This is a genomic window from Belnapia sp. AC561 (assembly GCF_979252845.1).
Genome location: NZ_CEEDBP010000035.1, coordinates 1 through 52,829 on the forward strand (window position 1 = coordinate 1; position 52,829 = coordinate 52,829).

A 52,829-nucleotide genomic window follows, 5' to 3' on the forward strand; every position below is an offset into this window, starting at 1 on the left:
CCCCCGGGCATCCCCCCGGGCATCCCCCCTGGCAACGGAAGCGGCCCTGCTCGCCCGCCTCGCCGCTGCTCCCGGCAATGCCCAGGACTGGGCCCAGCTCGGCCTGCTGCGCGGCCAGTCCGGCCGGCCCGCCGCCGCCGCCGAGGCCTTCGCCCGGGCGGTCGCCGCCGGTGCCGCCCTGCCCGGCCTCGCCATGCCCTATGCCGTGGCGCTCGCCGATGCCGGCAGGCCGGAGGAGGCCGTCGCCATCGCCGCCGCCGCCGTCGCCCGCCGGCCCAGGGATTGCGCCCTGCTCAACCTGCAGGGGGTGATGCTGAAGCGCGCCAGCCGCTACGCCGAGGCCGTCACCGTGCTGAAGCAGGCGCTGCGGCTGGAACCGCGCCGGGCCAATGCCTGGCAGAACCTCGGCAATGTCCAGATGCTGCTGGCCGAGCACACCGGTGCGGCCGCCGCCTTCGCCGCCGCGCTGAAGCTCGAGCCGCGCAATGCCGAGCTCTGGCGCCTGCATGGCCGGGCGCTGCGCGCCGCGCATGACCTGCCCGGCGCGCTGGCCAGCCTGGAGAAATCCTGCGCCCTGGACCCGAAGCTGGTCGAGGCCGCGACCGAGCTCGCCGGCATCCACCTCGCGCTCGGCGCCCCGGACCGGGCCGGCGCCGCCATCGCCCGCGCCCGGGCGCAGCAGCCGGCCGACAACGGCCTGCGCATCGCCGAGGCCCGGCTGATGCTGGCGACCGGGCGGCTGGCCGAGACCCAGCGGCTGATCGAGGAGGTCCTCGCCGCCGCGCCCGGCCATCCCGGCGCCAGCATCCTCTTCGCCCGGCTGATGGGCGAGAAGGACCGCGCCGCGACCAATGCGGTGCTGCGCCGCGGCCTCGCCGCGCATCCCAATTCCACGCCGCTCGCCGGGGAGCTGATCGAGAGCCTCGGCCGCAGCCGCCACGGCGACGAGGCGGCGCATCTCCAGGCCGCCTACGAGCTGGCCTGCAGCCTGCTGCAGCGCGACCCCGACGGCGCCCGCAACCATGCCCGGCCGATCCGCACCGCCTTCCAGCGCTGCCTCGACCTCGGCCGGCTGGCGCAGACCGGCACCATGGCCGAGCTGGCCCCGCGCTGGGTCGCCGAGGGCGCCGTCACCGCCCTCCACAGCGAGCTCGGCCAGGTCGAGACGCTGGAGGACCGCATCCGCATCCTCGACTGGCACAAGGACTGGGGCCGCCGCGTCCAGGCCGGCATCACCCCGCTGCCGCCCGCGGCCGAGGCCCTGGCCATTCCCGCGCTGCAGACCGGCCGGCCCATCCGGCTCGGCTTCATGTCCAGCGACCTGCGTAACCACCCGGTCGCCTATTTCGCCGAGCCGCTGCTGACCCGCTACGACCGCAGCCGCTTCGAGGTCTTCTGCTATTCCTTCTACGAGCGCGAGGAGGACGAGGTGCAGGCCGCCATCGCCGCCTCGGTCCAGGGCTTCCGCTGGTGGCCGCGGCGCAGCACGCCGGAGGTCGCCGAGGGCATCGCCCGCGACGGGCTCGACATGCTGTTCGAGCTGGGCGGCACCACGGCGATGAACAAGCTGGGGGTCATGGCCTATCGCCCGGCGCGGATCGGCGCGAGCTGGCTCGGCTACCCGCATTCCGCCGGGCTGGAGGCGATCGACTACATCCTGGTCGATCCCTATATCCGCCCCGCGGACCCGCGGCTGCTCCAGGAACGGCCCTTCGAGATGCCGGAGACCTGGGTGACCATGGGCAGCGCCGGCTTCCGCCCCGTCCCCATCGAGGACACCCTGCCCGAGGAGCGCCGCGGCACCCTGACCTTCGGCACCATGAACAACCCGTACAAGTTCACCGCAGCCTGCATCGATGCCTGGGCCGCGGTGCTGCGCGCCGTCCCCGGCTCCCGCTTCCTGTTTGTCCGGCCGGAAGGCCGTGCCCCGGCCTTCGTCGCCAATGCCCGGGCGCTGTTCGCCGCGCGGGACGTGGATCCCGACCGGCTGGAGTTCATCGGCATCCGCGGCCAGCACCTGCCGCACTACAACGCCATCGACATCGCGCTCGACAGCCTGCCGCATGTCGGCGGCACCACCACCTGCGAATGCCTCTGGATGGGGGTGCCGGTGGTCTCCCTGGTCGGCCCCGGCTTCCCCGAGCGGCTGAGCTATTCCAACCTCAGCAATGCCGGCCTCGGCGACCTCGCGGTCTTCAGCGTCGCGGATTACGTGGCGACGGCGGCGGCGCTGGCGGCGGACCGGCCGCGCCGGCGGCTGCTGCGGCAGGGGCTGCGCGGGATGATCCGGGAGCATCCGCTGGGCCAGGAGGAGCGCTTCATCGGCGCCTTCTACGACCGGGTGGCGCAGGTGGTCCGGGCCTGAGCCTTGCCTTCCGGGGGCTCGAGGTGTATAGGACTATAGTCACAACACGGCCTGTGCCGGTTGTGACGCCAGGATGGCCCTTCACCACCCCACAATAAAATTTATTGCGTTCAGGATCAGGGACTTACCAGCTTCTGCCCGCCAAAAAATAAATGAAATTGAGCCGAATTTTAGCGAATTTAGCCAAATTTAGAGGAATTTAGCTGAATTGAGCAGGCCTCAACCCTGGCCTCCAAGGGCGCCCCGGCTCAGTCCAGCACGATCCCGAGCGGCCCCGCCACCCGCGTCCAGCGCGCCAGATCCTCCCGCTGCATCGCCTCGAAGGCGGCGCCATCCGCCCCGTTCGGCACCGCTCCCAGCAGGTCCAGCCGGGACTTCACCATCTCGGTCCGCATCGCCCCGCCGAAGGCCGCGGCCAGCCTCGCCACCACCGGCGCCGGGGTCCGCGCCGGGGCGGAGAGCCCGGTCCAGATGCTCGCCTCGAACTCCGCCACCCCCGCTTCGGCCAGGGTCGGCACCGCCGGCAGCGCGGGAAACCGCTCGCGGGAGGTGACGGCCAGCACCTTGAACTGGCCCCCGGCGGCGGCGAGCACCGAGGGTACCGAGACGAACATCAGCGCGATCCGCCCGGCCTGGAGGTCGTTGAAGGCCGCCGCCGCGCCGCGATAGGGCACGTGCTCGACCTTCAGCCCCTGCCGGGCCTTGAGATCCTCCATGATGAGATGGGTATTGGTGCCGATCCCGGTGGAGGCATAGGGCAGCGGCTGGGCGGCCTCCCGCGCGTAGCGCAGCAGCGCCGGGGCATCGGCGACCGGCAGGTCGGGGGCGGCCAGCAGCGCCACCGGGCTGTCGGTCAGGTGCAGGATGGGGGTGAAGTCGGCGATCGGGTCATAGGGCAGCCGCCGCCCGATCGCCTTGGCGATGGTGAGCTGCCCGGCGGTCGAGAGCAGCAGCGTCAGCCCATCTGGCGCGGCGCGGGCCACCGTCTCGGCCCCCAGCACGCCGCCGGCGCCGGCCCGGTTCTCGACCAGCACCTGCTGCCCGAGCGGCCCGGCGACGCCCTGGGCCAGCAACCGCCCGAGCACGTCCTGGGACCCGCCGGGGGCGAAGGGGATCACCAGCCGCACCGGCCGGTCCGGTGCCCAGCTTGGTGCCTGGGCCTGGGCCAGGGCCGCGCCGGGGAAGGCCGCCGCGAGCAGCGCCCGCCGCCTGATCACGGCATCACCGAGGCGCCGAGCGATTGCATCAGCCGGTTGGCATTGGCGAACATGGCGATGGCATGGATCAGGTCCAGCACCTCCAGGTCATCGAGCCCCGCCGCCCGCAGCGGGGCGATATCCGCCCCGGTGACGGCGCCCGGCGTCGCCGTCAGCTTCGCCGCGAAATCGACGATGGCCCGGCGCCGCGGCGGCAGCTCGGTGCCGATCCCCTCGTCCAGCAGCGCCTGCATCGCCGCCGGCTCCCGCGTCAGCTCGGCAAAGCGCCGGGCATGGACCGAGGTGCAGTAGACGCAACCGTTGACGATGGAGACCACCGCCGTGGCCAATTCGCGTTCCGCCCGCGGCAGCCCGCGCGGCGCATACATCACGCTGTTGAACAGCGCCCCGCGCTCGCCGAGCGAGGCCGGGTCGTTGGCCAGCGTCAGGAAATAGGTCGAGCGGCGCTGCGCCGGCGGGCAGGCCTCGAGCGCCGCGAGCTGCGCCGGGGTGGCCTGCTCCGCCTCGACCGGCGGGATGCGCGGGTGCCAGGCGACCTCCTCCATGGTGAAGCGGCTCATGCGGTGGTCTCCTCCTGCAGGGCGCGCAGCCCGGCGAGCAGCCGGATCTGGCAGGGCACGAAGGCGATGAGCTGCGTCACCGCGACGATGTCCTGCGGCGAGAGCCCGGCGGCGCCGAGCGCATCGATCTCCGCCTGGCCGCAGCGCTCCGGCGTCTCGGCGACCAGGTCGGCGTAGCGCAGCAGCAGGCCGAGCCGGCCCTCGGCCGGCGCCGTGTCTGCAGCCGCCGCCAGCGCCTCGGCCGGCACCGGCAGGCTGCGGATATGCGCGGCCAGCCCGGCATGCCCGCCGCGCAGCGCCACCCGCAAGGCGAGTGCCGCACGCTCGGCGAGGCTGACGCCGCCGGGTTCCGCCGGCAGCACCAGCTCGCGCCAGGCGCCCTCCGTGTGCTGGCGGATCGCCGCCCGCTGCCCGCGCAATTCGGCCAGCGGCGAGCCGGGGGCGATGCCCAGCAGCGTCTCGACCAGATCCATCAGACGATCCTTTCCGCGGGCCATTCATCGCCCTGCAACTCGGGGGTGGCGAAGGCCTCCAGGGTGGCGAAATGCGCCTCCCGGTCGGCCACGAAGAAGTCCCGCGTGATGGCCAGCGCCAGCCGCCGCGCGCCCACGCTGACCGCCGGGATATCCCCGGTCAGCTTGCCGTGGCTGAGGGTCGCCGGATAGGTGAAGCAATGGATGCGGGCCAGTGCCGGGCAGGCGCCGGGGATCCGTTCCTGGAAGCTGAGGTCGGGTGCGAGGTCGGGCGAGGCCGCCAGCTCCGCCTGCGCCTGATCCGGCCCGGGGGTGAAGCGGTCGCCCCAGCGGCGGATCTGCGGCGCCACCAGCCGCAGCTCTGGCCGCAAGGTCGCATCGACGCCGAAGCCGGTGCCGAAGATCAGGAAATCGAGCTCGAAGGCGCCCTTCGGCGTCTCCACCCGCAACGCGCCGTCGCGCTCGGCCAGGCCGAGGATCGGGCTCGAGAGATGCAGCCGCGCGCCGGGGTGGCGGGAGACGCGGAGGGTGCTGTCCCGCGGCGGCGGAGTCTGCGCGCCGAGCACATGATGCAGGAAGCGCCACTTCCAGGCATCCGGCAGGGCAGCGAAGCCATGCACCACGCCGGGGCTGCCGATGCCGGTGAATTTGTTCACCCGCGGCAGCGCGGCGCGGCGGACGAACAGCTCGAGGCTCGCCGCCCCCGCCTCCAGCGCCGTTGCCGCATTGTCCATGGCCGAGGCGCCGGCGCCGACCACGCCGACCCGCGCACCACGCAGCGCGGCGAAGTCGATGTCGTCCCGCGTATGCGCCCAGAAGCGCCGGTCGATGCCCCGCGCCATCTCCGGCACGAAGGGCCCGCCCATGCCGTCGCGGCCGCTCGCCAACACCACGCGGCGGGCGAGGATCTCGCCGGCCTCGGTCTCGACCGCGACCAGCTCGTCGGCCCGCGGCCGCAGCAGGGAGACGGCGACGCCATTCTCGACCGGCACCGCCATCACCCGCCGGTACCAGCCGAGATAGTCCATCCACTGCCCGCGCGGGATCTTGCCGAGCGCCTCCCAACCCGCGGCGCCATGCTGCGCCTCGAACCAGGCGCGGAAGGTGAGCGAGGGCAGGCCGATGGCGGGGCCGGCCAGGGTCTTTGGCGAGCGCAGGGTCTCCATCCGGGCGAAGGTGACCCAGGGCCCCTCCTGCCCGGCCGGCGCCCGGTCCAGCACGCGGATATTGTCGATGCCGAGCAGCCGCAGCGAGGCGGCGATGGCCAGCCCCGACATGCCGGCGCCGATGACGACAACATCGGCCACCGGCCTTCCTTCGATCTGCCGCCGCGGCACCCAGGGCTTTGCCGGCAGTTCGAGGTAGTCGAGGTCCTGGCGGAGGCGGGCCTCCAGCGCGGGGAGGCCGATCGGGGCAGCGGGGCTGGTCATGCCGCGCTTCTTAGCAAGTTTTCAGCCGTGCAGCGCGGTCGGGACATCCTGGCCGAAATAGGCGCGTTCCAGCCGGTGCGGCAGGTCCGCCTCCTTGGCCCCCGCCTCCAGCACCACCTGCCCCTGGGCCATGGCATAGACCCGGTCGGAGACGGCAAGCGCCTTCTCGATGAGCTGCTCGACCAGCAGCACGGCGGTGCCCTTGTCCCGCAGCGCCCGCACCACGCCCAGCACCCGATCCACCAGCACCGGCGAAAGGCCGGCCGAGGGCTCGTCCAGCATCAGCAGCTTGGGCCGCTGCACCAGGCCCTGCGCCACGGCCAGCATCTGCTGCTGCCCGCCGCTCAGCGCCCCGCCCTTGTCGGCCCGCTTGGCGGCGATCTCGGGGAAGTACTCCAGCGCCTCCTCGATCCGTGCCAAGCGCTCCCGCCGCGGTAGGTCGTAGCCGGCCAGCAGCAGGTTGTCGGTGACCGAGATCTGGGTGAAGACCCGGTGGCCCTCGATCACATGCACCAGCCCGGCACGGGCCGCGGTGCGCGGATCGGCACCCTTCATGTCGGCGCCGCCGAAATGCACCGTGCCGCCATTGACCGGCAGCAGGCCGGAGATTGCCCGCAGCAGGGTCGTCTTGCCGGCGCCGTTCGGGCCGAGCAGCGCGATGACCTCGCCGGCGGCGATCCGCATGTCGATGCCGTGCAGCACCGCGATCTTGCCGTAGCCCGACCGCAGGCCGGCCACCGCCAACAGGGGCTCACCCTCCGAGATAGGCACTGACAACCTCCTTGTGCACACGGATCTCGGCCGGCGTCCCGGCGGCCAGCACCTTCCCGAGGTTCAGCACCGTCACCTGGTCGCAGATGTCGAAGATCAGGTCGGCATGGTGCTCGACCAGCAGCACGCCGGTGCCCTGGCGGCTGACCGCCTTGATGAGCGCGCCGAGCCGCTTGATCTCCTCGACCGAGAGCCCCGCCGCCGGCTCGTCCAGCAGCAGGAAGCCGGGCTTCAGCATCAGCGCCCGGGCGATCTCCATGAAGCGCAGCTCGCTGTGCTGCAGCCGGTCGGCGCGGACATCGGCGAGGCCGGCGAGCCCCACCGCTTGCAAGGCCAGCCGCGCCTGCGTCTTCATCCGGCGCTCGTCCGCGATGTGCCGCGGCAGCGAGAGCAGGGATTCGACGAAGGTGGCGGTGCCGCTGATGCTGGCGCCGATCATGACATTCTGCAGCACGCTGGCCTCGCCGATCAGCCGCGGCGTCTGGTAGGTGCGGGCGATGCCCCGCGCCGCGCGGCCTTCCGGGATGCCGGACGGCAGCGGCGTGCCGCCGATCGTCATGCTGCCCGCCTCCGGCTTGTAGTAGCCGGAGATGACGTTGAGCGTGGTGGTCTTGCCGCTGCCGTTCGGGCCGATCAGCCCATGCACCTGGCCCTGGCGGACGTCGAGGTCGACGCCGTCGATGGCGCGCACGCCGCCGAAGGCCAGCACGATGCCGCGCAGCGCCAGGGTCTCGTGCGCGTCCCGCGCGGCGATCAGGGGCTCCAGCGCCGCGGCATCCGGGCGGATGTCGCGGTTCTCCGGCAGCGGCAGGCGGTTGCGGCGGTCGAGCAGCGCGGCGATGCCGCCGGGGATGGCGAGGACGATGACCAGTAGCAGCGCCGCATAGAGGAAGGTCGACCAGGCCGCGAGCGGCGCCGCCACCTCCGGCAGCAGCGTCAGCAGGATGGTCCCCAGCATCGGCCCGAGGATGGAGCCGCGTCCGCCGATCAGCACCGCGATGAAGAAGAGCAGCGACAGCTCGAAGGTGAAGGCATCCGGCGTGATGTAGGTCTGGAGCGAGGCGAACAGCCCGCCGGCGAAGGCGGCCAGGGCGCCGGCCAGGATGAAGACCAGCACCAGCATGCGCGGCTTGTCGATGCCGGCGGCCTCGGCGGCCACTTCCGAATCGCGGATGGCGACCAGCGCCCGGCCGAACCGGCTATGGGCGATATTGGCCGTCGCCCAGGTGCAGACCACGGCGACGGCGAGGCAGAAGTAGTAGAAGCCCCAGGCGCTATCCATCGGCGCCGGCAGCGCCGGGCCGGGGATACCGATGCCGCCGCCCGTCACATCCTGCCAGGCCAGGGTGATCTGGGTGACGATGGTGGCGAAGCCCAAGGTCGTCATGGCGAAGTAGAAGGTCCGCAGCCGGAGCGCCGGCAGGCCGACCACCACGCCGAAGACGGCCCCTGCCGCGGCGGCGATGCCGAGCGCCGGGAAGGCCCCCATCGGCGCCATCACCGTCCCCGCCGTCAGCACGCTGGCGGTATAGGCGCCGATGGTCAGAAGCGCGACGTAGCCGATGGCGAGCTGCCCAGCGAAGCCGACGATCAGGTTCAGCCCGGCGACCAGGATCCAGTAGATCGCGGCGCGGGTGGCGATCAGCGCCCAGTATTCATTGCCCGAGAGCGGCAGCAGCGCGGCGAGCGCCAGCAGCAGGGCGAATGGCCATAATGCCCGGACCATCAGACCCTCCGCGCCAGCGGCGCGCCGAACATGCCCTGCGGCCGCAGCAGCAGGACGATGATGAACAGGGTGAAGACGGCGACCGAGGAGAAGATGCCGCCCACGGTGAAGTTCGCCGCCTGCTGGAACAGCCCGAGCAGGATGCCGCCGATGACCGCGCCGCGGTTGTTGCCGAGCCCGCCCAGCGCCACCGGGATGAAGCCGTAGAAGTTGAGCAGCGGCCCATTGGCGAAGAAGGCCAGCAGCAGCTGGCCGCCGGAGAAGCCGGCCAGCGCCCCCACGGCGCCGGCCAACGCATAGCTGGCGATGCGCAGGTTGCGCTCGGGCAGGCCGAGCGCCCGGGCGGCGAAATTGTCCTCGGCGACGGCGACGAAGGCGCGGCCCACCAGCGTGTGGCGGTAGAGGTACTCGAGGCCGATGATCGTCACCACGCAGGCGCCGACCGGAAGCCAGTACTTCTCGTCCCAGATGCCGCTGCCCATCTCGAGCAGCCGCGGGAAGGGCTGCGGCTCGGTGCTCCACTGCAGCGCCGTGAGGTTCTGGATCAGCAGCGCCACCGCCAGCGTCGAGAGGACATAGAGGTGCTGGTCGAGACTTTTCAGCACCGGCCGCACCGCGATGAATTCGGTGACGACGCCGACCGCCGCGCAGCAGGCCAGCGTCAGCACCAGGGCAACCGGCCAGGGCAGCCCCAGCCGCAGCATGAACAGCGAGCCGAAGACGCCGCCGAGCATCCCGAGCTGCCCGGCGGTGAAGCTCATCACCCGGGAGGTCGAGAACATGGTGTTGTAGGTGATGCCGATCAGCGCATAGACCGCGCCGACCGCCAGGCCCGAGGCCAGGATCGAGGCGAGCATGCGGTCAGCCGTAGCCGGGGGCGAGGGCGAAGGTGCCGTTCTTGCCGGTGGAGGCGGCCGACATGACGATATCGGCGACGGGGAAGCCGTTGTGGTCGGTCGGCGTGTAGCTGTAGTCGCCGAAGTAGCCGGGGTAGTCCTTCAGCCCATTCCAGGCCTTGATGATCGACTCGGAGGAGGAGGAACCGCCGGTCTCCACCGCCTTGGCCACCATGTTCACCGCATCGATGCCGCAGGCGACCCACCAGAGCAGCGTGTCCTGCAGGTTGATCTTGCCCTGCAGCTTGGCCAGCAGCTCCTCATTGCGCGGCGGCAGCTTGCCGGCGGCGTCGTAGCTGCAGCTTTTGTACCCGATCGCGTAGACCTTCTCCCAGTTCGCCGGCTTGTCGATGAGGCCGGCGATCTCGCCCGAGGCGAGCGAGGGATGGCCGATGAAGGGCACGTCCCAGCCCATGGTGGCGCGGGTATTCAGCATCCGGGCAATCATGCCGGTGGAGACGGACCAGATGACGATGGCCTCGGCCCCGGCATTGCGGGCGCGCAGCATATCGGGGGTCATGTCCGGCTGGGTCGCGTCGATATTCGCCTTGTAGACGACCTGGGCGCCATCCTTCTGCAGGGCGGCGGCGGAGGCATTGGCGGCGCTGACGCCATAGCCGGTGGTATCGCCGACGACGGCCACCTTCTTCGCCTTGGCGATGTTCAGCGTGTAGTTGCGCACCGCGTCGTCCCACTGGGTATTGGAGGGGGCGATGCGGAAGGCATTCGGGTAGCGCGTCGTGTCGATCAGGCTATCGACCACGCAGGGGTGGATGTTCGGCATCTTGCCGCGCGCCATGATGGCGGTGACGGCGAGCGACTCACCGGAATTGGTCGGCCCCCAGATGGCATGCACCTTGAGCTGGCTGATCATCTCCTGCGTGGCGTTCACCGCCTTGGTCGGGTCGCCCTGGGTGTCGCGGGTGATGATCTCGACCTTGCGGCCCTTCACGCCGCCGGCCGCATTCAGCGCCTCGGCGGCATAGACCACGCCGCGGTTGAAGCCGATGGCGGGGGCGGAGCTGGGGCCGGTCAGCGCGGCGAGCCAGCCGATCTTGATCGGCTCATTCTGCGCCAGCGCAGGGGTGGCGAGGCTGCTAGCGGCGGCGAGGCCTGCACTGGCCTGGACCAGGCCGCGGCGGGTGATGGTCATGCTGGGTTATCCCTTGCTTGTCTTGGACGTCAGGCGGTGATGCGGGTCGGCGTGCCGATCGTGGTGCGGGCGAGCAGCGCCGGGTCCGGGTCGGCGCCGAGGCCGGGGCCGGTCGGCACCGCGACCCGTCCGTTCGTGCTACGGACCCAGGGGTCGAAGGGGTTCGGCTCCATCTCCAGCCAGAGCACCTCGACCAGCGGATTCTCCACCAGCGCGGCGGCGATGTGCAGCGTGGCGACGAAGCCCGGGCCGAAATAGGGGCTGTGCGGGGTGACGGCGACGCCGGCCGCCTCGCAGAGCCGGATGACCCGGACCATCTCGCCGATGCCGCCGACTTTCGTCACGCTGGGCTGGGCGATGTCGATGGCGCCGGCCTCGATCAGCGCCTTGAAGCCGAAGAGCCCGGCGGTATTCTCCCCGGCCGAGAGCGGGATGCCGTGGCGGCGCAGGCTGGCGAGGCCGGCCGCATCCTCCGGCGGCCAGACCGGCTCCTCCAGCCAGAGCAGCCCGTCGCCGGCCAGCGATTCCGCCATGCCGCGGGCAATGGGGGGCGTCCAGGCGCAATTCACGTCGAGCATGATGCGGGCCTCGGGTGCGGCCGATTGCGCCGCCAGCACCGCGTCGCGGGTCAGCTCGTGCAGCTTGATGTGGCGGTAGCCCTGGGCCACGGCATCCGCGGTGTTGCGCGCGACCAGGCCGAGGTCGCCGCCGTAGGAGAGCAGGCTGGCATAGGCCGGCAGGCTCGCCGGCGCGGCACCGCCCAGCAGCCGCCAGATCGGCTGGCCGCAGCGCTTGCCCATGATGTCCCAGAGCGCGATCTCGATGCCGGAGAAGGCATAGACGAAGGACCCGTTCCGCCCGAGCAGGTGCACGGCGTGCAGCACCCGCCGGGTCAGCCCGGCGATATCCGCCGAGTCCCGCCCGACGACCAGCGGCGCGACGATGGTATCGAGCGCGGCCTTGGTGCTGGCGATGGCGGCATGGCCGAAGGCCTCGCCCCAGCCAACCAGGCCGTCCGCGGTCTCGACCCGAACCAGCAGGATCTCCATGCGGTCCCAGCGCTGGCCGGCGAAGCTGGAATGCGGCCCGCCCATGGTGAAGGGCATCGAGACCACGGAGGATTCGACGGCGGTAATCAGCATGGCAAGACGTTCATGATCCTGGATGGCCCTCCGAGGCGGTCCTCTCCGGGCCGTCGCGGCGCATCCTGCGGCGGGCGGCCCGCCAGTTCAACCGCCCCCCCGCGCGAATTCTCCCCCTATCGCCCGGTGAACACGGGCTTGCGCTTCTCGGCGAAGGCCCGCTGCGCCTCCTTCGTGTCCTCGCTGGTCGAGAGCGCCACGGTCTGGGACTGCTCGTAGCGGTAGCCCTCGTGCAGCGGCAGATCCTCGACCAGGTTGAAGGAGCGCTTGGCCGCCCGCACCGCCAGCGGCACCTTGCCGGCGATCTCGCGGGCGATGCCCATGGCCGTCTCGAGCAGCTCGGCGTCCGGGACGCAGGCGGAGACGACGTTCATCCGCAGCAGCTCCGGCCCGGGGATGCGCCGCGCCGTCATGATCATCAGCCGCGCATCGGATTGGCCGAAGTGGCGCAGCACATGCTTCACCCCGCCGGCGAGGCCGACATCGACCTCCGTCATCGACAGGAAGGCGCTCTCGCCAGCGACCAGGATATCGGCCGAGAGCGCGAGCGCGCAGCCGGCGCCGATCGCCGCGCCGTTGATCGCGCAGATGACCGGCTTCTCGCATTCCATGACGCAGGCGAAGCCGGCGCGCACCAGCCGGTTGTGCCGCGGATAGGCCCCCGGCTCACCCGACAGGCCCGGCCGCTCCTTCAGGTCGGCGCCGGCGGAGAAGACCCGGCCGGCGCCGGTCAGCACGATGGCCAGCACCTCCGGCGTGTCGTGCAGCCTGTCGAAGATGCGGATGATCTCGTCGCGGAAGCGGCCGTTCTGCGCATTCACCGGCGGGCGGTTGATGGTGACCGTGGCGATTCCCTCGGCGACGGTCAGGGTGAAGCATTGCAGGTCATCGAGCATGGTCAGGGCAGTTCCTTGTGCTGGGCGGCATAGGCGATGATGGCCGCCGCGGTCGCCGCCGGCTGTTCCGGCAGCAGCGCATGGCCGGCATCGGCGATGCTGACCATGGAGACATCCGGGCCGAGCGCGCTGCGAAGCTGTTCGAGGCTCGGCGGCGGGGCGATGGTGTCGAGGGCGGCGGAGACATAGAGGGTCGGCACCCGCTCCGCGACCCGGCGCCAGACCTGGTCCGGCGTCGCCGCGGTCGCCGCCCGCTGCATCGCCGCGACCGCCGGGTGCCAGCCGCCGAGCCAGACCCGCGCATCATGGCCCGGGGCGAAATAGCCGCGCTGGAGATGCGCGAGGCGTTCCGCCTCGCTGAGTGCCGGATCGAAGCTGCCGTCGATGGCGGCGCGGATATCGGCCGGCAGTTCCGTGGTGACGGAGGCGGCGAGCAGCACCACGCCCCGGGCCAGCTCCGGCCGGGAGACCGCGAGCGCCCGCGCCACCCAATTGCCGAAGGCATGGCCGGCGAGGATGGCCGGCGCCGCGCCCGCCGCATCGACCAGCGCTGCCGCCGCATCGGCCGCGAGGTCGTAGAGGGTCAGCCCCTCCATCGGCCCCTCGGAGCCGCCGAGGCCGCGCGGCTCCGGCCGCACCACCCGGAAGCCGGCGGCGGCGACCCGCGGCGCGACCGCGTCGAAATCCTCCGCCCCGCGGCCGAGCGAGGCGAGCAGTAGCACCGCCGGCCCCTCGCCTTCCACCCGGTATGCGATGCGCGCCGGACCGCGCCGGACCTCGGCCATGGACCTTTCCCCTCTCCCCTGGCCCTAGCCTGTCCGCATCGCGCGCCGCTTTCAATCCACCCCGGTTTGGCGGCATCCTCGCGACCAGGGAGGATCAGCCATGCAGCCGCCGAACCGTTTCGACCCATGGCCTGAGGGTATCGAGCCGGCTGTCCCCATCCCCGGCTATGCCAATACCTTCACCCACCTGCCCTCCCGCCCGCTGATCCGCCGCCCGGCGACCCGGACGGAGGCGACCGGCCCGCACGGCCTCGGCCGCAAGCTGCCCTGCGGCGACGACAACCTGGCGGTGGTGGGCCCCGGCCGCATCGCCATGGGCCAGCTCATCCATATCGCCGGCCGGGTGCTGGACGAGGATGGGCGCCCGGTGCCGGGCGCGGTGGTGGAGCTCTGGCAGGCCAATGCCGCAGGCCGCTACTTCCACCCGATCGATACGCGGGACGCCCCGCTCGATGCCAATTTCATCGGCAATGGCCGCATCCTGAGCGGCGCCGACGGGCGCTACGGCTTCTTCACCATCCGTCCCGGCGCCTATCCCGTGCCGGGGCCGGATACCTGGTGGCGGCCGCCGCATGTCCACTTCTCCGTGCTCGGCCCGGCCTCGCTCTCCCGCCTCGTCACCCAGATGTACTTTCCCGGCGACCCGCTGAATGCGCTCGACCGCATCCTGATGTCGGTACCCGATGCATCGGCACGCGACCGGCTGGTGGCGCGGCAGATTCCCCCCGCCGAGATCGGCCTGGGCTGGCTCGGCTATGCCTTCGACATCGTGCTGCGCGGCCGCGCCGCGACCCCGGTGATGCCATGAGGATTTGGGCATGAGCCGGGCACCGCTGTCCCAGCACACCATCGGTCCCTTCTTCCCCCGGACCTTCTTCCGCCCCGGCGACAACGACCTGACCCGCGTCACGACGGACGCCATGCCGAGCACGCGGGGCGAGCGCATCCTGCTGCGCGGCCGGGTGGTGCGGGAGGGCGGCGTGCCCTGCGTCAATGCCCTGGTCGAAGCCTGGCAGGCCGATGCCGCCGGCCGCTTCCGCCACCCGGCGGACCCGGAGCAGGCGCTGGCCGACCCGGATTTCCTCGGCTGGGGCCGGGCCTGGACGGATGCCAACGGCGCCTTCGAATTCCAGAGCCTGCTGCCCGGCGGCTATGCCGAGGGCAACCACCACCGCGCGCCGCATGTGAACCTGACCATCATGGCCAGCGGCCTGATGCGGCCCCTGGCGACCACCTTCTTCTTCCCGGATTTCCCGGCCGAGAATGCCGCCGACCCGGTGCTGCGGCTGGTCCCGCCGGAGGCACGGGTGCGGCTGCTGGCCCAGCCGATGGCGGCGGTGGAGGGGCTGCGCTGCTTCCGGATCGACCTGCGGCTGCGCGGCGATGCGGCGGAGGAGACGCCCTTCTTCCTGGACTGAGCGCGGTTCAGGCTGCCTCCGCCGCCTCGGGGCAGAGCCGCTCGACCGCCTGGCGCCAGGCCGCTTCCGCTTCCGGCCCTGCGAAGCGGCAGGCGAGGCGCAGCTCGGCCGCGGAGAAGAGCACCTGCATCCGCTGCTCCGGCAGCCCCGCCGCGGTCAGCACCACCTCCTCCCCGACACGGAAGCTGCTGAGGTTGCGCAGCATCGCGCCGCCATAGGAGAGGTCGGCGAGCATCCCGTCCAGCCGTTCCTCGGCGCCACGGATCGTGGCCGGCAGCCGCACCGGGAAGCGCTGGTCCTGGCGGCGGTTCGCCTCGGTGAAGGCGTTGCGCACGAAGCCGACGATGCGGCTCTGCAGCGCATCGAGCGAGGCGGCGACCTGGCCGCTGGCACCATGGATCATGCCGATGGACATGCGGTTGTCGTCGATCTGCCCGGCGGCGGAGGCAATGCGGCCGCGCGCTTCCATCGCCGCGTCGGAAGTCTCGGCCACCGCGCCGGCGATGCCCGCCACCGCGACGGATTGCGCTTCCATCGCGCCGGTGATGGCGCCGGTGATGCCGTCCAGTTCCCGGATGCCGCCGCGGATCTGGTCCATCGCCTCCAGCGCGGCGCCGGTGCGGGACTGGACCCGGCCGATGCGCTCGGCGATCTCGGCGGTGGCGCGGGCGGTCTGCCCGGCGAGGCTCTTCACCTCCCCGGCGACCACGGCGAAGCCCTTGCCCGCCTCCCCGGCGCGGGCCGCCTCGATCGTCGCGTTCAGCGCCAGCAGGTTGGTCTGCCGGGCGATGCTGCCGATCAGGTCGGTCACCTGGTTGATCTCGCCGGCGGTGCTGCGCAGTTCGTCGAACAAGGCCCGGGTCTGCTCGGACCGGTCGGTGATGGCGCGGGTGGTCTCGGCCGCGCGCTGCACCTGACGGGTGATGGATTGCGCCGCCTCGGCGACCTCGGCGGTGGAGCGCGCGGCGGCATCGGCGCCCTCGGCGGAGCGTTCGGCATCGGCCTGGGCCGCCACCGCCTCCCGCAGCAGCGTGGCGGCGGACCGGTCGAGACCGTTGATCAGCTCCTCCAGCTCGAGCTTGCTTTCCTCGACCTCGGCGATGGCCTGGCGGGTCTCGGCCTCGATCCGCTCGGCCATCTCCTTCACCACCAGGCCACGGGCCAAGCGGGCTTCCTCGCGCAGCGTCGCCTGGCCATCCTGCAGGGCATGGGCCTCGCCGAGCCGGTCCCGCAGGACAGCGGCGGCGGCCAGCAGGCGGTCGGCCTCCCGCAGGCCGGTGGCCGGTGCGGCCGGGTCGGCGGCGCCGCTCAGCAGCGCTTCGATGGCCGCGAGGCCGCTCGCCAGCGGCTGGCCGACGGCGCGCAACGCGAGGGTGGCGGCGGCGAGTGCCAGCAGCAGCAGCGCGGCCAGCGCCAGCGCATCCCCGGGCCGCCCCGCCCGCAGCGCCTGGGCGGCACCCATTCCGCAGGCCAGCAGCAGCGGCAGCGCCAGCGCGCCGGTCGCCAGCGCCACCCGGCCCCGGACCGAGGCAGGGTGCAGCCCGGACAGGATTCCGAAACCGTAGTCGGCAGCGCGGCGCATCGCAGTTCTCCAGCCCAGGATCCGGTCGAGGGATACCGGCAGGGGAGAATGCCCGGGCAAAGCGAAGGCCACGTTAAGACGAAGGCGACCGCGGTCTTCACCGGTCCTTAGGAACCGCGCTGCTAGACCCGCAGCTAGAGGCCGGTCGGCCTCCGGCGACCGGGCGCCTGATCCCGGACCCAAAAAGGGTCGGGCCAGCATGGATTTGGGAATCCGCAGCATCCGTTCCGCCGGTCAGGGCAGCGGCAGCATCGAGGTGACGCTGCCGGCCAGCCTGCGGCCGCTCAACGGGCTGCCCTGCACCCTGCAGCTGCGGGATGGGCTGCGGCCCGAGATCGTGCTGCTGCCGGATCTGCGCCCGGCACGGGATGCCTTCGCCCGGCTCTGGTCGCTGCTGGCGGCGACGCTCGATCTTGCCGCCGGCAGCCTGCCGCTGGCCGATCTGGACGCCCGGCTGCAACCCGCCGCGGCGGAGGGCCGGCTCGCCTGGACCGATGGGCTGGCGCTGGCCGCCGCGCCGCCGCATCCGCCGGATTGCCTGGCCCGGCCGCTGCGCGCCATGGCCCGGCAGCTCGCCGCGCCGCTCGGCATCGCCCCGGCTTATGCCGCCGGCTTCGGCGCCGCCCTCGCCCAGGCCGTCGCCGGCGGGGCGCCGCCGCCCGAGGACCTCGAGGCCTGCGAGATCGCCGCCAGCCTGCTGGCCGCCGCGGGCCTTGCCCCGGCCGGCGCCGCGGCCCGGGCGGAGGATGCCTTCGATGCCGGGCTCTGGGCCGCCGCCGCGCCCGCGCTGCATCGCCTGGTGGACCTCCACCTCGACTGGACCGCCGACCCCGCCCCGCTCGCCGCGCTGCGCCGCGCCTGGCGCCAGGGCGTCGCCCTCGAACTGACCGGAGACTGACGCATGGCCCGATCCCCCGCCACGCCGCCCCATGAGTCCGAAGGTCCGATGCAATTGCAGCCGAGCCCCGACCACATCCGAACGCCCGAGCTGGAGGCGATCTCCGCCCGCGCCCTGGGCTATCTGCAGACCGGCTATCCCGTGCATTTCCGCGGCCCGGCCGGCAGCGGCAAGACCAAGCTGGCGCTCGACCTCGCGCAGCGCCTCGGCCGGCCGGTGCTGCTGCTGGTCGGCGACGATACCTTCGACACCCGCAGCCTGGTCGGCGCCGAGGGCGGCACCCGCACCCGCCGCGTGGTCGACCGCTACATCACCAGCGTGATGAAGGTGGAATCGGAAACCGCACCGGTCTGGCTGGACCGCGCGCTGACCATCGCCTGCACCGAGGGCTGCACCCTGGTCTACGACGAGTTCAACCGCGCGCCGGCCGCCGCCAACAACGTGCTGCTGACGGTGCTGGAGGAACGCATCCTGGTGCTGCCCAAGGCCGGGCGCGGCGAGACGGCGCTGCGGGTGCATCCCGAGTTCCGCGCCATCTTCACCTCCAACCCGGAGGATCATGCGGGGACCCATGCGGCGCAGGATGCGCTGCTCGACCGCATGGTCACCATCGACGTGGACAGCTTCGACCGCGAAACCGAGATCGCCATCGCCGTCGCGCGCTCCGGCCTCGCCCCCGCCGCGGTTGCCTGCATCGTCGACATGGTGCGGGACTTCCGGCGCTCCCGCGAGTGGACCCAGCGGCCGACGCTCCGCGCCTCCATCATGCTGGCGCGGCTGGCCGCCAACCTGCGCCTGCGCGTCGCCGCCGACGACGAGGGCTTCGTGCAGCTCTGCCTGGATCTGCTGGGCAGCCGCACCAAGCCCGGCCCGGGCGGCGGGCAGGACCCGCGGCAGCGGCAGATGCTGCTGCGTCTCATCGAGCATTTCTGCGCCCCGCCCGGCGGCGTCCAGGTCGCGGCGCCAACCCATCACGGGGGTATCGCCGCATGACCCGCGCCGCTTATGGCACCCAGCCGCCCGCCCGCCGCCGCCCGGTCGGCGTCGGCCGGGACCGGCTTTCGCTGGAAGGCATCTCGGCCGAATTCGCGCTGCTGGCGCAGCGGCGGGCGCGGCTGATCCGGCAGATCGAATTGCTGGCCCGCCAGGCGGAAGCCGCCGAGGGCAACCTCGGCCGCGTCGCCCGCCGCATGGCCTGGCTTTCCGCCCGCATGGTGGCGGATTGCGGCCCGCCCCAGGCGGCCGCGCCGGAACCCCCGCCGCCGCCGCCGCGCGCCGCGCTGGCCGCGCCCGCCGCCGCCCGGCCCGGCACCCGTCCTCCCGCAGCCCCGGCGACCCGGCGCCGCGGCCTCGTCCTCGAATACTAGGGAGCAGCCGTCATGGACGTCACCGCCATCATCGAACAGACCAAGCGGCAGATGGCCGCCATCACCGGCCTACCCGCCGGCACCGTCGCCCGCTTCGACCAGGACGAGGGCGGCTGGAGCGTCGCCATCGACATGGTCGAGCATCGCGCCATCCCCCGCACCAACGACCTGCTCTCGAGTTTCGAGGTGAAGCTCGACAGCGCCGGCAACGTGCTGCGCTGGAAGCGCACCGCCCGCTTCCTCCGCAGCCAGGGCGTCGAGGAGGGCTGAGCGCATGAGCCTGCAGCACAGCGTCGGCGGCTCCGGCCTCGCCGACATCCTGGAGCGCATCCTCGACAAGGGGATCGTCGTGGCCGGCGACATCTCCGTCAGCCTGGTCGGCGTCGAGCTGCTGACGGTGCGGATCCGCCTCGTCGTCGCCTCGGTGGACCGGGCGCTGGAGATGGGCATCCGCTGGTGGGAGGCGGATGCGGCGCTGACCGGGCGCACCAGCGCCCTGCAGGCGGAGAATGCGGCGCTGGCCGGCCGCGTCGCCGCGCTGGAGCAGGCGCTGGCGGTGCGGCCATGAAGCGGCTGCGGCACCCGCCCTCGATCGCCCGGCGGATGGGGTCGTCGACGCCGCCCGGCGATACCGGGCTGACCGGCATCCTCGGCGGCTTGCGCGAGCTGACCGAAGGGCTGCAGCGCCTGGCCGAGACCGGCGGCAGCGAGGCGGCGGGCGGCGAGAGAGAAATCGATATCGGCGGCCGCAAGGGTCGCATGGTCTTCGGCTACAGCCTCCGCGTCGGCGAGCACGGCACGCGCGGCGAGGCCTTCGGCCATGTGCCGGACGGCCCCGCGCAAGCCACGGCCGAACCGCCGGTGCGCCAGCCCATCGTCGATGTCTTCGAGGAGGCCGAGGCCATCACCGTCATCGCCGAACTGCCCGGCGTCGGCGAGCATGAGGCGACGGCGCGCGTCGAGGCCGACGCGCTGCTGATCGAGACGCCGCCGCCCAACCGCTACCGCAAGCGCGTCGCGCTGCCCGGCCCGGTCGATGCGGCGGGGCTGACCATGGCCTGCCGCAACGGCATCCTCGAGGTGCGGCTGCCGCGGAAGCCGGGCGCATGAGCGGCTACTACCTTTATGGCGTGCTGCCGGGCGATGCGGCGCCGGACGGGCTCGGCACCGGCATCGGCGGCGCCGAGGTCAGCGTGCTGCCGGCCGCCCATGGCCTGGCCGCGCTGGTCAGCGCAGCGCCGGCGACGCCGCCCGAGCCGACCCGGCGCAACCTGCTGACGCATACCGCGGTGCTGGAGCGCACGATCGGCGTGGCCGACGTGCTGCCGATGCGCTTCGGCACCATCGCGCCGGACCGCGCCACCCTGGATGGCTGCCTCGCCCGCAATGCCCAGCCCTTCGGGGCGGCGCTGGCCGGCATCGCCGGGCGGGTGGAGCTGGGGGTCAAGGCCTCCTGGCGGGAGGGGGTGGCGACGCGGCGGATCCTCGCCGCCGACCACGGGCTGCGGGCGATGCGCGACCGGCTGCAGCACCGCCCGGCGAGCCAGACCTACGAGGGGCGGATCGAGCTGGGCCGGCGGGTGGAAGCGGCGCTGGAAGCGCTGCGCGCCACCGATACCGCGGCGATCCTCGCCCTGCTCTCGCCGCTGGCGGAGCGGGAGGTGGCCTTGAAGGTTCTGAATGACTCCATGGTGCTGAACCGCGCCTTCCTGGTCCCTCGTCAGGCCGAGGCCGGTTTCGACGCCGCGATGCAGCGGCTGGCCGAGGCGGAGGAGGCACGGCTGGTCTTCCGCTACGTCGGGCCGGTGCCACCCTACAATTTCGTCTCGCTGCGCGCCGATTGGCTGGCGGAGGCGGCGTGATGGGCCTGTTCAATCTGCTGCTCTTTCCGGTGACCGTGCCCCTCGCCGGGGTGCAGTGGCTCGGCGCCAAGGTCGCCGATGCGGTCGATGCGCAATGGAACGACCCGGCGCGGATCGAGGCGGCGCTGCTGGCGCTCGAACGTCGCCTCGATGCCGGCGAGCTGACCGAAGCCGAGTTCGAGGCGGGCGAGGCCGATCTGCTGGCCGAGCTTTCCGCCATGCGCGCCCGGCGCGCGGGAGGGAGCGCATGATGCTGCCGCTGCACGTCACGCCGGCGCGGCCGGAGGATACGGGCCGCGGCGTCGCCCGGCTGGACCCGGCCGACATGGCCCGGCTGGGCCTGGCGACCGGGGATCTGGTGGCGCTGACCGGCAACCGCCGCTGCCATGCCCGGGCGCTGCCGCAGCGCGGCACGGACCGGGCGCCGGGACGCATCGCGCTCGATGGCGCGACCCGCGGCAATGCCGGCGTCGCCCTGGATGAGGTGGTGCGCGCCGGCCCCGGCGGCAGTCCGGCCCGCGCCGCCAGCCTCCGCCTTGCCGTCACCGGCGGTGCCGGCCCCAGCCCGGCGGCGCTGGCCCGGTCCCTGGCCGGGGTGCCGCTGGCCGAGGGCGACAGCCATGCCCTGCCGCTGCTCGGCGGGCGGGAGGCGGGCATCCGCATCGTCGCGCTCGACCCGCCCGGGCCGGCGCTGCTGGATGAGGCGACGCGCATCACCCTGGCCGAGGGGAATGCCGGTCCCTCCAACGGGCTGCGCTACGAGGATCTCGGCGGCCTTTCCCGCGTGGTCGACCGGGTGCGGGAGGTGGTCGAGCTGCCGCTGCGGCATCGCGCCGCCTTCGCGGCGCTGGGCATCGCCCCGCCCAAGGGCGTGCTGCTCTGCGGCCCGCCGGGCACCGGCAAGACCCTGCTGGCCCGCGCCGTCGCCACCGAGAGCGGGGCGCATTTCATCCCGGTCAACGGCCCCGAGATCGTCGACCGCTTCTACGGCGCTGCCGAGCAGGCCCTGCGCGGCATCTTCGAGGAGGCGCGCAAGCGGGCCCCCGCCATCATCTTCATCGACGAGATCGACGCCATCGCGCCGAAGCGGGAGGCGCTGTCCGGCGACAAGCAGGTGGAGCGGCGCATCGTCGCCCAGCTGCTGACCCTGATGGATGGCCTGGCGGGCCGTGGCGAGGTGGTGGTGCTGGCGGCGACCAACCTGCCGGACAGCCTGGACCCGGCGCTGCGCCGCCCCGGCCGCTTCGACCGCGAAATCCGCATCGACCCGCCCGACCGGGACGGCCGGCGCGAGATCCTCGCAGTGCATAGCCGCGCGATGCCACTGGCCGCCGACGTCGACCTGGAGGCGCTGGCGGGGGAGACGCCGGGGCATGTCGGGGCCGATCTGGCGGCGCTCTGCCGGGAGGCGGCGATGGCGGCGCTGCGACGTTCCGGCGCATTGACCTCGGCCGCGCCGATCGCGCCGAACCTCATGGTGGAGGCGGCGGATTTCGCCGCGGCGCGAGCACTGGTGGTGCCCTCGGCGCTCCGCGAGGCCTTCCTCGAGATCCCGGACGTGCCCTGGTCCGAGGTCGCCGGGATCGACGCGGTGCGGGAGGCGCTGACCCGCGCCGTCGCCTGGCCGCTGCGACGTCCCGCGGCCTTCACCCGGCTCGGCATCCGGCCGCCGCGCGGGGTGCTGCTGCATGGCGCGCCCGGCACCGGCAAGACCCTGGCGGCCAAGGCCTTGGCGACCGAGGCGGGCACCGCCTTCATCGCGGTGCGCGGCGCCGAGCTGCTGACGCAGTGGCAGGGCGCCAGCGAGAAGGCGCTGAAGGATGTGTTCGCGCGCGCACGCGCCGCGACGCCCTGCATCCTGTTCTTCGACGAGATCGATGCCATCGCCGGCCGCCGCGGCGGCAACGACGGCGCGACGGTCGAACGCATGGTGGCGCAGTTCCTGGTCGAGATGGATGGCATCGCCGATCCGCCCGGCGTCGTCGTGCTGGGCGCGACCAACCGGCTGGACCGGATCGACCCGGCGCTGCTGCGGCCCGGCCGCTTCGACCTGGTGGTGGAGATGCCGAAGCCCGACCTGGCCGGGCGTCGCGCCATCCTCGGCGTGCAGGCGCGGCGGATGCCGCAGGCGGCCGATCTCGATGCGCTGGCGGCGGCGACCGAAGGCTTCGTCGGCGCCGATCTCGCCGGGCTGTGCCGGCGTGCGGCGATGGAGGCGATCGCCCGCAGCGGCGAGGCCGAGGTGGCCGCGGTGACCGAAGCGGATTTCGCGGCCGCCCTGGCCGCCCAGAAGGAGGCGATGCGATGGATCACGGCATGAGAATTCTGGGGATCGCCGGAGCAGGCGATGCCGCGGAGATGGCGCGGCGCATGAGCGCGGTGGCAGGCCCCGGCGTGGTGCTGCAGGCGCTGGGCCCGGTCACGGCGCTGCTGCAGCCGGCCGCGGCGCCGCCGCGCGCGCTGCTGCTGGACCGGGACCGCGCCGCATTGCTGCAATCCCTGCGGCAGGTGCAGCAGCGGCTGGAGGTGGCCTGCCAGATCGGCCCGCTGCTGCCCTGCGACCCCGGTGCGGCGACCTGCCCCGATGCCGAATGGCCCGGCGTGCTGCAGGCGGTCGCCGATGATCTCGCAACCGCCCTGGCGGCGCTCGGCTGGCGCCAGCAATGGGACGTGGTGCTGCGATGGGAGGCCGGGCCGGTGCTCGAGGCCCGGTGCGACCGCCTCACCGGCCTGGGCCGCGCGGCGCTGGCCGCGGCGGTGGGGTCCTGCCTGCAGGCCGACCGGGCCGAGCGCCAGGCGATGCTGGAGGCGGCGCTGGCGCCGCAGGTGCTGGCCATCGCCGAGGCCATCCCCGCGGCCGGCGATACCGAGGCCGGCTGCACCGTGCTGGTCCGCGCCGGGGCGGAGGCGCGGATCGAGGCGGCGCTCGGGCTGCTGCCCGCCGCAGCCAGCCTCGGTGCCGCTGCCGATCTGCGCGGGCCGCTGCCGCCCCTGTCCTTCGCCGCCTTGCGGCTGGCCCGCAGCGAGCCGGCCGAGCTCGCCGCCGCCTGGGCGCTGCTGGAATTGCCGGAGCGGCTGGAGCCGGAGGAGCTGGTGCGGCGCTGGCGTGGCCTGGCCTTCCGGCTGCATCCCGACCGGGCCGGGACCGATGGCAGCGCCCTGGCCGCCGCCGGCGCGGCGCACCGGCTGCTGCGCCAGGCCCTCGCCCGGCTGCCGGCTGGGCCGGTGACACGGCGGGAGGTTCTGGCCCGCAGCGGGCGGCATCTGGTGCTGCCGGCGGTGCTGGTCACCGCGCCCGAACCCAGCCTGGTCGGGAAGGCCGCCTGAGATGGATCCCGCGCTCTATGCCTATGCCGTCGTCCGTCGCAGCCATCCGCTGCCGGAAGCCGAGCCGGTGCTGCCCGGGGCGGAGCTGCGACTGATCGCCGCCGGCGGCGTCGCCGCCCTGGTCAGCGAGGTGCCGCGCGGCCTGTTCGAGGCCGGCCCGACCTGCCGCACCGATGACCCGGGCTGGGTCGCCGCGCGGGCCGCGGCGCATCACGGCGTCATCACCGCCGCGACGGCGGATGGCCCGGCGCTGCCGATGGCCTTCGGCGGGCTCTTCTCCGGCGCCGACCCACTGCGTGCCTGGCTTGCGCCGCGCGAGCAGCGGCTGGCCGTGGCGCTGGGCCTGGTGGCCGAATGCGCGGAATGGACGGTGAGCCTCAGCGAGGACAGCGCGATGCATGGCCATTGGCTGGAGGATCACGATCCGGCGCTGCAGGGGCTGGCCAATGAAGCCGCCATGGCCACTCCCGGCCGCCGCTTCCTGCTGCAGCGCCGGCTGGAACGCGACCTGGCGGCGGCGCGGGTGGCGCATGGCATCCTGGTCGGGGCCCAGGTGACCGCGACCATCGGCGTCCAGGGCCGCTCCCTGCGGGCCGATACGGCCCAGGGCCGCTGGTCCTTCCTGCTGCCCAATGCCGGGGTGGACCGCCTGCGCGACAGGCTGGATGCGACCGCCCGGGAACTGGCCGGGACCGGCTTCACCCTGGCGCTCTCCGGCCCCTGGCCACCCTATGGCTTCGCGCGGGAGGTGAATTCCGATGCCTGACCGCCTGTTCGCGCGGCAGCCGCTGCCGCCGCCGGCGCAGCACCAGCAGGCGCTGGTGGACGTGCTGGACCAGCTGCTGGATACCGGCGTGGTGCTGGATGGGCAGCTGGTGATCTCGCTCGCGGGGGTCGACCTCATCCATGTCGGGCTGCGGGCGCTGCTTGCCTCGGTCGATACCGCGGCACGGCTGATGACCCCGGCGCCGCCGGCCCTGCCATGAGCGCGATCCATCGCATCGAGCTCGATCCCGCGCGCATCGAGCAGGATCTCGCGCGGCTCGTCCTCACCCTGGTGGAGCTGATCCGCCGCCTGCTGGAAGCCCAGGCGCTGCGCCGCATGGAGGCGGGAACGGTGACGGAGGACGAGGTGGAGCGGCTGGGCGGCGCCCTGCTCGGCACGCGGGACGCGGTCGCCTCGCTCTGCGGCCGGCTGGGACTGAAGCCGGAAGACCTGAACCTGGACCTCGGCCCGCTGGGCCGGCTGCTCTGAGGCGGCGCAGACAACCACAAGGATTGCGGCATGGGACGGATTTTGCTGCGCAGCCTCGGCCCGGTCTGGCCGCTGGGCCTGCTGGCCCTGGCCGGGGCGGGAGTGCTCCGGGCGCTGAATTGGCCGACGGAGGCCTTTCTCGTGGCCCTCGCCGCAGCGTTGCTGGCGCTGCTGGCGACGCCGATCACCCTGCTGCCGGGCGCGCGGCTGCTGGCCGAGCTGCGCCGGCTGGACCCGGCGCGGGCCCCGGCCGGCAGCCTCTGGCCCGGTCTGTCCTGGGCGCTGCGGGCACCGCCGGCGCCGGTCGTGGTGCCGGCGGCGACCGAGGATAGCGCGGCCCAGATGAGCGCCGCGCTGCGCGCCGTCGCCTCCGAGATCGCGCTGATGAAGCGGCAGGGGACGGAGATGCGGCGGAGCTTCACCGAGGCGGTGGAGGCCGGGCATCGCATGGCGACGGCGGCGGAGACGGCCGGGCTGTGGTTCGACGATACCGCGCGGCGCAGTACGGAAGCGGCGGCGGCGCTCGGGCAGTTGCAGGCGATGGCGGCGGCGCAGGCGACCAGCCTCGGCACGCTGACCGATCATGCCGGCCAGGCGCTGGCCCTGCTGAGCGATGCGGCACCGGGCAAGGCCTGGCTGGAGGACGTGATGGCGCGAGTGCCCGAGCTGCCGGCGCAGCTGGATGCCGCGCTGGACCGGGTGGAGGCGGGTGCCGCGGCGCTGGCCGAGGCCGGGGCCTTGCCGGAGCGGATGGTGGAGCAGGTCGCGGCGCTGGAGACGGCGGGGACGCGGCTGCAGCTGATGACGGGCGAGCTGCCGGAGCAGATGGCGAACCTCAGCGCGGTGGCGCAGCAATTCGAAGCCGCGGCGGCGCTGCCGGAGCGGTTCGCGGCAGCGCTGGCGCAAGGCGAGGTGCAGATGGCGGCGCAACTCGAGGCGGTGGCGATGCTGCCGGGACGCTTCGAGACAGCCATGGCCCTGGCTGAGGCACAAGGTGGCGGGCTTGCGGCGCAGGCCGAAGCACAACTGGCGACGCTTCGGCAGACGGCGGAGCAACTCGCCGAGACGCCGCAGCGATTCGAGGCGGCCATGACGCGGGCCGCCGGCCATGCCGCGGAGCTCGGGGAGATGGCGAGGCTTTCCACGGCGATGGCCGAAGTCCCGGCGCGGCTGGATGCGGCGCTGGCGCGGGGCGAGGCGCAGGCGACCGGGCTGGCCGGCGTGGCGGCGCGCTTCGATGCGCCGATGGCGCAGCTCGGGCGGACGGCCGAGAGGCTCGATGCGGCTGCGGGCCGGATGCCGGAGGAGGTGACGGCAGCGCTGGCGCGGGCTGCCGCGATGGCCGATGCCGGTCGGGAGCGGCTGGGCCAGGGGCTCGCCCATCTGGCCGATTCGGAGACGCGGCTGCAGGCGGCAACGGCGACGCTGGAGGTGACTGCCACGCGCCTCGGCGAGGCATTGCCCGAGGCGGTGACCCAGATAGTGACCCAGGCGGTTGCCTCTCAGCTTGAGGGGATCGCCGCACCGATGCACCGCGCCATCGCCGGGCTGACCGAAGCCGGCGAGGCGCTGGCTCCCATGGCCGCCGGCATGGCCGGGCTGGTGCAGCAGATTCCCCGGCTGGAAGCGGCGATCGACCGCGCGGCCGAGGCGCCGCAACGGACCGCCGAGCAGCTCACGGCCGTCACCGGCGCGATCGAGGCGATGGTCCGTCAGGCGCGGCCTTCGCCGGGACGTTCGGTTTCGGCCCGGATCCTCGGCCAGCTCGATGCCGAGGCGGAGCCGGCGGTCACCGCCACCCTGCTGCGGCTGGATGGGGTGGAGACGGAGGTCGAGCAGTTGCTGCGCCGGGCCGAGACATTGGTCGAGGGGCCGGGCGGGGCGGCGCCGGTCTCGCCCGGCCTGGCGCGCCACGCGCCGGAGCTACTGGAAGGATTGGACGCGACCATCCGGCAGCTGCAATCCGTGGCCACCGCCATTGCCGTGGCCGCCGATCGGGGCAGCCGCCGGGTCGCCGCGCGGGCCTGACCCCCACCGGAATCGGAAAAGCCGCCCGGGTGGAGCACCCGGGCGGCTTTCCTGCGTCTGGCAGTGGCAAGTGCGGTTCAGTCCGGCTTGGCGGCGAGGCGGCGGGCTTCGGCGATCCAGGCCTCCACATTCAGCAGGCGGCTGATCTCGCCGAGCGCTTCCCGCAATGGCGCCGGCTCGGCCTGGGCGAGATCGGCGATGTCGAGGCAGCCGAGCAGGCGCAGCCGGGCGCGCATGCCGGGGCCCAGCTCGGCGATCTCGGAAAGGTCGAGGGCCGGGGCCTCGGCCGGCTCGGGTGTCGAGGACTGATCGGGCAGTTCGGCGGGCGGCTCGGCGGGCATCGCCGCAGGCGCGAAGGCCTCCGCCGCGGGCGGCGCCTCCGGCAGCTCGCTGACGCCGGCATCGCGCAGCAGGCTGGCATAGACCGAGGCGCGCTCGGCCGGCAGCGGGGCGGGTGCTTCGATCTCCGGCGGCGCGGGCTGCGGCAGCTCGGCTGCCTGGCCGCGGCTCGGGCGCCAACGGGGCAGGCGTTGGATGGCCTCGGCGGCCGCGGTGGCGCGGCCGGTGCGCAAGGCGGCGCGGCCGCGGGCGAGATCATCGCGCAGGGCACTGCGCCAGGCGCTGCGGCTGAGGGAGGGGTCGGTCGGCGGCGCGGTCATCGGATCGCCCTTCGGGACAAGGGTGGCCCGGCCGGATCGCCCCGGCCGGGCCGGGGGTCGTCAGGTCGTGGCGACGGACATGTCGCTGGTCAGGCCGACCGCTTCGGCATACTTCAGATAGGTCTCGACGGAGGCGATGACGACGCGGATCTCGACGGCGATCAGCTCGATGCCGACGAGTGCGACGCGGACGAAGGCATCAACGACAATCCCCTTGTCGAGGATCCGGTCGATCACCTCCGCCAGCGACGAGGAGGCGAGGCTTTTGTTGATGGTCATGGCCGTTCTGGGTCCTGCTCCTGGTGTTGCATCCTGGTTCGGGGCGAACCGCCCCGATCAGCCGCGGATCACCGGCTTCCGCGGGTGCATCCTCAGCCGGCCCAGCATGCCCCGGGCGGATTAAGGAAGCCTCTCGGACGGAGCGAAAAACATCGGCGCATAAAAAAACGGGGCACCATGACTGGCACCCCGCGAGTATTCACCGGTCCTGGCAGGCCGCATTCAGGCACCCTGGTTCAGTTGCTGCAGGAAGCTGGCTACCACGGCACGGTATTGCGCGACTGCCTCGGCCAGCCGGTACTTCAGCGCGGCGGCCTGGACGATGAGTTCGGCCGGTGCGAGCGTCGGATCGGCCAGGTCGAAATCGGCCTGCACATCCTGCCGGGCGTCGTAGCCCTCGAAGATCAGCAACGCCTCCTCGATCTGGTCCACCACGCTGACGTGGAACTGGTCCTTGGCGCCCTGCGCCTTGCTGAAGACGCGGATATCGGTGACGTAGCGCCCATCCTCGGTCTGGAAGAGATTGACCTCATGCCAGAGCGGGGTGCCGAGCCGGTAGCCGTTCAGCCCGCCGAGCTGGCGGCCGCTGAACGTCAAAGGGCGGCTGCCGGATTGGCGCAGGGTGAAGGTGGCGCTGGCGCTGCGGATCGCCGGGCGCGGCTCGGCGCCGAGGCTCATCGGCGGCCGGTCCATCAGGGTTTCGAAGGCATTGACCATGGTCACGGCGGATCTCCTTGCAGGGAAAGGTCAGGGGCGGATGTGGTGGCGGGCGCCGAAGCAGGCGGTCAGGACCTCCTGCCAGCCGCGGCGCAGCCGGTCGGCGCAGGCCAGGGCGGCGGCATCGCGCAGCCCATCCGGTGCGGCTTCGGCGCCGGCATAGAGCACGGCGACGGGCAGGTCGCGCAGCGGGTCATGCGCATGCAGGAATTCGATCGCCGCATCGGTATGGCCGAAGGCCTCGGCATAGACGCAGGGCGGGGCCGCCTCGCCGCGGCATTCGTGGCGGATGGCGACGACCAGCAACCCGCCTTCCGTCTCATGCACGACCACCTCGCTCCAGACCGGCAGCGCCGGGTCGCGCGCGGCGGCGCGGACCAGGGCGCGGCCCTTGAAGCGCAGGGGCCGCAGGCCATGCCGCGGCAGCACCGTCCAGCCGAATTGCTCCGAGGGCAGCGGCGCGGCCGGCGGCAGCGGACGGGTGACGAGGAGGCTGGCGAGCATGGCGCGGCTCCCGCTCAGAGCCGCTTGATGAAGATCCAGATGCCGTCGTCGATCGCGTTCGACTTCATGTGCACCCGCACCTTGGCGGGCGACATCTTGTAGTCGAAGGCATACTCGAACATCGTGTTGAGGCTGCCCTGGGCGAGGCCCTGCTGGAAGCGGCCCTGGAAGGCATGGCCCTTGGTGCAGGGCGCCACGTCGTTGAAGAAGTTCTTGCCCAGCACCTCGTTCGGCGGGCGATTGGCCAGGGCGCTTTCATACATGTTGTACTTCTGGATGCGGCCGGTGCGGTCCACCAGGATGGCGCCGAAGGGCAACCGGTCGAGCCGGGTCGGATCTTGCGAGACCAGGTTGTCGACGTGGTCGGCGCCGAATTTGATCATCTCCATGGCGTGGCTTCCCTGAGGGCTTGGGGTGAAGGACTGTCGCCGCCCGCCTCACTCCGGCTGGCAGAGCTGGTAGAGCAATTCGCCGAGCATGCCGCGCCACTGGCGCGCCAGCCCATCCGCCTGCTGGTGCAATGCCGCGGCCTGCAGGGCGACGACGGCGCCGCTGATGCGTGGATCGGCCGCGTCGATGCGGACGGCGAGATCGGCGGTCGGATCGAAGCCCTCAAGCGCGCCCAGTGCGGCATCGAGGTCGGGGAAAAACTCGGCGCGATGCACATCGGCTTCATGCGCGGATTTCTTGAAGGTGCTGATGCCAAGCGCAATCTCACCGCCCGGCCCGGCGAAGAGGGAGACCTCGTGCCAGGCGGGGATGCGCGGGCTCCAAGAGGTGCCTTCGGCCAGCAGCATGGCAGTGAGGCGCAGCGGCTTGCCGCCGGAGACCCGCAGCACGACGGGGCGCGCGGCCTGGCCTGGGTCCGTCGCCGCCTGCTGCGGCGGCATTGCCGCGATGGACACCATGATCGTCTCCGTGGGACGCCGCGGGTTTTCCGCGCCTCCGCACAGTGTCGGCGGCAGGGGTGAAACCCGGGTAAACGGCGGCGGGAAAATGCGCCGGGCGGCGCGTTAACCGGATGCTCATCGCCTGGCGGTGCAATGATGCTCGCGGGAGACATTCATCGATGCGCGACCTTTACGAAGCCTCCATCCTGCGCGTGCTGCGCTCCCTGCTGGCGCAGGAGCTGGCCCGGGGCAGCGGCCGCCGGCTGGATGCGGCCGAAGCGGCGGCCTGGCCGGACGACCTGTCGCTGGATGCCGATGGGCTGGGGCTCGACAGCCTCGAACTGCTGGGCTGCGGCGCCGCGGTGAATGCCTTCTTCCGGCTGCACGAAAGCGGCGTGGAGGATTACCTGCTGGCGGAGCGCAGCCTGGACCGCTGGGCGCGCATCATCCGCGCCGGGCTGGCGGATGGCACCACGGGCTTCACCTTCGCGACCTCCGGCAGCAGCGGCGTGCCGAAGCCCTGCTTCCATCGCCATGCGGATCTGCTGCAGGAGGTACGGCATTGGGCCGGCGTCTTCGCCGACCGCGGGCGCATCATCCAATGCGTCCCGGCACATCACATCTACGGCTTCCTCTTCACCGTGCTGCTGCCGCAGCGGCTCGGCCTGCCGGTGGTGGATGCGCGCGGCCTGGCGGCCGGGCCACTGCGCCGGCTGCTGCGGCCGGAGGATCTGGTGGTGGGCTTCCCCGCGGGCTGGCCGGCGCTGCTCGCCGGCGTGGAGGCGCTGCCGCCCGGCATCCGCCTGGCCAGCAGCACGGCGCCGCTGCCGGCGGCGATGCATCAGGCGCTGCGGGCCGCCGGCGCGGCGCAGGTGACGGAGATCTACGGCAGCAGCGAGACCGCGGGGATCGCCAGCCGCTGCCATCCCGACAGTCCCTTCACCCTGCTGCCGCGCTGGCAGCCCGGGGCCAGCGGCGAGCAGGCCAGCTTGCGCGATGCGCTGACCGGGGCGGAGACCCCCCTGCCCGACCGCGCCGCCTGGACCGAGGCCGGGCATTTGCGGCTGCTCGGCCGCAAGGATGAGGCGGTGCAGGTGGGCGGCATCAATGTCTTTCCCGAGCGGGTGGCGGAGCGGCTGGGCCGGCATGCGCTGGTCCGCGCCTGCGCCGTCCGGCTCGATGCGGCGCTGCCGGTGCCGCGGCTGAAGGCCTTCGTCGTGCTGCGGGAGGGGGCACGGCCGGATGCCGCGGCAGAGTTGGACCGCTGGTGCCGCGACGAGTTCAGCGCGGCGGAGCGGCCGGTCCGGCTCGATATCGGGCCCAGCCTGCCGGCCGGGGCGCTGGGCAAGGCGTCCGACTGGGGGGTGCCGGCCCCCTGAGGTGGGTCAGACGGAGACCGGCTCGAAATCCAGGGGCGCGGCGGAAGCCAGGGCCGCCGCGGCCAATCCGACCGGGATCAGCAGCGCATCGAGGTGGCTGGCCGCGACCAGGACCAGGAAGCCAATGAGCTGAAGATCATGCATCCCAAGCCTCCGTCGCGCTGGCGCCGCGGTGGCCCCTGCCCCGGCGGCGCCAGCCTGCCATGTCTCGCCAGCGGGACCAAGCGCCGGAATCGACCGCCCCGCCGGTGGGCGAATCGCCCCCGGATCAAGGTCTCGTCACTCGCCACCGGGCGGCAGCGGGCTAGGATCGGCCAGCCTCCGGTCCGGGATGAAGCACCGATGTTCATCGCCGTCGCACTGCAATCCGGCATCATCGTGCTGCGGGAAGGTCTGGAAGTGGTGGTGGTGCTCGCCGCCGTGGCCTCGCTTGTCCTGCGGAGCGCGCCGGAGCGGCTGGCCTCGCTCTGGATCGGTGCCGGGCTGGGGCTGGCGGCCAGCCTGCTGGCGGCCTGCTACGCGACGCCGGCGGCCGGGCAGGAGGAGACGGCGGACCGGCTCGCCAGCCTGCTGGCGGGGGGCCTGATGCTCTGGCTCGGCGGCTGGCTGTGGCGGCAGGCGGAGCCCTGGCGCTGGAACGGCGCCCTGGAGCAAACCACCCGGCAGGCGCTGGCTTCCCGGCGGGCGCCGCTGGCGCTGGGCGGCATCGGCTTCCTGACCACCCTGCGGGAGGGGGTGGAGACGGTGCTGTTCCTCTCGGCGCTGAGCCGGGAGAATGCGGCGGATGCCCTATGGAGCGGAAGTCTGGTGGCCTTGCTGATCCTGGCCGGCCTCTGGTGGCTCAGCCTGCGGACGGCGGTGCGGCTGCCGCTGCGCTGGGTCTTCCAGGCGACCTCGGTCTTTCTCCTGGTGACCGCGGTGCAACTGCTGGCGGCAGGCCTTTGGCCGGCGAGCGATCCGCCGCTGGACGAGGTGATGGAGCTGGTTTCTGGAAGCGGAAGACGGTGACAGGCCTTGGCCGGGACCAAGGAGGGGAAGGGATTCGAACCCTCGATAGAACTTGACGTCCTATAACGGTTTAGCAAACCGTCGCCTTCAGCCACTCGGCCACCCCTCCATCGGTGTGACAGGCCCACGACGTATGCAGGGCGCTTCATACAGGCGGGCCGCCGGGCCGTCAAACCCGCAGAAAGCCTGAAGCGCCAGCGTTGACCCCGGCCCATTCCCTCCGCACTCTGCGGGCGGGAGACAGGAGGCTAAATGGCGGGGTCGCGTTGGCGGCGGATGGCGTTCGTTCTGGTGGTGGCGGGGGCCTATGGGCTGGTCCTGGCGCCGGTGCTGGCCGTGATCGTCATCAGCATCTTCGCCCAGGAGATCGTCAGCTTCCCGCCCGAGGGATTCACCCTCCGCTGGTATGCCAATGCCTGGGAGAAGCGGGAATTCGCCCGCGGCTTCGTCACCTCGATGCAGGTCGCCTTCGCCGCCTCGGCGATCGGGGTGCCGCTCGGCACCGCCGCGGCGTTGGCGATCAACCGCGGCTTCGGCCGGCTGAACAGCCTGCGGGAGGCGATGAACACGCTGCTGCTCGGGCCGCTGGCCGTCCCCGGCGTGGTCGCCGGCACCGCGCTCTACCTCTTCTACGTCCGGGCGGAGTTCTGGATCGACGACGACATCAAGGGCACCACCATGGGATTGGTCGCGGCGCATGTGCTGCTGACGATTCCCTGGACGGTGCGCCTGGTTGCGGCCTCGCTCCAGGGCCTCGATCGCTCGGCGGAGGAGGCGGCGGCCAATCTCGGCGCCCGGCCGCTGACCGTCTTCTGGCGCGTCACCCTGCCCATGTTGCGGCCGGGGGTGGTCGCCGCCTGCCTCTTCAGCTTCATCCAGAGCTTCGAGAACCTCGAGCTCACCCTGCTGCTGGTCGGCCCGGGCCGCGTCACCCTGCCGGTCGCCATGCTCAACTACCTGGAGTTCCGCGTGGACCCGACGCTTGCCGCCGTCGCCACCGTGCAGATTATCCTGGTCGGTGCACTGATGCTGATCACCGACCGCTTCGTCAAACTCAGCCGGGTGGTCTGAGCATGGGCACCCTGGTCCTCGAAGGCCTCGCCCGCCGCTACGGCGCCACCGTGGCGGTGGAGCGGGTCGATCTCGACGTGCAGGACGGCGAGCTGGTGGCGCTCCTCGGCCCCTCCGGCTGCGGCAAGACGACCACCCTGCGGATGGTGGCGGGGTTCGTCGCGCCGAGTGCCGGGCGGGTGCTGATCGGCGGGCGCGATGTCACCCATGCCGCGCCGCATGGCCGCGATACCGGCATGGTCTTCCAGTCCTATGCGCTGTTCCCGCACATGACGGTCGGGCAGAACGTCGCCTTCGGGCTCGAGATGCGGAAGGTCGGCCGCGCCGAACGCGAGTCCCGCGTGACGGAGGCGCTGCGGCTGGTGCGGCTGGAGGGGCTGGCGGACCGGCTGCCGCGGCAGCTCTCGGGCGGGCAGCAGCAGCGGGTGGCGCTGGCCCGGGCGCTGGTGGTGAACCCGGCGGTCTTCCTGCTGGATGAGCCGCTGTCCAACCTCGACGCCAAGCTGCGCGCCGAGGTGCGCTTCGAGATCCGGGCGCTGCAGCAGCGGCTTGGCCTCACCACCCTGTTCGTGACGCATGACCAGGAGGAGGCGCTGACCATGGCCGACCGACTGGTGGTGATGGACCGCGGCCGGGTGCGGCAGATCGGCACGGCGGAGGCGCTGTACGAGCGCCCGGCGGATGCCTTCGTCGCCGGCTTCATCGGCCGCTGCAACCTGCTGCGCGGGGCGCTGGACGGGCCCGGCCGGTTCCACGCCGCCGGCGGCACCACCCTGCCCTGCGCTCCCGGCGCGGCGCCGGCCGATGCGGTGCTGGCGCTGCGGCCGGAGCGGGTCTCGGTCGAGACCGGGGGCGAGGGATTGCCGGCCCGGCTGCTGGCGGTGACCTATCTCGGCGCGCAGACCGAATACCATCTGGATCTGGGCGGCACGAAGCTGCTCGCCATCCGGGCGACGCCGGCCGCGGACGATCCGCGCCGGACGCTCGCCCCCGGCGATGCCGTCACCGCGCGGTGGAATCCGGCGGAGGCGCGGTTGCTGCCGGCCCTTCCGGGCGACCTCGTGGAGGAAGCCGCATGAGACCGACCCGCCGTGGCCTGATCGCCGCCACCTTGGCCACCCCGGCTTTGGCCACTCCGGCCCTGGCGCAGGCCCCCTCCGAGGTGGTGGTCGGCACCTGGGGCGGCGACTACGGCGCGCTGCTCGGCAGCGAGATCGAGGTGCCGCTGCTGCGGCCGCAGGGCATCGCGGTGCAGCAGGATGTCGGCACCCCCGCCGCCCGCCGGACCAGGCTGATCGCCGAGCGCAGCGCCCGCCGCGCCAGCATGGACGTGGTCTGCCTCGGCGATGCCGACACCCATGCCATGGGACAGCTGGGGCTGCTGGAGGAGCTGACGCCGGAGAAGGTACCCAACCTCGCCAAGGTCATCCCGGCGCTGCGGCTGCCCTTCACCCTGCCGCATATCTATTCGGTGCGGACCATCCTGACCAACCCCGCCCGCATCCAGCCGGCGCCGCAGCGCTATGCCGCGCTGTTCGAGGAGCGCTTCCGCAACCGCATCGGCTTCTCCGACCTGCTCTTCACCCACATGACCGAGGCGGCCGCCATCGCCGCCGGCGGCGACGAGCGCAACCACCAGCCGGGCTATGCCAAGCTGCTGGAATGGAAGCGGCTCGGCGCCCGGGTCTATCCCTCGAACGAGGCGCTGGCGGCGGCGCTGAAGTCGGAGGAGGTGAGCGCCACCATCATGTGGCTCGGCCGCGCCTACATGTGGAAGAAGGCGGGCATCCCGGTGCAGGCGGTGATCCCGGCGGAGGGCGCGACGCCCTACATCTCCTGTGCCTGCGTGCCGAAGAATGCGCGCAACAAGGCGGCGGCCTTCGCCTATCTCGATGCGATGCTCGACCCCCGCGCGGCGCTGGGCTTCGCCGAGCGCATGGGCTTCCTGCCGACCACCACCGATGCCGTGCTGCCCGCCGCGCTGCAGGCCGAGATCGGCCTGACGCCGGCGCAGCAGGCGGCGCTCCGGGTGCAGGACTTCGACTATCTGGCGCGGAGCAATGCCGCCACGCTCGACTTCTGGAACAGGGAATTCAAGGGATGATCACCCGCCGCGGCACCCTCGCCACCAGCCTGCTCGCCGGCCTGCCCGGTATCACCCAGGCGCAATCCACGCAGGTCGTGGTCGGCACCTGGGGCGGGGATTACGGCGACCTGCTCGCCGGCAATATCGACAAGCCGCTGCTGGCACCCCGCGGCACCGAGGTCATCCAGGACGTCGGCCCGCAGGACCCGCGCAAGACCAAGCTGATCGCCGAGCGCAGCGCCCGGCGCGGCAGCATGGATGTCTGCTGCCTCTCGGACGTCGACATGTTCACCATGGCGCAGCAGGGCGTCTTCGAGCCGATCGACGATGGCCGGGTGCCGAACCTGGCCAAGGCGATCCCGTCGCTCAAGCGCCCCTATTCGATCCCGCATATCTATTCGGCCAAGGTCATCCTCTATAACCCGGCCAAGGTGACGGCGGCGCCGCAGAGCTATGCCGATCTCTGGGACCCGAAGTACCGCGGCAAGGTCGGGCTGGTCGATATCCTGCACCTGCAGAACATGGAGACGGCGGCCATCGTCGCCGGTGGCGACCACCACAACTACGAGCCGGGCAAGCGCAAGCTGATGGAGCTGCGCAGCCTCGACGTGAAGGTCTATCCCTCGAACGAGGCGTTGGCGGCGGCGCTGAAATCCGAGGAGGTGTGGCTCAGCCTGATGTGGCTGGCGCGCGGCTTCATGTGGAAGAAGTCCGGCATCCCGGTGGAGCATGCGGTGCCCTCCGAAGGGGCGACCAGCATCTGCTTCGAGATGGCGGTACCGAAGAATGCCCGCAACCGGGAGGGCGGGCTCGGCTACCTGAATGCCGCACTCGATGCCAAGGCGCAGGGCGCCTTCGCCGACCGCATGGGTTATGCCCCGACCGTCACCGACGCGACCCTGCCGGCCGACCTCGCCCGGCAGATCAGCCTGACGCCGGAGCAGCAGGCCAAGCTGCGCACGCCGGACTACGAATACATCGCCAAGAACCAGGTCGCGCTGATCGATTTCTGGAACAAGGAATTCAAGCGTTGAGGCGGCGGGATCTCGCGCTTGCCGTCGCGGCGCTGACGGCGGGCGCGCCAAGGCTGCCGCGGGCACAAGGTTCCCAGGTGGTGGTCGGCACCTGGGGCGGCGACTATGGCGAGATCCTGCAGCAGGGGCTCGATGGGCCGATCGCCCGGCCGGCCGGGCTGGAGCCGGTGCAGGACCTGGCGCCGGCGCCGCCGCGCAAGGCCAAGCTGCTGGCGGAACGCCAGGCGCGGCGCGGCAGCATGGATGTCGCGGCGCTGTCCGACGTCGACATGTACGAGCTGTCGCAGCACGGGCTCTTCGAGCCGGTGCCGGTGCCGGCGCTGACGCGGGCGGGCGCCATCATCCCGGCGCTACGCAAGCCCTATGCGGTGCCGCATATCTATTCGGCACGGGTCATCCTGTACAACCCGGCCAAGGTGGCCACGCCGCCGCGCAGCTACGCGGACCTCTGGGACCCGAAGTACCGCGGCCGGGTCGGGCTTTCCGACCTGCTCTATGCCCAATACGTGGAGACGGCGGCGATCGTCGGCGGCGGCGGCGGCAGCGACTTCGCCCCGGCCTGGGACAAGATGCGGGAATGGAAGCGGCTCGGGGCGCGGGTCTATCCCTCGAACGAGGCGCTGGCGGCGGGGCTGAAGTCCGAGGAGGTCTGGCTGACCGTCATGTGGCTGGCGCGCGGCTACATGTGGAAGCAGTCCGGCCTGTCGCTGGAGCACGTGGTGCCGGAGGAGGGCGCGACCTCCATCACCTACGAGATGGCGGTGCCGAAGAATGCCCGCGGCAAGGACCAGGCCTGGCGCTACATCGACCTGATGCTGGACCCGCGGGCCCAGGGCGCCTTCGCCCAGCGCATGGGCTATGTGCCGACGGTGACGGATGCGCCGCTGCCGCCCGACCTCGCGGCCCAGATCAGCCTGAGCGATGCCGACCAGGCGAAGCTGCGCACGCCGGACTATGGCTACATGGCGCGGATGGCGCCCGATGTGCTGGCCTTCTGGAACCGCGAGTTCAAGGCCTGAGCATGGCGGCCCTGGTCCTGCCCGCCGCGCTGCTCGTGCTGGCCCTGTTGGTCGCACCCATGGCCATGCTGTTCCGCATCAGCCTGAACCAGTACAGCCCGACGCAGCTGATGATCGAGGCGCTGTCGCCGGAGAACTACCTCCGCGCCATCGCCGATCCCTATTACCAGGACGTGCTGGCGACCACGATGGGCGTGGCGCTGTCCTGCACGGTGATCGCGCTGCTGCTGGGCTTTCCCGCCGCCTATTGGCTGGCGCGGATGGAAAGCCGCTGGAAGAGCCTGGCCGTCATCCTGACGCTCTTCCCGCTGCTGGTCGGCAACGTGGTCCGCGCCGCCGGCTGGATGGCGCTGCTCGGGCGGGACGGCGCCATCAATGCCGGGCTGCTGGGGCTGGGGCTGATCAGCGAGCCGCTGACCCTGCTGTACACGCGCGGTGCGGTCGTCGCCGGCATCGTCGCGGTGGTGGCGCCCTACATGATCTTGACCCTGGCCTCGGTGATCGAGGCGATTCCCCGGCAGGTGGAGGAGGCGGCGGCCAATCTCGGCGCCGGGCCGCTGACCGGCTTCCGCCGTGTGGTGCTGCCGCTGGCGCTGCCGGGCGTCGCGGCGGGCAGCGTCCTGGTCTTCATCCTTTGCATGAATGCCTATGCGACGCCGGTGCTGCTGGGCGGGCCGCAGTTCAAGATGATGGCGCCGGCGGTCTATGACCAGTTCGTGAAGGGGACCAATTGGCCCTTCGGCGCGGCGCTGGCCTTCGTCCTGCTGGTGGTGACCTTGACCCTGACCGTCGTGGGCAGCGCGGTGCTGGCGCGGCGGTCGCGCCGAGGCTGAGGGCGGGGGCTGAGAAACGGAATTCCAGGCGCGGGCAACAGCAGGCATCGCCGCGCGTTCCATGCGGCCCAGCAAGGAGCCGTTCATGTCCGACCCGATCCCCAATCCCAGCCCCTCCCCCAGCCCTTCCCCTGGCCCGGAGATCCCGCCCATGCCGCCGAGCCCCGGCCCGGCACCGGAGCCCGGCCCCTCCATCCCGGGCCCGGGTCCGGAGGTGCCGCCATCGAGCCCGCCGATGCCGCCGAGCATGCCGCCGCCGCAGGCTATCGGCTGAGGGCGGCGACCGCGCCGGTCAGTGCGGCGCGGTCACACCCGGCCGAGCAGACCGGCCAGGATCACCGCGCCGCGGTCCCCGAGTCCACGGGCCGCCGGCACCCCCTGCCCTGCCCGCAGCCGCCGGAGGTCCCGCCGCGCCAGCACCAGCGGCAGGCCGGCGGCGACCGCGCCACGGGGCAGGCGGAGCCGGAGGGTGGCAGCCCGGTCCAGCCCGGCTGCCGCCAGTTCCGTCACCAGGGGCGCGGCCAGGGCCGGCGCCCCGATCACCGCTTCGGCGACGAGGCCATGCCGGGCCAGGGCCTCGGCCGGCAGCAGGCAGCGCCCCTGCCCCGCCAGGGCGCCGATGCTGCGCAGCACGCCGGCCAGGCCATAGGCCACGCCAGCCTCCTGCAGGCCGGCCAGCGCCGCGCCGGAGGCGCCGAGCAGCCTCCCCGCCGCCACCGCGAAGCCACCCGCCGTGCCGCGCAGATAGGCCTGGAAGGCGGCCTCGGTCGGCATGCCCTCCTCCTCCGTCTCGGCCTCCCGCGCATCGGCCAGGGCGGTGAGCGAGGCGGGGTCCAGCAGGCCGGCAGCGATGGCGGCATGCAAGGGGCCCGCAACCTCATGCCGGCGCGGCGGCTTGCCGGCGGCGGCATCGGCCACCACGTCGCGCCACCATTGCAGGCGCATCAGCGCGATCAGCGGCGTCCGTGCCGCCTCGCGGGCGCGGGCCAGCTCGTGGTTCAGCCCGATCAGGGCAAAGAGGGCATCCCGCCGCTCCGCCGGGGCAAAGAGGGCGCAGAGGAATCGATCCGGGTCATGCGCCCGGGCGAAGGCGGCGATCGGCGACAGCGGGGCCTGTGAGGGGGTCTCGGACATGGCAGGCTTCATGCCCGCTTGCTTGACGCGCGGGAAGCCGCCGCCTAGCTGTCCTGCAGCCCCCGGGCCTGCCGGGTGCACCACCCACAAACGGGAGAGACCCCATGGCCTTCAGCCTGCCGCCGCTGCCTTACGATACCAGCGCGCTCGCCGCCCAGGGCATGTGCCAGGAGACGCTCGAGCTCCATCACGGCAAGCACCACAATGCCTATGTCACCGCGCTGAACGGCCTGGTCGAGAGCAAGGGCCTCGCCGGCAAGTCGCTCGAGACCATCGTCGCCGAGGCCGGCAAGGCCGGTGCCGATGGCGCGCCGGTGCTCAACCAGGCCGGCCAGCACTGGAACCACATCCTGTTCTGGCAGGTGATGTCGCCCAAGGGCGGCGGCGACAAGCTGCCCGCCACGCTGGCGGCCAAGATCGAGCAGGACCTCGGTGGTCTGGCGACCTTCAAGGAGGCCTTCAAGCAGGCCGGCGTCACCCAGTTCGGCTCCGGCTGGGCCTGGCTGATCGTCGGCGCCGACGGCAAGCTGAAGGTGACCAAGACCCCGAACGGCTCCAACCCGATCGCCACCGGCGAAGGCACGCCGATCCTCGGCGTCGATGTGTGGGAGCACGCCTACTACCTCGACTTCCGCAATGTCCGGCCGAACTACCTGGACAACTTCCTGAACAAGCTGGTCGATTGGGAAGTGGTCGAGACGCTGCTGAAGAACGGCGGGCTGAAGTCCGGCCAGGCTGCGTAAGCCGGAAGTTTAGGGGGAGGTATCCCCCCTAAACGCCTTTCTGTTTCCAATAGAAATAGATGAGGGGCCTGGGGAGACTACCTTCTCCCCAGTCCTCCTTCCTAACCGTCGAAGCTCGGCCCCTTGGCAAGACCCGGCGCGAAGCGATGGAAGGGCTCGGCCAGCTCCTCCGGCCAGCGCGCCACGCGCGGCGGCGCCAGGTAGATCGGCCCGCCCTCGATCAGCAGCATCAGGAACAGGCGCTCGCCCTCGGTATCGAAGGCCATGAAGAGCCCGTGGTCGCCCTCGATGCCCCAGCCGACCAGCCAACGGTCGGCGACCAGGGCCACCGGCGGGCCGGGCAGGCGCAAACCCTCATAGACCGATTGCTGCCGGCCACGGGCGGCGCCACGCAGCAGCACGGCGACGGAATCCTGGGCCGCGAGCTGCACCAGGGTGCCGCCGGCGACCGCCCGGGCGCCGGGGTCGGCCGCCCGCGCGCCACCGGGCGCAAGGCCGGGTGCCAGCAGCAGCGCCGCCAGCGCCCGGCGGGAGGCTTTCACCCCTTGGTGGCCACGGCATCGGCGGCGCCGAGCGGCTTCAGCACGTCGCCGATGGTGCCGCGCAGGACGCTGACGCGCACGTTCGGCGCGATCTCGACCTCGACCTCGTCTACGCCGTCCTTCACCGTGATGACCTTGGCGATGATGCCGCCGGCGGTCAGCACGCGGTCGCCGCGCTTGAGCGAGGCGAGCAGCGCCCGGTGTTCCTTCTGCTTCTTCTGCTGCGGGCGGATGAGGAGGAAGTAGAAGACGCCGAAGATGAGCAGCAGCGGCGCGAGCTGCATGACCAGCGCCATCGGGCCGCCGGCGGCGGCGTCCTGGGCATAAGCGGGGGAGATGAACATCCCGGGGGATTTCCTTGTTGGGCCGGCTTGGCGTATGCGGCGGGGCGCAAACTAGCGGCCACCCCCCCAGCGTCAAGTCCGGCGCCGGGGGACGCCCATGGCCGCGGGTCAATCACGGGAAGATCACATGGATATCGCCTTGCTGACCCGCATCGCCGAGGCGCTGGAGCGCCTGGCCCCGCCACCGCCCGCCCCGCCGCGGCTGGAAGGCGCCGATGCCTTCGTCTGGCATGCCGAGCCGGTCGCGCGGCTGTCGCCGGTGCCGAAGGTCTCCCGCGTCGAGATCATGCTGCTGCAGGGGATCGAGCGTCAGAAGAGCATCCTGCTGGAGAATACCCTGCGATTCGCCCGCGGCCTTTCGGCGAACAACGTCATGCTCTGGGGCGCCCGGGGGATGGGCAAGTCCTCCCTGGTCAAGGCGGCGCATGCCGCGGCCAATGCGGAGAAGCCGGGCAGCCTGGCGCTGATCGAGATCCAGCGGGAGGACATCCGCACCCTGCCGGAGCTGCTGAACATCCTGCGGGCGCAGGACCGCCGCTGCCTGGTCTTCTGCGACGATCTTTCCTTCGAGAAGGAGGATGCCGACTACAAGGCGCTGAAGTCCGTGCTGGATGGCGGGATCGAGGGGCGGCCGGCGAATGTGCTGTTCTACGCGACCAGCAACCGCCGCCACCTGATGTCGCGCGACATGATCGAGAACGAGCGCAGCACGGCAATCCATGGCCAGGAGGCGGTGGAGGAGAAGGTTTCCCTCAGCGACCGCTTCGGGCTTTGGATCGGCTTCCACAATTGCGATCAGCCGACCTATTTCGCCATGGTCGAGGGCTATGCCGCATCGCTCGGCATCGGCCTGTCGCAGGAGGATCTGCGGCGGCAGGCCAACGAGTGGTCGGTGACCCGCGGCGGGCGGTCCGGCCGGGTGGCCTGGCAGTTCATCCAGGACCTCGCCGGCCGGGTCGGCGTCGCGGTCGACTGAACTAGCCCAGCAGCGCTTGCGCGCAGGCGTCCAGGATGCTGTCGGTGTCGAGGCCGTATTCCCGGTATAGGTCGGGGATATCGCCGGACTGGCCGAAGTGGTCGACGCCCAGCGGCACCACCCGCTGGCCACGAACCGAGCCGAGCCAGGCATGGGCGGCCGGATGGCCGTCCAGCACCGTGACGATGGCGGCATCGGCGGCAAGCGGCGCCAGCAGCGCCTCGACCCAGCTCGGTGCGCCGAAGCCGCCGCGGGCCTTGCGCTTGCTCTCGAGCCAGCCGGCATGCAGCCGGTCCGGGCTGGTGATGCAGAGCAGGCCGGCGCCGGGCTCCTCCGAGCGGAGCTCCTCGAAGGCGGCGATGGCCTCGGGCGCGACCGGGCCCTGGAAAGCGATGGCGATCCGCGCGCCGGGCGCGGGCGGGTGCATCCAGTGGCCACCGGCGATGACCGCGGCCGGGTCCAGCACCCGCTGCGGCTGTTCCAGGCCGCGGGTCGAGAGCCGCAGCCAGACCGCGCTGCCGTCGGGCTTCTGCATATGCTCGAAGCCCCAGCGCATCAGGATCGAGAGCTCGTCCGCATAGGTCGGCTCGTAGCTGGCGAGGCGGTCCTGGGCGATGCCGATCAGCGGCGTGTTGACCGACTGATGCTGGCCGCCCTCGGGCGCGAGCGTCAGCCCGGAGGGCGTGCTGACCAGCATGAAGCGGGCATCCTGGTAGCAGGCATAGATCAGCGCATCGAGGCCGCGGTTGACGAAGGGGTCGTAGACCGTGCCGACCGGCAGCAGCCGGGCGCCGTAGAGCGAATGCGACAGGCCGAGCGCCGACATCAGCAGGAAGAGGTTCTGCTCGGCGATGCCGAGCTCGATGTGCTGGCCCTCCGGCGACATGCCCCAGCGCTGCGCCGAGGCCAGCTTGGCGTCGCGGAAGACGTCGTTCTTCAGGTGGCGGTCGAAGACGCCGCGGCGATTGACCCAGGCGCCGAGGTTGGTCGAGACGGTGACATCGGGGCTGGTGGTGACGATGCGGCTGGCGATGGCGGCCGCCGCCCCCTGCCCGCGGCCGAGCTCGGCGAGAACCTCACCGAAGCTGGTCTGGGTCGAGAGCTTGCGGCCGGCGGGGACGCGGGGCAGCGGGAAATTCTCCGGCACCGGCACCGCGGGGCTTTCCAGCCGGCGGCCCTCGCGGGCGACCGGGGTGGCGAAGGGCACGCTGTCGATGAAGGCCTGCAGCTCGGCTTCCGGCACGTCGAGGCCGGTGAAGCGGTCCCATTCGGCGCCGTCGGGGATGCCCATCTCGGCCTTGAAGCCGATCATCTGCTCCTTGCTCATGAGCCCGGAGTGGTTGTCCTTGTGGCCGGCAAAGGGCAGGCCCATACCCTTGATGGTATAGGCGATGAAGCAGGTCGGCTGGTCGCCGGCGGCATCCTGGGCGCGGAAGGCCTCCAGCAGCGTCGCCACGTCATGGCCGCCGAGGTTGGTCATCAGCGCGCCCAGCTCCTCGTCCGACAGCGGGTCGATGATGGCGCGGATGCCCTCGATGCGGCCGAGGTCGGTCAGCAGCACGGCGCGCCAAGCGGCGCCGCCCTGGAAGGTCAGCGCCGAGTAGAGGCTGTTCGGGCAATCGTCGATCCAGCGGCGAAGGTGGTCGCCATCCTCGCGGGCGAAGGCTGCCTCCAGCTTGCGCCCGTATTTCAGGGTGACGACGTTCCAGCCCATGTCGCGGAACAGGCCCTCGATCCGGCCGAACAGCCGGTCCTGGACCACGGAATCGAGGCTCTGGCGGTTGTAGTCGATGATCCACCAGACATCGCGGACATCGTGCTTCCAGCCTTCCAGCAGGGCCTCGTAGATATTGCCCTCGTCCAGTTCCGCGTCGCCGACGATGGCGATGTGGCGGCCGGCGGGGATATCGGCGCGGCCGAGGCCATGCAGCCGGACATAGTCCTGCACCAGGGCGCCGAAGCTGGTCAGCGCCACGCCGAGGCCGACCGAGCCGGTGGAGAAATCGACCTCCGGCCCGTCCTTCACCCGGGAGGGATAGGGCTGGATGCCGCCGAATTGGCGCAGCGTCGCCAGCTTCTCCTTGGTCTGGCGGCCGAACAGGTAGTTCGCCGCATGGAAGACCGGGCCGGCATGGGGCTTCACCGCCAGCCGGTCCTGCGGCTTCAGGATCTCGAAGTAGAGGGCGGTCATGATCGAGATGACCGAGGCGCAGGACGCCTGGTGGCCGCCGACCTTCAGCCCGTCCCGGTTCGGCCGGACGTGGTTGGCATGGTGGATCATCCAGGCCGAGAGCCAGAGCAGCTTGCGCTCGATGGCATGCAGCAGCCGCAGCCGCTCGGTCTCCGACTCGCGGTCGGCCTGCACCAGGTTGGCCCCGCTGCTCGTCACGACGTTCATTCTGGCCACTCCCGCATTCTTAGACAGGCTGCATCTGGCCCCGGTGGGTGGCCGACGGCAAGAGCACAGGGGGACGATGCGCGTCTCAGATCGCTGCACCGCGGCAACACCTGGGCGAAGCCGGCGGTGCACACGCATTCGTGGGCAGAGTTTCGCCTTATAGGTGCAGAAGAAGATGGTGCATTCCCCATCATCTGGTTGCGATCCACCGAAAAGGGACAATGGCTTGGCCGTGAGTGTCGAAGCGGGGACTGGAACCAGTGGGGCACAGCGGGGCGCCATGCCGGAACGGCCACCGTCCGGCGGAAGGGACCCCGGGTCGGTGCCGCGCTGGGCCACCAGCCGCTGGCTCACGGTCGCGGTGCTGGCGCTGCCGGTCCTGATGCTGGCTGCCGGGGGCTGGCTGTCCTGGCGGGCCGCCTGGCGTCAGGCCGCGACGGAGCTGCTCCACAGTGCCGATGCCGCGGCCGAGCTGGCGCTGCGGGTGCTGGAAGGCCAGCAGCTCATGGTCGACCGGGTGGGCGATCAGCTGCGCGGGCTGAGCGACGCCGAGATCACCTCCCGCGCGCCGGAGCTGCAGGCGGGCCTCGCCGGGCTGCTGGGAACGATGCCGCTGCTGGTTTCCGGCCATGTGCTGGACCGGTCGGGGGTGCATCTGCTGCACGGCGACCTCCGGGCGGCACTCGATGGCGCGGCGGAGCGGGAGGTCTTCCAGGCGCTGCGGGTGGCCGGGGCACGGCGCGTCTTCGTCGGCCGGGTACAGCGGGACGAGGTGACCGGCACGCTCCACTTCGCCGTGGCCAAGCGCCGCAGCGGCAGCGGCAACCCGCCGGCGCCGGATGGCTTCGACGGCGTGGTCACCATCTCGGTCGATCCGCAGGCGATCGGCGAGGGGCTGGCCCGGCTGCTGGCGGCGCCGGGCGATGTCGTGGCCATGATGCGGGAGGACGGTCATTTCCTCGCCCGCACGCCGGTGCTGCGGGAGCCGGCACCGGCCCTGCCCGCCACCAGCCAGCTGCGCCAGGCGATGGCCGAGGGCGTGGCGCAGGGCCTGAGCAGCGGCGTCTCCGGCATCGACGGGACTTGGCGGCTGACGGCCTATCGGCGGCTGGAGGGCTGGCCGGTCTATGCCGTGGCCGGGCGCGACCGCGGCGCCATCCTGGGCGACTGGGCTTCGATGATGGCGCTGCAGCTCGGGGTTGCGGTGCCGGCGCTGGTGGCGCTGTTTGCGCTGGGACGGTTGGCGGTGGAGCGGGCGCGGCGGGAGGCGACCGACCGGGCAACCCAGGCGGAGGACGTGATGCGGCGCGCCGCGGCGCGGGCGCTGCGCGAGAGCGAGGCCCGCTACCGGGCGCTGAGCGAGGTGGCTGCCGACGTGGTCTGGGCCCGGCTGGAAACCGGCGCCATGCCGGCGCCGCAGCCGAGCTGGGAGGCCTTCACCGGGCAGACCCCCTCCCAGTATCGCGGCTTCGGCTGGCAGGACGCCATCCACCCAGCGGACCGGGCGATGGCGGCCGAGCGCTGGGAGGCGGCGACCGGGAGCGGCCAGCCCTTCGATGCCGAGGTGCGGCTGCGCCACCGCGACGGCGGCTGGCGGCATTGCCTGGTGCGGGCGGCGCCGGTCCCGGCGGAGGCCAGCGCGCTGCGCCCGCGGCAGCGGCCGGGGCTCTGGGTCGGGGCGCATATCGACGTGACGCCGCTGCGCGAGGCGGAGGCGCGGCAGCGCTTCCTGATGCAGGAGATCGACCATCGGGCGAAGAATGCGCTCTCCGTCGTGCAGGCGGTGATCCGGCTGACGCGGGCCGGCAGCCGGCAGGATTTCGTGGCGGCGGTGGAGGGCCGGGTGGCGGCGCTGGCCCGCGCGCAGACCGTGCTGGCACGCGGCCGCTGGACCGGGGCCGACCTCCGGGTGCTGCTGGAGGGCGAGCTCGCGCCCTTCCTCGGCCCCCAGGCCAATGGCGCGCGGGGGCCGCTGGTGGCGCTGGAGGGACCGCCGGTCCTCGTCGCGCCCACCGCGGCGCAGCCGCTGTCCATGGCGGTGCATGAGCTGGCGACGAATGCGGTCAAGCATGGCGCCCTGGCGGTGCCGGAAGGCCGGGTGACGGTACTGTGGGAGGCCGATCCGGCGGCCGGCGTGCTGTGCCTGCGCTGGACCGAGACGGGCGGGCCGCCCGTCGCGGATGCGCCGCGCCAGCGCGGCTTCGGGACCCGGGTGCTGGATACCACGCTGCGCCATCAGCTCGGCGGGAATGCCGAGCTGCGCTGGCGGGAGACCGGGCTGTGCTGCATCGTGACGGTGCCGCTGTCCCGGGTGCTGGGGGACCGGGACGGCATGGCGACGGAGGACCGGGCGGTGGCCCAGGGACTCGACCAGGCTTGATGGCACACCGGCTCGATAACGACGGGTTGCCGCCCTGCCCGCTTGCGGTGGCGCCGCGGTTATGGTTTGGGCAGATCATATCGGCAGTTGATTCAGCATGCCGGGCTCCGGGGCCCGGTCAGGCGGGCGACGGCCCCGACCGGCGGCTGAAAGCGACCTGACCCACCATGCCCATGACCAAGACCATGCTGGGCCAGCTTTCACTGCTGCTGATGGCCATCGGCTTCGCCGCCCTGCTGGCGGCGGGCGGCGGCCTCGTCTGGCTGGTCGAGACCACCCGCACCTTCGCCAGCGGCGTCTCCCAGACCCAGGATGTCCGGCTGGCGGCGGGACAGGTGCTCTCGCTGATCCAGGGTGCCGAGACCAGCCAGCGCGGCTACCTGCTGACCGGCGAGGAAAGCTACCTTGAACCCTATCATGCCGCCGTCATCGCCCTGCCGCGGGAATTGCCGGAACTCGCCCGCCTGATCACCGCGGATGGCGGCCAGCCGGCGCCGCCGCAATTGCTGAAGGACCTGGTGACGGCGAAGCTGGAGGAGCTGGGGCAGACGATCGCCCTGGCGGAGGCCGGCGACCGCGCGGCGGCGCTGGCGATCGTCCGGACCGACCGCGGCAAGGTGAGCATGGATGCGATCCGCGAGGTCGTCCATGGGATCGAGGCGCGCAGCACCCGGCGGCTGGCGCTGCGCAGCGAGGGGCTGGACCGCAGCGGGCGGATGCTGCTGCTCGGCGCCGCGGGGGCGCTGGTGCTGATGCTCGGCGTGACGATCGGGGCCGCGGTGCTGGCGCTGCGCTACACGCGGGAGCTGGAGGCGGCCCAGCGGGAGGTCGCCGTCGCCAATGCGAGCCTGGAGCAGCGGGTGGCGGAGCGGACGGCGGCGCTCGCCGCGGCGAACGAGGAAGTGCAGCGCTTCGCCTATATCGTCTCGCATGACCTGCGGGCGCCGCTGGTGAATGTCATGGGCTTCACCACCGAACTGGAGGCGGCGGTGGCGACGCTGTCCGACCTGCTGAAGGCGGCCGAGGCGGCCAATCCGGAGCTGGTGACGCCGGAGGCCAAGGCGGCCGTCGCCGAGGATATACCCGAGGCGGTGGGCTTCATCCGCTCCGCCACGCAGCGCATGGACCGGCTGATCAATGCCATCCTGCGGCTGTCCCGCGAGGGGCGCCGCGCCCTGCAGCCCGAGCCGGTGGCCCTGACCGGGCTGCTGACCGGCATCGCCGATTCGCTGCGGCACCAGCTCGAGGCCGGTGGCGCCGTGCTGGAGGTGGCGCCGGGGCTGCCGACGCTGCGGACCGACCGGCTCGCGGTCGAGCAGATCTTCGGCAACCTCCTCGACAATGCGGTGAAATACCTGCAGCCGGGGCGCCCCGGGCGGATCACGGTGCGCGGCGGCGTCTCCGGCGAGCAGGCGGTGATCGAGGTGGAGGACAACGGCCGCGGCATCGACCCGCGCGACCATGGCCGCATCTTCGAATTGTTCCGGCGCTCCGGCCGGCAGGACAAGCCCGGCGAGGGCATCGGCCTGGCGCATGTCCGGGCCCTGGCACGGCGGCTGGGGGGCGATGTCGAATGCCGCTCGGCGCCCGGCCTGGGATCGACCTTCCGGGTGACCCTGGCGCTGGTGCCGCCCGCCGCCCCCCATCCCATTCCCGAGGAGTTGCCCGCATGAATGCCGCCGCGCAGGCCGTGACCATCGTCATGGTCGAGGATGACGAGGGCCATGCCCGCCTGATCGAGAAGAACCTGAAGCGCGCCGGCGTCTTCAACGAGGTGCGGCATTTCCTGGATGGCACCTCCGCGCTGGAATTCCTGGTCGGGAGCGGGCGCCAGGAACACCGGCCGCTGCTGGTGCTGCTGGACCTGAACCTGCCGGACATGAGCGGCTTCGACATCCTGGCCAAGCTCAAGGCGGACCCGATGCTGCGGCCGGCCCCGGTCATCGTGCTGACGACCACCGACGACGAGCGCGAGATCCGCCGCTGCTACGAGCTGGGCTGCAACGTCTATATCACCAAGCCGGTGAATTATGAGACCTTCGCCCAGGCGGTCCGCCAGCTCGGGCTCTTCCTCGCGGTGATCCAGGTGCCGCCGACCCCATGAGCCTGCCGCCATGAACCCAGCCCGGCGCATCCTCTACATCGACGACGAGCCCGGGTTGCGCCGGCTGGTGCAGCGCGACCTCGAGCGGCACGGCTATGTGGTGGCGACCGCCGCGGATGGGGCGGCCGGGGTCGAGATGGCGGCGGCGGCCGAGGGCGGCGCGGGCTTCGCGGCCATCTGCCTCGACCACTACATGCCCGGGCAGGATGGGCTGGACACGCTGACCGCGCTGCGCACCCTGCCCGCCCCGCCGCCGATCATCTATGTCACCGGCTCCGACGAGGGGCGCATCGCGGTGGCGGCCCTCAGGGCGGGGGCGGCGGATTACGTCATCAAGGAGGCCGGCGGGCATTTCCTGGTGCTGCTGCGCTCGGCCATCGACGGGGCGATCGAGCGGGCGGCGCTGCGGGCCGCGCATGAGCGGGCCGAGGCGGCGGTACGGGAGGCACGCGACCGGGCGGAGGAGCAGGCGACCCAGCGGGAGCTGCTGCTGCGCGAGGTCAACCACCGCGTCGCCAACAGCCTGCAGCTCATCGCCTCGCTCACCCGGCTGCAGGAAGGCGCGGTGCAGGACCCGGCGGCGCGCGAGGCGCTGGCGGCGATGCGGAACCGGATCGCCGCGGTCGCCCAGGTGCACCGGCGGCTCTATACCTCGGACGACGTGCGCAGCGTGGCGCTGCACGACTATCTCGCGGGACTGCTGGCGGAGATCGGCCGTTCGGTCGGCGGGCGGCAGATCGAGCTGGCGGCGGAGCCGATGGAGGTCTCGACCGACCGGGCAGTCTCGCTCGGGGTCATCGTCTCCGAGCTGGTGACCAATGCGCTGAAATACGCCTATCCCGGCCGGCAGGACGGGCCGATCCGGGTGCGGCTGCAGCATGTGGACGGGTCCGGCGTGCTGGCGGTGCAGGATGAGGGCGTCGGTGCGGCGCCGGGCGCGGTGCCGAGCGGCACCGGCCTGGGGCGGCGGATCGTCGAGGCATTGGCGGGCAGCGTCGGCGGCGCGGTGACCCAGGCGGCGGGGCCGGGTGGGACCGAGGTGTCGATCCGCTTCGGGCTGGCCTGAGAGCCGCTAGTCCAGGCTCGCGTTGCGCGCCGCGGCGGGGAGCAGCGGGATCAGATCCTCCGCCAGCAGCCGGCCGCCCTGCAGCCTGGCCGCCTCACCCTGCAGCCAGGCGCCGGCAGCGGCGGCCTCGAAGGGCGGCATCCCCTGGGTGAGCAGGGCGGCGACGGTGCCGGCCAGCACATCCCCGGTGCCGCCGGTGGCGAGGCTCGGCGGGGCATTGCGGTTGATGATGACCCTGCCATCCGGCGCGGCGATGACGGTGTCGGCGCCCTTCAGCAGCACCACGGCGCCGGTCGCGGCGGCGGCCCGGCGGGCGGCGGCCGGCTTGTCCGCCCCCATCGGGCCGAAGACGCGGGCGAATTCGCCGGCATGCGGGGTGAGGATCGCCACGCCGGAGAGATCGCCGCCCAATGCCCCGGCATCGGCGACGACCTGGCGGCCGGCGGCGACCAGCGCGCGGAGCATGGCCTCGGTCCCGGCGCCGGGCGGCAGGCCGGGGCCGATCAGCCAGACCTGGCGGCGCGGATCGGCGAGCAGGGCTTCCAGCGGTTCCTCCGTGACGATCGTGCCGGGATCGCCGGCGCGGTAGAGCGCGGCGGCAGCCGGCGTGGGGGCGCGGAGGGTGACGAGGCCGGCCCCGGCACGGTGGGCGGCGGCGGCGGCGAGGCGGGCGGCGCCGGTCATCGCCGCGCCGCCGAGGATGGTGAGGTGGCCCCGGGTGTATTTGTGCGACTCGGCCGTGAGGCCAGGCAACCGCCAGAGCGACGGGCCATTGGCCCGGTGCCTCGGTTGGATGCGGTCGAGGACGGCAGGCGGCAGGCCGATATCGGCCAGCAGGGTCTCGCCGCAGAGCTGGCGCCCCGGCAGCAGCAGGTGGCCGGGCTTCAGCCGGAAGAAGGTGACGGTGAGCCGGGCCGGGGCGACGGCGCCGCGCGGCTGGCCGGTGGCGCCGTCGAGGCCGGAGGGGACATCCACCGCCAGGATGGGCGCGGTAGCGGCGGCCAGGGTGGCGGCCACCAGCCCCTCGACCGGGCGGGCGAGGCCGGCGCCGAAGACCGCATCGATGACGAGGCCCGCACGCGCGGCCTCGGCCGGGACGAAGGGCAGCCTGGGGCCGCGCCAGCGGGCGGCGGCGGCAGCGGCATCGCTGCCGGGACGTGGCGGGGCCAGGGCGGCGACGGCGACCGGCCAGCCGGCCTGTTCCAGTAGCCGGGCGGCGACATAGCCATCCCCGCCATTATTGCCTGGCCCGGCGAGGACCAAGGTGCGGCAGGGGCGGAAGCGGCGCATGGCGGCGCGGGCGACGGCGCGGCCGGCGGCTTCCATCAGCCGGCCGGTGGGGGCGCCGAGGGTTGCGGCCAGCCGATCGGCCTCGGCCATCTCCGCCGGGGTCAGCAATTCAGAGTTGGACATCGGGATTCCCCGTTGGACTGGCCAGCATAACGAACCGGCGCGGCCGCGGCGCGTCTTGGCGAAAGCATATTCGGGGAGCAGCGATCATGCCGCGACTGAGCCTTGCCGCCATCATCCCGCCCTTGCTGTTCGCGGTGATGCTGGGCCTGGCCTATCACCAGAGAACGGCGACGCCGGACCATCCACCGCCGCCCACCACCGCCGCGACGCATGAGGCGAGCGGTGACACTGGCGGTGGCGGCGGTAGCCGGCCAGCCCAGCCGGCGGCGGGCAATGCCCAGGTGCCGCCGGGCTGAGGCGCCTCAGCCGAGGCGGCGAAGGATCTCGGCGACCACGGCCTCGAACATCGCCGTGGTCAGCCGCCGGGTCGAGGTGTTGTACCGGCTGACGTGGTAGCTGTCGGCCAGCAGCAGGCCGTTCGGCAGCGCATGCAGGGCGCCATGGGCGAAGGGCGTGGCACTGAGCTTCAGGCCGAGCCCCCGCAGCAGGGCGGCATGGGCCAGCGTGCCGAGAGCCAGGACGACCTTGAGATTGGGCATCGCGGCCAGCTCGCCCTGCAGGAAGGTGTTGCAGGCGCGGATTTCGGCCGGCTCCGGCAGGTTGGCCGGGGGGACGCAGCGCACGGCATTGGTCACCCGGCAGCCGGTCAGCCGCAGGCCGTCATCCGGACGTTCCAGATACTCCCCTTCCGCCAGGCCGTAGCGCAGCAGGGTGGCATAGAGCAGCTTGCCCGCGTGGTCCCCGGTGAAGGGGCGGCCGGTGCGGTTCGCTCCCTTCTGGCCGGGCGCCATGCCGAGCACCAGCAAGGGCGCAGCCACCGGCCCCCAGGAGGGGACCGGGGCATTGTACCAGTCCGGATAGGCCGCCCGGTTGGCGGTGCGAAGGGCGGCGAGGCGCGGGCAGAGCGGGCAGTCCGGGCTCGGTTGCGGCGGCGTCACGGGCTGGCCGCCGTCATTCCGGCAGCTCGGGCAATTCGCGGAAGGGCTCGGCCGGGGTGGCGCGGATCGGCGCCGGGCGCGGTGGGGCCGGCGGCGGGGTGCTGCGGGCGCGGGGCTCGACCTGGCGGCGGGTGATGTGCTCAGCCATGTCGGCGAGGTCG

Annotated in this window: 59 protein-coding genes and 1 tRNA gene (1 of these 60 running past the window's edge); 33 read left to right on the forward strand and 27 right to left on the reverse strand. The window is 72.5% G+C overall.

The window, feature by feature from the left end; translation table 11 throughout:
- On the forward strand, positions 1-2,365 hold a 2,365-nt coding region (locus tag AC0IW9_RS23200), incomplete at its 5' end, for an O-linked N-acetylglucosamine transferase, SPINDLY family protein (protein ID WP_471650682.1).
- A 248-nt stretch (positions 2,366-2,613) separates the two neighbouring features.
- Here AC0IW9_RS23200 and AC0IW9_RS23205 read toward each other — a convergent pair.
- The 11 genes from AC0IW9_RS23205 to AC0IW9_RS23255 all read right to left on the reverse strand — a co-directional run bounded on the left by AC0IW9_RS23205 (position 2,614) and on the right by AC0IW9_RS23255 (position 13,414).
- Positions 2,614-3,582, reverse strand: a complete 969-nt coding sequence (locus tag AC0IW9_RS23205) for a Bug family tripartite tricarboxylate transporter substrate binding protein (RefSeq protein ID WP_471650683.1) — start codon at positions 3,580-3,582, stop codon at positions 2,614-2,616.
- Positions 3,579-4,142 carry a peroxidase-related enzyme gene (locus tag AC0IW9_RS23210; protein WP_471650684.1) on the reverse strand — a complete coding sequence of 188 codons (564 nt, stop codon included), beginning with the start codon at positions 4,140-4,142 and terminating at the stop codon, positions 3,579-3,581. The genes AC0IW9_RS23205 and AC0IW9_RS23210 overlap by 4 nt, the downstream gene beginning before the upstream one ends.
- A complete protein-coding gene (locus tag AC0IW9_RS23215; protein ID WP_471650685.1) occupies positions 4,139-4,615 on the reverse strand; it encodes a CMD domain-containing protein in 477 nt (158 codons plus the stop codon). Before AC0IW9_RS23215 ends, AC0IW9_RS23210 begins: the two co-directional genes overlap by 4 nt.
- Complete coding sequence (locus AC0IW9_RS23220) at positions 4,615-6,045, reverse strand: FAD-dependent oxidoreductase (protein ID WP_471650686.1); 1,431 nt, start codon at positions 6,043-6,045, stop codon at positions 4,615-4,617. Before AC0IW9_RS23220 ends, AC0IW9_RS23215 begins: the two co-directional genes overlap by 1 nt.
- Positions 6,046-6,066: 21 nt before the next feature.
- Positions 6,067-6,816: an ABC transporter ATP-binding protein gene (locus tag AC0IW9_RS23225; RefSeq protein ID WP_471650687.1), complete on the reverse strand. Its 750-nt coding sequence runs from the start codon at positions 6,814-6,816 to the stop codon at positions 6,067-6,069.
- Entirely contained in the window at positions 6,797-8,542 is a 1,746-nt protein-coding gene (locus AC0IW9_RS23230) for a branched-chain amino acid ABC transporter ATP-binding protein/permease (protein WP_471650688.1), read from the reverse strand. The genes AC0IW9_RS23225 and AC0IW9_RS23230 overlap by 20 nt, the downstream gene beginning before the upstream one ends.
- Entirely contained in the window at positions 8,542-9,399 is an 858-nt protein-coding gene (locus AC0IW9_RS23235; protein WP_471650689.1) for a branched-chain amino acid ABC transporter permease, read from the reverse strand. The genes AC0IW9_RS23230 and AC0IW9_RS23235 overlap by 1 nt, the downstream gene beginning before the upstream one ends.
- A gap of 4 nt (positions 9,400-9,403) precedes the next feature.
- A complete protein-coding gene (locus tag AC0IW9_RS23240; protein WP_471650690.1) occupies positions 9,404-10,591 on the reverse strand; it encodes an ABC transporter substrate-binding protein in 1,188 nt (395 codons plus the stop codon).
- Positions 10,592-10,620: 29 nt separating this feature from the next.
- Positions 10,621-11,733: a mandelate racemase/muconate lactonizing enzyme family protein gene (locus AC0IW9_RS23245; protein ID WP_471650691.1), complete on the reverse strand. Its 1,113-nt coding sequence runs from the start codon at positions 11,731-11,733 to the stop codon at positions 10,621-10,623.
- A 116-nt stretch (positions 11,734-11,849) separates the two neighbouring features.
- Complete coding sequence (locus tag AC0IW9_RS23250; protein ID WP_471650692.1) at positions 11,850-12,629, reverse strand: enoyl-CoA hydratase/isomerase family protein; 780 nt, start codon at positions 12,627-12,629, stop codon at positions 11,850-11,852.
- A 2-nt stretch (positions 12,630-12,631) separates the two neighbouring features.
- A complete protein-coding gene (locus AC0IW9_RS23255; protein ID WP_471650693.1) occupies positions 12,632-13,414 on the reverse strand; it encodes an alpha/beta fold hydrolase in 783 nt (260 codons plus the stop codon).
- Between the two features lie 100 nt (positions 13,415-13,514).
- On the opposite strand from AC0IW9_RS23255, the gene AC0IW9_RS23260 reads away from it, so the two are divergent.
- Together AC0IW9_RS23260 and pcaG are read left to right on the forward strand one after the other, a co-directional pair.
- Entirely contained in the window at positions 13,515-14,222 is a 708-nt protein-coding gene (locus AC0IW9_RS23260) for a dioxygenase family protein (RefSeq protein ID WP_471650694.1), read from the forward strand.
- A 10-nt stretch (positions 14,223-14,232) separates the two neighbouring features.
- A complete protein-coding gene (gene pcaG / locus AC0IW9_RS23265) occupies positions 14,233-14,832 on the forward strand; it encodes a protocatechuate 3,4-dioxygenase subunit alpha (protein ID WP_471650695.1) in 600 nt (199 codons plus the stop codon).
- Positions 14,833-14,839: 7 nt separating this feature from the next.
- On the opposite strand, the gene AC0IW9_RS23270 is transcribed toward pcaG, so the two are convergent.
- Positions 14,840-16,414, reverse strand: a complete 1,575-nt coding sequence (locus tag AC0IW9_RS23270) for a methyl-accepting chemotaxis protein (protein WP_471650696.1) — start codon at positions 16,412-16,414, stop codon at positions 14,840-14,842.
- A 199-nt stretch (positions 16,415-16,613) separates the two neighbouring features.
- Between AC0IW9_RS23270 and AC0IW9_RS23275 the strand changes: the two genes are divergently transcribed.
- The 14 genes from AC0IW9_RS23275 to AC0IW9_RS23340 are packed head-to-tail and all read left to right on the forward strand — an operon-like array spanning position 16,614 to position 27,151.
- Positions 16,614-17,312 (forward strand): hypothetical protein, encoded by a 699-nt coding sequence (locus tag AC0IW9_RS23275; RefSeq protein ID WP_471650697.1) that lies wholly within the window; start codon positions 16,614-16,616, stop codon positions 17,310-17,312.
- Positions 17,313-17,315: 3 nt separating this feature from the next.
- On the forward strand, positions 17,316-18,305 hold the full coding sequence (gene gvpN / locus AC0IW9_RS23280; protein ID WP_471650698.1) for a gas vesicle protein GvpN: 990 nt from the start codon (positions 17,316-17,318) through the stop codon (positions 18,303-18,305).
- Positions 18,302-18,679 carry a hypothetical protein gene (locus tag AC0IW9_RS23285; protein WP_471650699.1) on the forward strand — a complete coding sequence of 126 codons (378 nt, stop codon included), beginning with the start codon at positions 18,302-18,304 and terminating at the stop codon, positions 18,677-18,679. The genes gvpN and AC0IW9_RS23285 overlap by 4 nt, the downstream gene beginning before the upstream one ends.
- 12 nt (positions 18,680-18,691) lie before the next feature.
- Positions 18,692-18,949, forward strand: coding sequence for a gas vesicle protein GvpO (gene gvpO, locus AC0IW9_RS23290; RefSeq protein WP_471650700.1), 258 nt, complete (start codon positions 18,692-18,694; stop codon positions 18,947-18,949).
- A gap of 4 nt (positions 18,950-18,953) precedes the next feature.
- Entirely contained in the window at positions 18,954-19,247 is a 294-nt protein-coding gene (gene gvpJ / locus AC0IW9_RS23295) for a gas vesicle protein GvpJ (RefSeq protein ID WP_471650701.1), read from the forward strand.
- Positions 19,244-19,789 (forward strand): Hsp20/alpha crystallin family protein, encoded by a 546-nt coding sequence (locus AC0IW9_RS23300; protein ID WP_471650702.1) that lies wholly within the window; start codon positions 19,244-19,246, stop codon positions 19,787-19,789. The genes gvpJ (AC0IW9_RS23295) and AC0IW9_RS23300 overlap by 4 nt, the downstream gene beginning before the upstream one ends.
- Positions 19,786-20,541: a GvpL/GvpF family gas vesicle protein gene (locus tag AC0IW9_RS23305; protein ID WP_471650703.1), complete on the forward strand. Its 756-nt coding sequence runs from the start codon at positions 19,786-19,788 to the stop codon at positions 20,539-20,541. The genes AC0IW9_RS23300 and AC0IW9_RS23305 overlap by 4 nt, the downstream gene beginning before the upstream one ends.
- On the forward strand, positions 20,541-20,792 hold the full coding sequence (locus AC0IW9_RS23310; RefSeq protein WP_471650704.1) for a gas vesicle protein GvpG: 252 nt from the start codon (positions 20,541-20,543) through the stop codon (positions 20,790-20,792). Before AC0IW9_RS23305 ends, AC0IW9_RS23310 begins: the two co-directional genes overlap by 1 nt.
- On the forward strand, positions 20,789-22,861 hold the full coding sequence (locus AC0IW9_RS23315; RefSeq protein ID WP_471650705.1) for an AAA family ATPase: 2,073 nt from the start codon (positions 20,789-20,791) through the stop codon (positions 22,859-22,861). Before AC0IW9_RS23310 ends, AC0IW9_RS23315 begins: the two co-directional genes overlap by 4 nt.
- Positions 22,858-23,868: a GvpL/GvpF family gas vesicle protein gene (locus AC0IW9_RS23320; protein WP_471650706.1), complete on the forward strand. Its 1,011-nt coding sequence runs from the start codon at positions 22,858-22,860 to the stop codon at positions 23,866-23,868. The genes AC0IW9_RS23315 and AC0IW9_RS23320 overlap by 4 nt, the downstream gene beginning before the upstream one ends.
- A 1-nt stretch (position 23,869) precedes the next feature.
- Complete coding sequence (locus AC0IW9_RS23325) at positions 23,870-24,634, forward strand: GvpL/GvpF family gas vesicle protein (RefSeq protein ID WP_471650707.1); 765 nt, start codon at positions 23,870-23,872, stop codon at positions 24,632-24,634.
- Positions 24,627-24,854: a gas vesicle protein gene (locus AC0IW9_RS23330; RefSeq protein WP_471650708.1), complete on the forward strand. Its 228-nt coding sequence runs from the start codon at positions 24,627-24,629 to the stop codon at positions 24,852-24,854. Before AC0IW9_RS23325 ends, AC0IW9_RS23330 begins: the two co-directional genes overlap by 8 nt.
- Positions 24,851-25,123, forward strand: coding sequence for a gas vesicle protein K (locus AC0IW9_RS23335; protein WP_471650709.1), 273 nt, complete (start codon positions 24,851-24,853; stop codon positions 25,121-25,123). The genes AC0IW9_RS23330 and AC0IW9_RS23335 overlap by 4 nt, the downstream gene beginning before the upstream one ends.
- Positions 25,124-25,153: 30 nt before the next feature.
- Positions 25,154-27,151: a hypothetical protein gene (locus AC0IW9_RS23340; RefSeq protein WP_471650710.1), complete on the forward strand. Its 1,998-nt coding sequence runs from the start codon at positions 25,154-25,156 to the stop codon at positions 27,149-27,151.
- 77 nt (positions 27,152-27,228) lie between these two features.
- Here AC0IW9_RS23340 and AC0IW9_RS23345 read toward each other — a convergent pair whose 3' ends face one another.
- From AC0IW9_RS23345 to AC0IW9_RS23370, 6 genes are all read right to left on the reverse strand, one after another.
- Positions 27,229-27,810 (reverse strand): hypothetical protein, encoded by a 582-nt coding sequence (locus tag AC0IW9_RS23345; RefSeq protein ID WP_471650711.1) that lies wholly within the window; start codon positions 27,808-27,810, stop codon positions 27,229-27,231.
- A 60-nt stretch (positions 27,811-27,870) separates the two neighbouring features.
- Positions 27,871-28,089, reverse strand: a complete 219-nt coding sequence (gene gvpJ / locus AC0IW9_RS23350; RefSeq protein ID WP_471650712.1) for a gas vesicle protein GvpJ — start codon at positions 28,087-28,089, stop codon at positions 27,871-27,873.
- Positions 28,090-28,311: 222 nt separating this feature from the next.
- Positions 28,312-28,812, reverse strand: coding sequence for a hypothetical protein (locus tag AC0IW9_RS23355; RefSeq protein WP_471650713.1), 501 nt, complete (start codon positions 28,810-28,812; stop codon positions 28,312-28,314).
- A gap of 24 nt (positions 28,813-28,836) precedes the next feature.
- Complete coding sequence (locus tag AC0IW9_RS23360; protein ID WP_471650714.1) at positions 28,837-29,310, reverse strand: hypothetical protein; 474 nt, start codon at positions 29,308-29,310, stop codon at positions 28,837-28,839.
- 14 nt (positions 29,311-29,324) lie between these two features.
- A complete protein-coding gene (gene pyp / locus AC0IW9_RS23365; protein ID WP_471650715.1) occupies positions 29,325-29,699 on the reverse strand; it encodes a photoactive yellow protein in 375 nt (124 codons plus the stop codon).
- A gap of 48 nt (positions 29,700-29,747) precedes the next feature.
- Positions 29,748-30,218, reverse strand: a complete 471-nt coding sequence (locus AC0IW9_RS23370; protein WP_471650716.1) for a hypothetical protein — start codon at positions 30,216-30,218, stop codon at positions 29,748-29,750.
- A gap of 161 nt (positions 30,219-30,379) precedes the next feature.
- On the opposite strand from AC0IW9_RS23370, the gene pcl reads away from it, so the two are divergent.
- Positions 30,380-31,579, forward strand: coding sequence for a 4-coumarate--CoA ligase (gene pcl / locus AC0IW9_RS23375; RefSeq protein ID WP_471650717.1), 1,200 nt, complete (start codon positions 30,380-30,382; stop codon positions 31,577-31,579).
- Between the two features lie 6 nt (positions 31,580-31,585).
- Here pcl and AC0IW9_RS23380 read toward each other — a convergent pair whose 3' ends face one another.
- Positions 31,586-31,723 carry a hypothetical protein gene (locus AC0IW9_RS23380; protein WP_471650718.1) on the reverse strand — a complete coding sequence of 46 codons (138 nt, stop codon included), beginning with the start codon at positions 31,721-31,723 and terminating at the stop codon, positions 31,586-31,588.
- Between the two features lie 198 nt (positions 31,724-31,921).
- On the opposite strand from AC0IW9_RS23380, the gene AC0IW9_RS23385 reads away from it, so the two are divergent.
- A complete protein-coding gene (locus tag AC0IW9_RS23385; RefSeq protein ID WP_471650719.1) occupies positions 31,922-32,587 on the forward strand; it encodes an FTR1 family protein in 666 nt (221 codons plus the stop codon).
- 19 nt (positions 32,588-32,606) lie between these two features.
- Here AC0IW9_RS23385 and AC0IW9_RS23390 read toward each other — a convergent pair.
- Positions 32,607-32,696 (reverse strand) — tRNA-Ser (locus AC0IW9_RS23390).
- 143 nt (positions 32,697-32,839) lie between these two features.
- Here AC0IW9_RS23390 and AC0IW9_RS23395 point away from each other — a divergent pair.
- The 7 genes from AC0IW9_RS23395 (at position 32,840) to AC0IW9_RS23425 (ending at position 38,904) form a co-directional block, all read left to right on the forward strand.
- Positions 32,840-33,658 (forward strand): ABC transporter permease, encoded by an 819-nt coding sequence (locus AC0IW9_RS23395; RefSeq protein WP_471650720.1) that lies wholly within the window; start codon positions 32,840-32,842, stop codon positions 33,656-33,658.
- A 2-nt stretch (positions 33,659-33,660) separates the two neighbouring features.
- Positions 33,661-34,737: an ABC transporter ATP-binding protein gene (locus AC0IW9_RS23400; protein ID WP_471650721.1), complete on the forward strand. Its 1,077-nt coding sequence runs from the start codon at positions 33,661-33,663 to the stop codon at positions 34,735-34,737.
- Positions 34,734-35,762 (forward strand): extracellular solute-binding protein, encoded by a 1,029-nt coding sequence (locus AC0IW9_RS23405; protein ID WP_471650722.1) that lies wholly within the window; start codon positions 34,734-34,736, stop codon positions 35,760-35,762. Before AC0IW9_RS23400 ends, AC0IW9_RS23405 begins: the two co-directional genes overlap by 4 nt.
- A complete protein-coding gene (locus AC0IW9_RS23410; RefSeq protein WP_471650723.1) occupies positions 35,759-36,778 on the forward strand; it encodes an ABC transporter substrate-binding protein in 1,020 nt (339 codons plus the stop codon). Before AC0IW9_RS23405 ends, AC0IW9_RS23410 begins: the two co-directional genes overlap by 4 nt.
- Positions 36,775-37,797: an extracellular solute-binding protein gene (locus AC0IW9_RS23415; protein WP_471650724.1), complete on the forward strand. Its 1,023-nt coding sequence runs from the start codon at positions 36,775-36,777 to the stop codon at positions 37,795-37,797. Before AC0IW9_RS23410 ends, AC0IW9_RS23415 begins: the two co-directional genes overlap by 4 nt.
- Before the next feature lie 2 nt (positions 37,798-37,799).
- Positions 37,800-38,630, forward strand: coding sequence for an ABC transporter permease (locus tag AC0IW9_RS23420; protein WP_471650725.1), 831 nt, complete (start codon positions 37,800-37,802; stop codon positions 38,628-38,630).
- 85 nt (positions 38,631-38,715) lie between these two features.
- The gene (locus AC0IW9_RS23425) at positions 38,716-38,904 is read left to right on the forward strand and encodes a hypothetical protein (RefSeq protein ID WP_471650726.1); all 189 of its coding nucleotides are present in this window, start codon (positions 38,716-38,718) and stop codon (positions 38,902-38,904) included.
- 32 nt (positions 38,905-38,936) lie between these two features.
- Here AC0IW9_RS23425 and AC0IW9_RS23430 read toward each other — a convergent pair whose 3' ends face one another.
- A complete protein-coding gene (locus AC0IW9_RS23430) occupies positions 38,937-39,764 on the reverse strand; it encodes a phytoene/squalene synthase family protein (protein ID WP_471650727.1) in 828 nt (275 codons plus the stop codon).
- Positions 39,765-39,868: 104 nt separating this feature from the next.
- On the opposite strand from AC0IW9_RS23430, the gene AC0IW9_RS23435 reads away from it, so the two are divergent.
- Positions 39,869-40,507 (forward strand): superoxide dismutase, encoded by a 639-nt coding sequence (locus tag AC0IW9_RS23435; RefSeq protein WP_471650728.1) that lies wholly within the window; start codon positions 39,869-39,871, stop codon positions 40,505-40,507.
- A gap of 101 nt (positions 40,508-40,608) precedes the next feature.
- Here AC0IW9_RS23435 and AC0IW9_RS23440 read toward each other — a convergent pair whose 3' ends face one another.
- Complete coding sequence (locus tag AC0IW9_RS23440; protein WP_471650729.1) at positions 40,609-41,049, reverse strand: hypothetical protein; 441 nt, start codon at positions 41,047-41,049, stop codon at positions 40,609-40,611.
- Positions 41,046-41,393 (reverse strand): preprotein translocase subunit YajC, encoded by a 348-nt coding sequence (gene yajC / locus AC0IW9_RS23445; protein WP_471650730.1) that lies wholly within the window; start codon positions 41,391-41,393, stop codon positions 41,046-41,048. Before yajC ends, AC0IW9_RS23440 begins: the two co-directional genes overlap by 4 nt.
- A 127-nt stretch (positions 41,394-41,520) precedes the next feature.
- On the opposite strand from yajC, the gene AC0IW9_RS23450 reads away from it, so the two are divergent.
- A complete protein-coding gene (locus AC0IW9_RS23450; RefSeq protein WP_471650731.1) occupies positions 41,521-42,369 on the forward strand; it encodes an ATP-binding protein in 849 nt (282 codons plus the stop codon).
- Between the two features lies 1 nt (position 42,370).
- Here the strand turns inward: AC0IW9_RS23450 and AC0IW9_RS23455 are convergent, their stop codons facing one another.
- Positions 42,371-44,767 carry a 1-deoxy-D-xylulose-5-phosphate synthase N-terminal domain-containing protein gene (locus tag AC0IW9_RS23455; protein WP_471650732.1) on the reverse strand — a complete coding sequence of 799 codons (2,397 nt, stop codon included), beginning with the start codon at positions 44,765-44,767 and terminating at the stop codon, positions 42,371-42,373.
- Positions 44,768-45,089: 322 nt separating this feature from the next.
- Here AC0IW9_RS23455 and AC0IW9_RS23460 point away from each other — a divergent pair, with 322 nt between their 5' ends.
- From AC0IW9_RS23460 to AC0IW9_RS23475, 4 genes are all read left to right on the forward strand, one after another.
- Positions 45,090-47,147 carry an HWE histidine kinase domain-containing protein gene (locus AC0IW9_RS23460; RefSeq protein ID WP_471650733.1) on the forward strand — a complete coding sequence of 686 codons (2,058 nt, stop codon included), beginning with the start codon at positions 45,090-45,092 and terminating at the stop codon, positions 47,145-47,147.
- Positions 47,148-47,314: 167 nt separating this feature from the next.
- Positions 47,315-48,820, forward strand: coding sequence for a sensor histidine kinase (locus AC0IW9_RS23465; protein ID WP_471650734.1), 1,506 nt, complete (start codon positions 47,315-47,317; stop codon positions 48,818-48,820).
- Positions 48,817-49,251, forward strand: coding sequence for a response regulator (locus tag AC0IW9_RS23470; RefSeq protein ID WP_471650735.1), 435 nt, complete (start codon positions 48,817-48,819; stop codon positions 49,249-49,251). Before AC0IW9_RS23465 ends, AC0IW9_RS23470 begins: the two co-directional genes overlap by 4 nt.
- A 10-nt stretch (positions 49,252-49,261) precedes the next feature.
- Positions 49,262-50,317 carry a sensor histidine kinase gene (locus tag AC0IW9_RS23475; RefSeq protein ID WP_471650736.1) on the forward strand — a complete coding sequence of 352 codons (1,056 nt, stop codon included), beginning with the start codon at positions 49,262-49,264 and terminating at the stop codon, positions 50,315-50,317.
- 6 nt (positions 50,318-50,323) lie between these two features.
- Here the strand turns inward: AC0IW9_RS23475 and AC0IW9_RS23480 are convergent, their stop codons facing one another.
- Entirely contained in the window at positions 50,324-51,730 is a 1,407-nt protein-coding gene (locus tag AC0IW9_RS23480; RefSeq protein WP_471650737.1) for an NAD(P)H-hydrate dehydratase, read from the reverse strand.
- 86 nt (positions 51,731-51,816) lie between these two features.
- Between AC0IW9_RS23480 and AC0IW9_RS23485 the strand changes: the two genes are divergently transcribed.
- Positions 51,817-52,026: a hypothetical protein gene (locus AC0IW9_RS23485; protein WP_471650738.1), complete on the forward strand. Its 210-nt coding sequence runs from the start codon at positions 51,817-51,819 to the stop codon at positions 52,024-52,026.
- Between the two features lie 6 nt (positions 52,027-52,032).
- Here AC0IW9_RS23485 and AC0IW9_RS23490 read toward each other — a convergent pair whose 3' ends face one another.
- The gene (locus AC0IW9_RS23490; protein WP_471650739.1) at positions 52,033-52,668 is read right to left on the reverse strand and encodes a uracil-DNA glycosylase; all 636 of its coding nucleotides are present in this window, start codon (positions 52,666-52,668) and stop codon (positions 52,033-52,035) included.
- Positions 52,669-52,681: 13 nt separating this feature from the next.
- Positions 52,682-52,829 carry the final stretch of a LabA-like NYN domain-containing protein gene (locus tag AC0IW9_RS23495; RefSeq protein ID WP_471650740.1) on the reverse strand. Its footprint extends 488 nt past the window's final position, so only the last 148 of its 636 coding nucleotides appear in the window; its start codon lies off the right edge, out of view — the gene reads right to left on this strand; its stop codon occupies positions 52,682-52,684.

Excerpts from the sequence above, each read along its gene's own strand:
- AC0IW9_RS23210 (WP_471650684.1), bottom strand. The coding sequence starts at position 4,142 with ATGAGCCGCTTCACCATGGAGGAGGTCGCCTGGCACCCGCGCATCCCG.
- AC0IW9_RS23215 (WP_471650685.1), bottom strand. The coding sequence starts at position 4,615 with ATGGATCTGGTCGAGACGCTGCTGGGCATCGCCCCCGGCTCGCCGCTG.
- AC0IW9_RS23220 (WP_471650686.1), bottom strand. The coding sequence starts at position 6,045 with ATGACCAGCCCCGCTGCCCCGATCGGCCTCCCCGCGCTGGAGGCCCGC.
- AC0IW9_RS23230 (WP_471650688.1), bottom strand. The coding sequence starts at position 8,542 with ATGGTCCGGGCATTATGGCCATTCGCCCTGCTGCTGGCGCTCGCCGCG.
- AC0IW9_RS23235 (WP_471650689.1), bottom strand. The coding sequence starts at position 9,399 with ATGCTCGCCTCGATCCTGGCCTCGGGCCTGGCGGTCGGCGCGGTCTAT.
- AC0IW9_RS23240 (WP_471650690.1), bottom strand. The coding sequence starts at position 10,591 with ATGACCATCACCCGCCGCGGCCTGGTCCAGGCCAGTGCAGGCCTCGCC.
- AC0IW9_RS23245 (WP_471650691.1), bottom strand. The coding sequence starts at position 11,733 with ATGCTGATTACCGCCGTCGAATCCTCCGTGGTCTCGATGCCCTTCACC.
- AC0IW9_RS23250 (WP_471650692.1), bottom strand. The coding sequence starts at position 12,629 with ATGCTCGATGACCTGCAATGCTTCACCCTGACCGTCGCCGAGGGAATC.
- AC0IW9_RS23255 (WP_471650693.1), bottom strand. The coding sequence starts at position 13,414 with ATGGCCGAGGTCCGGCGCGGTCCGGCGCGCATCGCATACCGGGTGGAA.
- AC0IW9_RS23260 (WP_471650694.1), top strand. The coding sequence starts at position 13,515 with ATGCAGCCGCCGAACCGTTTCGACCCATGGCCTGAGGGTATCGAGCCG.
- pcaG (WP_471650695.1), top strand. The coding sequence starts at position 14,233 with ATGAGCCGGGCACCGCTGTCCCAGCACACCATCGGTCCCTTCTTCCCC.
- AC0IW9_RS23270 (WP_471650696.1), bottom strand. The coding sequence starts at position 16,414 with ATGCGCCGCGCTGCCGACTACGGTTTCGGAATCCTGTCCGGGCTGCAC.
- AC0IW9_RS23275 (WP_471650697.1), top strand. The coding sequence starts at position 16,614 with ATGGATTTGGGAATCCGCAGCATCCGTTCCGCCGGTCAGGGCAGCGGC.
- gvpN (WP_471650698.1), top strand. The coding sequence starts at position 17,316 with ATGGCCCGATCCCCCGCCACGCCGCCCCATGAGTCCGAAGGTCCGATG.
- AC0IW9_RS23285 (WP_471650699.1), top strand. The coding sequence starts at position 18,302 with ATGACCCGCGCCGCTTATGGCACCCAGCCGCCCGCCCGCCGCCGCCCG.
- gvpO (WP_471650700.1), top strand. The coding sequence starts at position 18,692 with ATGGACGTCACCGCCATCATCGAACAGACCAAGCGGCAGATGGCCGCC.
- gvpJ (WP_471650701.1), top strand. The coding sequence starts at position 18,954 with ATGAGCCTGCAGCACAGCGTCGGCGGCTCCGGCCTCGCCGACATCCTG.
- AC0IW9_RS23300 (WP_471650702.1), top strand. The coding sequence starts at position 19,244 with ATGAAGCGGCTGCGGCACCCGCCCTCGATCGCCCGGCGGATGGGGTCG.
- AC0IW9_RS23305 (WP_471650703.1), top strand. The coding sequence starts at position 19,786 with ATGAGCGGCTACTACCTTTATGGCGTGCTGCCGGGCGATGCGGCGCCG.
- AC0IW9_RS23310 (WP_471650704.1), top strand. The coding sequence starts at position 20,541 with ATGGGCCTGTTCAATCTGCTGCTCTTTCCGGTGACCGTGCCCCTCGCC.
- AC0IW9_RS23315 (WP_471650705.1), top strand. The coding sequence starts at position 20,789 with ATGATGCTGCCGCTGCACGTCACGCCGGCGCGGCCGGAGGATACGGGC.
- AC0IW9_RS23320 (WP_471650706.1), top strand. The coding sequence starts at position 22,858 with ATGAGAATTCTGGGGATCGCCGGAGCAGGCGATGCCGCGGAGATGGCG.
- AC0IW9_RS23325 (WP_471650707.1), top strand. The coding sequence starts at position 23,870 with ATGGATCCCGCGCTCTATGCCTATGCCGTCGTCCGTCGCAGCCATCCG.
- AC0IW9_RS23330 (WP_471650708.1), top strand. The coding sequence starts at position 24,627 with ATGCCTGACCGCCTGTTCGCGCGGCAGCCGCTGCCGCCGCCGGCGCAG.
- AC0IW9_RS23335 (WP_471650709.1), top strand. The coding sequence starts at position 24,851 with ATGAGCGCGATCCATCGCATCGAGCTCGATCCCGCGCGCATCGAGCAG.
- AC0IW9_RS23340 (WP_471650710.1), top strand. The coding sequence starts at position 25,154 with ATGGGACGGATTTTGCTGCGCAGCCTCGGCCCGGTCTGGCCGCTGGGC.
- AC0IW9_RS23345 (WP_471650711.1), bottom strand. The coding sequence starts at position 27,810 with ATGACCGCGCCGCCGACCGACCCCTCCCTCAGCCGCAGCGCCTGGCGC.
- gvpJ (WP_471650712.1), bottom strand. The coding sequence starts at position 28,089 with ATGACCATCAACAAAAGCCTCGCCTCCTCGTCGCTGGCGGAGGTGATC.
- AC0IW9_RS23360 (WP_471650714.1), bottom strand. The coding sequence starts at position 29,310 with ATGCTCGCCAGCCTCCTCGTCACCCGTCCGCTGCCGCCGGCCGCGCCG.
- pyp (WP_471650715.1), bottom strand. The coding sequence starts at position 29,699 with ATGGAGATGATCAAATTCGGCGCCGACCACGTCGACAACCTGGTCTCG.
- AC0IW9_RS23370 (WP_471650716.1), bottom strand. The coding sequence starts at position 30,218 with ATGGTGTCCATCGCGGCAATGCCGCCGCAGCAGGCGGCGACGGACCCA.
- pcl (WP_471650717.1), top strand. The coding sequence starts at position 30,380 with ATGCGCGACCTTTACGAAGCCTCCATCCTGCGCGTGCTGCGCTCCCTG.
- AC0IW9_RS23380 (WP_471650718.1), bottom strand. The coding sequence starts at position 31,723 with ATGCATGATCTTCAGCTCATTGGCTTCCTGGTCCTGGTCGCGGCCAGC.
- AC0IW9_RS23385 (WP_471650719.1), top strand. The coding sequence starts at position 31,922 with ATGTTCATCGCCGTCGCACTGCAATCCGGCATCATCGTGCTGCGGGAA.
- AC0IW9_RS23395 (WP_471650720.1), top strand. The coding sequence starts at position 32,840 with ATGGCGGGGTCGCGTTGGCGGCGGATGGCGTTCGTTCTGGTGGTGGCG.
- AC0IW9_RS23400 (WP_471650721.1), top strand. The coding sequence starts at position 33,661 with ATGGGCACCCTGGTCCTCGAAGGCCTCGCCCGCCGCTACGGCGCCACC.
- AC0IW9_RS23405 (WP_471650722.1), top strand. The coding sequence starts at position 34,734 with ATGAGACCGACCCGCCGTGGCCTGATCGCCGCCACCTTGGCCACCCCG.
- AC0IW9_RS23410 (WP_471650723.1), top strand. The coding sequence starts at position 35,759 with ATGATCACCCGCCGCGGCACCCTCGCCACCAGCCTGCTCGCCGGCCTG.
- AC0IW9_RS23420 (WP_471650725.1), top strand. The coding sequence starts at position 37,800 with ATGGCGGCCCTGGTCCTGCCCGCCGCGCTGCTCGTGCTGGCCCTGTTG.
- AC0IW9_RS23425 (WP_471650726.1), top strand. The coding sequence starts at position 38,716 with ATGTCCGACCCGATCCCCAATCCCAGCCCCTCCCCCAGCCCTTCCCCT.
- AC0IW9_RS23430 (WP_471650727.1), bottom strand. The coding sequence starts at position 39,764 with ATGTCCGAGACCCCCTCACAGGCCCCGCTGTCGCCGATCGCCGCCTTC.
- AC0IW9_RS23435 (WP_471650728.1), top strand. The coding sequence starts at position 39,869 with ATGGCCTTCAGCCTGCCGCCGCTGCCTTACGATACCAGCGCGCTCGCC.
- yajC (WP_471650730.1), bottom strand. The coding sequence starts at position 41,393 with ATGTTCATCTCCCCCGCTTATGCCCAGGACGCCGCCGCCGGCGGCCCG.
- AC0IW9_RS23450 (WP_471650731.1), top strand. The coding sequence starts at position 41,521 with ATGGATATCGCCTTGCTGACCCGCATCGCCGAGGCGCTGGAGCGCCTG.
- AC0IW9_RS23455 (WP_471650732.1), bottom strand. The coding sequence starts at position 44,767 with ATGAACGTCGTGACGAGCAGCGGGGCCAACCTGGTGCAGGCCGACCGC.
- AC0IW9_RS23465 (WP_471650734.1), top strand. The coding sequence starts at position 47,315 with ATGCCCATGACCAAGACCATGCTGGGCCAGCTTTCACTGCTGCTGATG.
- AC0IW9_RS23470 (WP_471650735.1), top strand. The coding sequence starts at position 48,817 with ATGAATGCCGCCGCGCAGGCCGTGACCATCGTCATGGTCGAGGATGAC.
- AC0IW9_RS23475 (WP_471650736.1), top strand. The coding sequence starts at position 49,262 with ATGAACCCAGCCCGGCGCATCCTCTACATCGACGACGAGCCCGGGTTG.
- AC0IW9_RS23480 (WP_471650737.1), bottom strand. The coding sequence starts at position 51,730 with ATGTCCAACTCTGAATTGCTGACCCCGGCGGAGATGGCCGAGGCCGAT.
- AC0IW9_RS23485 (WP_471650738.1), top strand. The coding sequence starts at position 51,817 with ATGCCGCGACTGAGCCTTGCCGCCATCATCCCGCCCTTGCTGTTCGCG.